The organism is Pedobacter frigiditerrae, from assembly GCF_004331645.1.
Classification (GTDB): Bacteria; Bacteroidota; Bacteroidia; order Sphingobacteriales; family Sphingobacteriaceae; genus Pedobacter; species Pedobacter frigiditerrae.
In genome coordinates, this window is sequence record NZ_SJSK01000002.1 from 807264 (window position 1) to 864934 (window position 57671).

General features: G+C 34.3%; 54 protein-coding genes and 1 pseudogene (2 of these 55 cut by a window edge). 33 read left to right on the forward strand and 22 right to left on the reverse strand.

Annotated features, from left to right (window positions below; translation table 11 throughout):
• The 6 genes from EZ428_RS10315 to EZ428_RS10340 all read left to right on the forward strand — a co-directional run.
• On the forward strand, nucleotides 1-1263 hold the 3' portion of the coding sequence (locus tag EZ428_RS10315; protein WP_131553059.1) for a DUF2339 domain-containing protein. 1107 nt of this gene lie to the left of the window's left edge; the window shows 1263 of its 2370 coding nt (coding positions 1108-2370); its start codon lies beyond the left edge, outside the window; it ends in the stop codon at nucleotides 1261-1263.
• Nucleotides 1244-2476, forward strand: a complete 1233-nt coding sequence (locus EZ428_RS10320; protein ID WP_165501750.1) for a DUF3999 family protein — start codon at nucleotides 1244-1246, stop codon at nucleotides 2474-2476. Before EZ428_RS10315 ends, EZ428_RS10320 begins: the two co-directional genes overlap by 20 nt.
• Nucleotides 2477-2890: 414 nt before the next feature.
• Entirely contained in the window at nucleotides 2891-3592 is a 702-nt protein-coding gene (locus tag EZ428_RS10325; protein WP_225871033.1) for a phytanoyl-CoA dioxygenase family protein, read from the forward strand.
• Between the two features lie 167 nt (nucleotides 3593-3759).
• On the forward strand, nucleotides 3760-5067 hold the full coding sequence (locus EZ428_RS10330; RefSeq protein ID WP_131553062.1) for an ATP-binding protein: 1308 nt from the start codon (nucleotides 3760-3762) through the stop codon (nucleotides 5065-5067).
• The gene (locus EZ428_RS10335; RefSeq protein WP_131553063.1) at nucleotides 5067-6320 is read left to right on the forward strand and encodes a tetratricopeptide repeat protein; all 1254 of its coding nucleotides are present in this window, start codon (nucleotides 5067-5069) and stop codon (nucleotides 6318-6320) included. The genes EZ428_RS10330 and EZ428_RS10335 overlap by 1 nt, the downstream gene beginning before the upstream one ends.
• Before the next feature lie 68 nt (nucleotides 6321-6388).
• Nucleotides 6389-7345 carry a zinc dependent phospholipase C family protein gene (locus tag EZ428_RS10340; RefSeq protein ID WP_131553064.1) on the forward strand — a complete coding sequence of 319 codons (957 nt, stop codon included), beginning with the start codon at nucleotides 6389-6391 and terminating at the stop codon, nucleotides 7343-7345.
• Nucleotides 7346-7972: 627 nt separating this feature from the next.
• Here EZ428_RS10340 and EZ428_RS10345 read toward each other — a convergent pair.
• The 8 genes from EZ428_RS10345 to EZ428_RS10380 all read right to left on the reverse strand — a co-directional run bounded on the left by EZ428_RS10345 (nucleotide 7973) and on the right by EZ428_RS10380 (nucleotide 15358).
• Nucleotides 7973-8596 carry a VTT domain-containing protein gene (locus EZ428_RS10345; protein ID WP_225871034.1) on the reverse strand — a complete coding sequence of 208 codons (624 nt, stop codon included), beginning with the start codon at nucleotides 8594-8596 and terminating at the stop codon, nucleotides 7973-7975.
• A gap of 130 nt (nucleotides 8597-8726) precedes the next feature.
• The gene (locus tag EZ428_RS10350; protein WP_131553066.1) at nucleotides 8727-9422 is read right to left on the reverse strand and encodes a DUF4397 domain-containing protein; all 696 of its coding nucleotides are present in this window, start codon (nucleotides 9420-9422) and stop codon (nucleotides 8727-8729) included.
• Nucleotides 9423-9575: 153 nt separating this feature from the next.
• Nucleotides 9576-10700 (reverse strand): DNA polymerase III subunit beta, encoded by a 1125-nt coding sequence (gene dnaN, locus EZ428_RS10355; RefSeq protein WP_131553067.1) that lies wholly within the window; start codon nucleotides 10698-10700, stop codon nucleotides 9576-9578.
• Between the two features lie 33 nt (nucleotides 10701-10733).
• Nucleotides 10734-12443, reverse strand: coding sequence for a gliding motility-associated ABC transporter substrate-binding protein GldG (gldG, locus tag EZ428_RS10360; RefSeq protein WP_131553068.1), 1710 nt, complete (start codon nucleotides 12441-12443; stop codon nucleotides 10734-10736).
• Nucleotides 12437-13165: a gliding motility-associated ABC transporter permease subunit GldF gene (gene gldF / locus EZ428_RS10365; RefSeq protein WP_131553069.1), complete on the reverse strand. Its 729-nt coding sequence runs from the start codon at nucleotides 13163-13165 to the stop codon at nucleotides 12437-12439. Before gldF ends, gldG begins: the two co-directional genes overlap by 7 nt.
• A gap of 95 nt (nucleotides 13166-13260) precedes the next feature.
• Nucleotides 13261-13899, reverse strand: coding sequence for a porin family protein (locus tag EZ428_RS10370; RefSeq protein WP_131553070.1), 639 nt, complete (start codon nucleotides 13897-13899; stop codon nucleotides 13261-13263).
• Between the two features lie 104 nt (nucleotides 13900-14003).
• Complete coding sequence (locus EZ428_RS10375; RefSeq protein WP_131553071.1) at nucleotides 14004-14525, reverse strand: hypothetical protein; 522 nt, start codon at nucleotides 14523-14525, stop codon at nucleotides 14004-14006.
• Between the two features lie 125 nt (nucleotides 14526-14650).
• Nucleotides 14651-15358 (reverse strand): ATP-binding cassette domain-containing protein, encoded by a 708-nt coding sequence (locus EZ428_RS10380; protein WP_131553072.1) that lies wholly within the window; start codon nucleotides 15356-15358, stop codon nucleotides 14651-14653.
• A gap of 350 nt (nucleotides 15359-15708) precedes the next feature.
• On the opposite strand from EZ428_RS10380, the gene EZ428_RS10385 reads away from it, so the two are divergent.
• From EZ428_RS10385 to EZ428_RS10405, 5 genes and pseudogenes are all read left to right on the forward strand, one after another.
• On the forward strand, nucleotides 15709-17187 hold the full coding sequence (locus EZ428_RS10385; RefSeq protein WP_131553073.1) for a glycine--tRNA ligase: 1479 nt from the start codon (nucleotides 15709-15711) through the stop codon (nucleotides 17185-17187).
• A gap of 8 nt (nucleotides 17188-17195) precedes the next feature.
• Nucleotides 17196-18071, forward strand: coding sequence for a DUF6252 family protein (locus EZ428_RS10390; protein WP_131553074.1), 876 nt, complete (start codon nucleotides 17196-17198; stop codon nucleotides 18069-18071).
• Nucleotides 18072-18259: 188 nt separating this feature from the next.
• Nucleotides 18260-19171, forward strand: a complete 912-nt coding sequence (locus EZ428_RS10395; RefSeq protein WP_131553075.1) for a DUF6252 family protein — start codon at nucleotides 18260-18262, stop codon at nucleotides 19169-19171.
• Between the two features lie 10 nt (nucleotides 19172-19181).
• Nucleotides 19182-20006 (forward strand): hypothetical protein, encoded by an 825-nt coding sequence (locus EZ428_RS10400; protein WP_131553076.1) that lies wholly within the window; start codon nucleotides 19182-19184, stop codon nucleotides 20004-20006.
• A 229-nt stretch (nucleotides 20007-20235) separates the two neighbouring features.
• Nucleotides 20236-21984 (forward strand): annotated as a pseudogene (locus tag EZ428_RS10405) (alpha-L-fucosidase).
• Between the two features lie 6 nt (nucleotides 21985-21990).
• Here EZ428_RS10405 and EZ428_RS10410 read toward each other — a convergent pair.
• Nucleotides 21991-22332 (reverse strand): ArsC/Spx/MgsR family protein, encoded by a 342-nt coding sequence (locus EZ428_RS10410; protein WP_131553077.1) that lies wholly within the window; start codon nucleotides 22330-22332, stop codon nucleotides 21991-21993.
• Nucleotides 22333-22335: 3 nt separating this feature from the next.
• Entirely contained in the window at nucleotides 22336-23535 is a 1200-nt protein-coding gene (locus EZ428_RS10415; protein ID WP_131553078.1) for a C40 family peptidase, read from the reverse strand.
• Nucleotides 23536-23779: 244 nt separating this feature from the next.
• On the opposite strand from EZ428_RS10415, the gene EZ428_RS10420 reads away from it, so the two are divergent.
• The 14 genes from EZ428_RS10420 to EZ428_RS10485 all read left to right on the forward strand — a co-directional run bounded on the left by EZ428_RS10420 (nucleotide 23780) and on the right by EZ428_RS10485 (nucleotide 35583).
• Nucleotides 23780-25711, forward strand: a complete 1932-nt coding sequence (locus tag EZ428_RS10420) for an LTA synthase family protein (protein ID WP_131553079.1) — start codon at nucleotides 23780-23782, stop codon at nucleotides 25709-25711.
• Nucleotides 25712-25825: 114 nt separating this feature from the next.
• Nucleotides 25826-26314, forward strand: a complete 489-nt coding sequence (locus EZ428_RS10425; RefSeq protein ID WP_131553080.1) for a GtrA family protein — start codon at nucleotides 25826-25828, stop codon at nucleotides 26312-26314.
• 394 nt (nucleotides 26315-26708) lie between these two features.
• Nucleotides 26709-27233: a GNAT family N-acetyltransferase gene (locus EZ428_RS10430; RefSeq protein WP_131553081.1), complete on the forward strand. Its 525-nt coding sequence runs from the start codon at nucleotides 26709-26711 to the stop codon at nucleotides 27231-27233.
• 179 nt (nucleotides 27234-27412) lie between these two features.
• Nucleotides 27413-28303, forward strand: coding sequence for an alpha/beta fold hydrolase (locus EZ428_RS10435; RefSeq protein ID WP_131553082.1), 891 nt, complete (start codon nucleotides 27413-27415; stop codon nucleotides 28301-28303).
• 49 nt (nucleotides 28304-28352) lie between these two features.
• Nucleotides 28353-28832, forward strand: a complete 480-nt coding sequence (locus tag EZ428_RS10440; RefSeq protein ID WP_131553083.1) for a group II truncated hemoglobin — start codon at nucleotides 28353-28355, stop codon at nucleotides 28830-28832.
• Between the two features lie 78 nt (nucleotides 28833-28910).
• Nucleotides 28911-29348, forward strand: a complete 438-nt coding sequence (locus tag EZ428_RS10445; RefSeq protein WP_131553084.1) for a DUF1801 domain-containing protein — start codon at nucleotides 28911-28913, stop codon at nucleotides 29346-29348.
• Nucleotides 29349-29443: 95 nt separating this feature from the next.
• Entirely contained in the window at nucleotides 29444-29890 is a 447-nt protein-coding gene (locus EZ428_RS10450; RefSeq protein ID WP_131553085.1) for a nuclear transport factor 2 family protein, read from the forward strand.
• 26 nt (nucleotides 29891-29916) lie between these two features.
• Complete coding sequence (locus EZ428_RS10455) at nucleotides 29917-30390, forward strand: VOC family protein (RefSeq protein WP_165501751.1); 474 nt, start codon at nucleotides 29917-29919, stop codon at nucleotides 30388-30390.
• Nucleotides 30391-30498: 108 nt separating this feature from the next.
• Nucleotides 30499-30858 (forward strand): DUF4180 domain-containing protein, encoded by a 360-nt coding sequence (locus EZ428_RS10460; RefSeq protein WP_131553086.1) that lies wholly within the window; start codon nucleotides 30499-30501, stop codon nucleotides 30856-30858.
• A gap of 88 nt (nucleotides 30859-30946) precedes the next feature.
• The gene (locus EZ428_RS10465; RefSeq protein WP_205945661.1) at nucleotides 30947-31402 is read left to right on the forward strand and encodes a hypothetical protein; all 456 of its coding nucleotides are present in this window, start codon (nucleotides 30947-30949) and stop codon (nucleotides 31400-31402) included.
• A gap of 498 nt (nucleotides 31403-31900) precedes the next feature.
• Nucleotides 31901-33685 (forward strand): aromatic amino acid hydroxylase, encoded by a 1785-nt coding sequence (locus EZ428_RS10470; RefSeq protein WP_131553088.1) that lies wholly within the window; start codon nucleotides 31901-31903, stop codon nucleotides 33683-33685.
• A gap of 88 nt (nucleotides 33686-33773) precedes the next feature.
• Nucleotides 33774-34475, forward strand: coding sequence for an SDR family oxidoreductase (locus EZ428_RS10475; protein WP_131553089.1), 702 nt, complete (start codon nucleotides 33774-33776; stop codon nucleotides 34473-34475).
• Nucleotides 34476-34556: 81 nt separating this feature from the next.
• Complete coding sequence (locus EZ428_RS10480; protein ID WP_131553090.1) at nucleotides 34557-35090, forward strand: C40 family peptidase; 534 nt, start codon at nucleotides 34557-34559, stop codon at nucleotides 35088-35090.
• 82 nt (nucleotides 35091-35172) lie between these two features.
• Entirely contained in the window at nucleotides 35173-35583 is a 411-nt protein-coding gene (locus EZ428_RS10485; protein ID WP_131553091.1) for a DUF1801 domain-containing protein, read from the forward strand.
• A 143-nt stretch (nucleotides 35584-35726) separates the two neighbouring features.
• Here the strand turns inward: EZ428_RS10485 and EZ428_RS10490 are convergent, their stop codons facing one another.
• From EZ428_RS10490 to rpiA, 3 genes are all read right to left on the reverse strand, one after another.
• Entirely contained in the window at nucleotides 35727-36614 is an 888-nt protein-coding gene (locus EZ428_RS10490; RefSeq protein WP_131553092.1) for a flavin reductase family protein, read from the reverse strand.
• A gap of 165 nt (nucleotides 36615-36779) precedes the next feature.
• Entirely contained in the window at nucleotides 36780-37778 is a 999-nt protein-coding gene (locus EZ428_RS10495; RefSeq protein ID WP_131553093.1) for a fumarylacetoacetate hydrolase family protein, read from the reverse strand.
• A 98-nt stretch (nucleotides 37779-37876) separates the two neighbouring features.
• Entirely contained in the window at nucleotides 37877-38572 is a 696-nt protein-coding gene (gene rpiA, locus EZ428_RS10500) for a ribose-5-phosphate isomerase RpiA (RefSeq protein ID WP_131553094.1), read from the reverse strand.
• A gap of 251 nt (nucleotides 38573-38823) precedes the next feature.
• Here rpiA and EZ428_RS10505 point away from each other — a divergent pair, with 251 nt between their 5' ends.
• The 3 genes from EZ428_RS10505 to EZ428_RS10515 all read left to right on the forward strand — a co-directional run bounded on the left by EZ428_RS10505 (nucleotide 38824) and on the right by EZ428_RS10515 (nucleotide 41715).
• The gene (locus EZ428_RS10505) at nucleotides 38824-39990 is read left to right on the forward strand and encodes a homogentisate 1,2-dioxygenase (RefSeq protein WP_131553095.1); all 1167 of its coding nucleotides are present in this window, start codon (nucleotides 38824-38826) and stop codon (nucleotides 39988-39990) included.
• A gap of 86 nt (nucleotides 39991-40076) precedes the next feature.
• A complete protein-coding gene (gene hppD, locus EZ428_RS10510) occupies nucleotides 40077-41207 on the forward strand; it encodes a 4-hydroxyphenylpyruvate dioxygenase (RefSeq protein ID WP_131553096.1) in 1131 nt (376 codons plus the stop codon).
• A gap of 151 nt (nucleotides 41208-41358) precedes the next feature.
• Nucleotides 41359-41715 (forward strand): DUF6970 domain-containing protein, encoded by a 357-nt coding sequence (locus EZ428_RS10515; RefSeq protein ID WP_205945662.1) that lies wholly within the window; start codon nucleotides 41359-41361, stop codon nucleotides 41713-41715.
• Between the two features lie 305 nt (nucleotides 41716-42020).
• Here the strand turns inward: EZ428_RS10515 and EZ428_RS10520 are convergent, their stop codons facing one another.
• Complete coding sequence (locus EZ428_RS10520) at nucleotides 42021-45017, reverse strand: glycoside hydrolase domain-containing protein (RefSeq protein ID WP_131553097.1); 2997 nt, start codon at nucleotides 45015-45017, stop codon at nucleotides 42021-42023.
• 158 nt (nucleotides 45018-45175) lie between these two features.
• Here EZ428_RS10520 and EZ428_RS10525 point away from each other — a divergent pair, with 158 nt between their 5' ends.
• Complete coding sequence (locus tag EZ428_RS10525) at nucleotides 45176-46099, forward strand: YihY/virulence factor BrkB family protein (protein WP_131553098.1); 924 nt, start codon at nucleotides 45176-45178, stop codon at nucleotides 46097-46099.
• Here EZ428_RS10525 and EZ428_RS10530 read toward each other — a convergent pair.
• Nucleotides 46096-46374 carry a hypothetical protein gene (locus EZ428_RS10530; protein ID WP_131553099.1) on the reverse strand — a complete coding sequence of 93 codons (279 nt, stop codon included), beginning with the start codon at nucleotides 46372-46374 and terminating at the stop codon, nucleotides 46096-46098. The two genes, EZ428_RS10525 and EZ428_RS10530, sit on opposite strands and share 4 nt — an antisense overlap.
• Nucleotides 46375-46483: 109 nt before the next feature.
• Nucleotides 46484-47071, reverse strand: a complete 588-nt coding sequence (locus EZ428_RS10535) for a porin family protein (protein WP_131553100.1) — start codon at nucleotides 47069-47071, stop codon at nucleotides 46484-46486.
• A gap of 137 nt (nucleotides 47072-47208) precedes the next feature.
• Here EZ428_RS10535 and EZ428_RS10540 point away from each other — a divergent pair, with 137 nt between their 5' ends.
• Entirely contained in the window at nucleotides 47209-48984 is a 1776-nt protein-coding gene (locus EZ428_RS10540; RefSeq protein ID WP_131553101.1) for a sensor histidine kinase, read from the forward strand.
• A 39-nt stretch (nucleotides 48985-49023) separates the two neighbouring features.
• Here the strand turns inward: EZ428_RS10540 and EZ428_RS10545 are convergent, their stop codons facing one another.
• Nucleotides 49024-49323, reverse strand: a complete 300-nt coding sequence (locus EZ428_RS10545) for a hypothetical protein (protein ID WP_131553102.1) — start codon at nucleotides 49321-49323, stop codon at nucleotides 49024-49026.
• A gap of 135 nt (nucleotides 49324-49458) precedes the next feature.
• On the opposite strand from EZ428_RS10545, the gene EZ428_RS10550 reads away from it, so the two are divergent.
• A complete protein-coding gene (locus EZ428_RS10550) occupies nucleotides 49459-50607 on the forward strand; it encodes a tetratricopeptide repeat protein (RefSeq protein ID WP_131553103.1) in 1149 nt (382 codons plus the stop codon).
• On the opposite strand, the gene EZ428_RS10555 is transcribed toward EZ428_RS10550, so the two are convergent.
• The 5 genes from EZ428_RS10555 to EZ428_RS10575 all read right to left on the reverse strand — a co-directional run bounded on the left by EZ428_RS10555 (nucleotide 50597) and on the right by EZ428_RS10575 (nucleotide 55755).
• The gene (locus EZ428_RS10555; protein ID WP_225871035.1) at nucleotides 50597-51118 is read right to left on the reverse strand and encodes a DUF4268 domain-containing protein; all 522 of its coding nucleotides are present in this window, start codon (nucleotides 51116-51118) and stop codon (nucleotides 50597-50599) included. The genes EZ428_RS10550 and EZ428_RS10555 overlap by 11 nt on opposite strands.
• 234 nt (nucleotides 51119-51352) lie before the next feature.
• Entirely contained in the window at nucleotides 51353-51940 is a 588-nt protein-coding gene (locus tag EZ428_RS10560; protein WP_131553104.1) for a riboflavin synthase, read from the reverse strand.
• 96 nt (nucleotides 51941-52036) lie between these two features.
• Nucleotides 52037-53536, reverse strand: coding sequence for an acetyl-CoA carboxylase biotin carboxylase subunit (accC, locus tag EZ428_RS10565; RefSeq protein ID WP_131553105.1), 1500 nt, complete (start codon nucleotides 53534-53536; stop codon nucleotides 52037-52039).
• 1 nt (nucleotide 53537) lies between these two features.
• Entirely contained in the window at nucleotides 53538-54560 is a 1023-nt protein-coding gene (locus tag EZ428_RS10570; protein WP_131553106.1) for a threonine aldolase family protein, read from the reverse strand.
• 58 nt (nucleotides 54561-54618) lie between these two features.
• Nucleotides 54619-55755 carry an alpha/beta hydrolase-fold protein gene (locus EZ428_RS10575; protein WP_131553107.1) on the reverse strand — a complete coding sequence of 379 codons (1137 nt, stop codon included), beginning with the start codon at nucleotides 55753-55755 and terminating at the stop codon, nucleotides 54619-54621.
• A gap of 123 nt (nucleotides 55756-55878) precedes the next feature.
• On the opposite strand from EZ428_RS10575, the gene EZ428_RS10580 reads away from it, so the two are divergent.
• Nucleotides 55879-56892, forward strand: coding sequence for a LacI family DNA-binding transcriptional regulator (locus EZ428_RS10580; RefSeq protein ID WP_131553108.1), 1014 nt, complete (start codon nucleotides 55879-55881; stop codon nucleotides 56890-56892).
• A gap of 444 nt (nucleotides 56893-57336) precedes the next feature.
• Nucleotides 57337-57671, forward strand: the start of a protein-coding gene (locus tag EZ428_RS10585; RefSeq protein ID WP_131553109.1) for a SusC/RagA family TonB-linked outer membrane protein. It continues 2623 nt past the right edge of the window; only the first 335 of its 2958 coding nucleotides appear in the window; the start codon lies at nucleotides 57337-57339; the stop codon falls past the right edge of the window.

A 57671-nucleotide genomic window follows, 5' to 3' on the forward strand; every position in this document is an offset into this window, starting at 1 on the left:
GTGGTAAGTTTAATCATATATAAAAGAAAGCTTGCCGACAAAAATCTTTTCTACTTTATCTTGGCAATGGTCATTACATTTATCACTATGGCTGTTCCCGTACAATTAAGTGGCAATTGGGTAACTATATTCTGGGTGGTTGAAGCTTCTATCCTCTTCTACTTAGGCAGGACGAAAAACATAGCTATCTATGAAAAACTGTCTTTTCCATTGATATTTTTAGCGTTTTTTAGTTTACTTCAAGATTGGTCGTTAACCTCAAGCGAGTTCGATTACATTTATGATTATGTACCAACCAAGCCATTCTTTAATGTAGGGTTTTTGAGTGCTTGTATATTTATTACAGCTTTTTCTATAATGTTTATTGTTAATAGAAAACCAAAGGCTGAAGATGAAAAAAGCAATGGTTTAAGGGAGATACTGAGTTATATTATTCTCAGTATTTTAATTGTAGTTGTTTACTATACCTTCAGAAAAGAGATTGCCAACTATTTCGAGAATTTATATCAGTACACTAAAGTTGATTTAAAACTAAATTCCAAAGAAGACTACGATTTTGCCTATAATTACAATTATCCTTTGTTGAAAACAGCTTGTGTTTACATCTACACACTACTATTCGCCAGTATTTTAACCTACCTGAATATAAGCAAAATAAAAAGCAAAGAGTTAGCCGTTACAAATGCAATATTAAACGTGTTAACCATTTTGGCTTTTCTTACCCAAGGATTATATGTTTTAAGTGAATTAAGAGAAGCTTATATTTTACAAGACAATAAATTCTTTGTAAGTGGCACAATGAACATTGGCATTAGATACATTTCATTAGTATTTTTTGCATTGCTGATTACCATTTGTTACCAATTAAGTAAATCTGAAATATTTAAGGTTAAGTTTAAAACGGCGTTCGATTATTTGCTGTACATCGCTATCCTTTGGGTACTGAGTAGTGAGCTATTACATATTTTAGAATTGAACGGCTTAAGCACCGGATACAAGTTAGGATTGAGCATTTTATGGGGAGTTTATGCTTTGTTCTTAATCGGGATGGGTTTATGGAAAAACAAAAAGTATTTACGAATTGGAGCCATCGCATTATTTGCGATTACTTTAATCAAGTTGTTCTTCTACGATATTTCATCTTTAGACACCATTTCTAAAACCATTGTTTTTGTATCGCTTGGTATACTCTTACTCATCATTTCATTCCTTTATAACAAATACAAACTTAAAATTAACGATGATGTTAAAGCAGAAAATTAAACTTACAGCAATATTTATACTTGGCGCTTTAGGTTTAAAAGCGCAAACAAATCAATTTCAATACCAAAGGGATCTAAAAGGTGTGACAACCAATTGGCATAGTTTACAAATCCCAAATCAGGTTTTTAAAAAGGCTAATGCTGGATTGGAAGATTTAAGGATTTATGGCATTAAAGGCAAAGACACCATTGAAGTGCCTTACATTTTAGAACAAAGTGCCAATCAGGTTACTGAACGAGAAACATCTTTTAATATCATTAACCAAACGCATAACCAGAATGGCTATTATTACACCTTTCAAGCATCAGTTGCTGCTACCTTAAACCAAATTAGGCTTTCATTTAAACAAGCAAACTTCGACTGGAAAGTAGCCTTAGAAGGCAGTAACAACAACACCGAATGGTTTACAGTTTTAAAGGACTATCGTATTTTATCCATCAAAAACAACAATACCGATTATCAGTTTACACAATTGAATTTCGCTGATGCAAAGTACACTTATTTTAGAATTTGTATTAAAGCCAATGAACAACCTGAGTTAAATGCAGCTAAAATCTTAAAGGCAGATACCCTAAAAGGCATTGATGCGGCTATTCCATTTTCAGGTTATCAATTACAAAATGATGCTAAAAACAAACAAACTTTGGTTGATATTAACTTGGGTGATATTGTTCCCTTATCTTATTTAAAGTTAAATGTACAGAGCGATTTCGATTTTTACAGAGCATTTAAGATTGAGTTTGCAACTGATAGTTTTAAAACCGATAAAGGCATTCAGTATAATTATGCTCCTTTATATGAAGGCACATTAAGTTCTCTAGAATTTCCAGAATTTCGTTTCAAAAGCACACTGGTATCTAGATTGAGAATTACCATAGAAAACAATGATAATAAACCCCTACGCTTAAATTCTATTGCACTAAAAGGTCCAGTTTATGAGTTAATGGCCCGTTTTGAAAAAACAGATTATAACTATGCACTTTATTATGGCAAAAAAGAGGCCGTTGCGCCAAGTTATGAGTTAAAGAATTTTGAGAATAAAATCCCAATGGAGATGACTGCCTTAACGGTTGGCGAAGAGAAAATCAATCCAGCATTTGCTGCCCCTAAAATTGAAAAACCGTTATTCGAAAATAAACTATGGCTTTGGTGTTTAATGGGCATTATTATTAGCCTATTGGGTTTCTTTGCTTATAAAATGTTAAATAGTTAGGGCTTCTTGGTTCGTCATTGCTTCTCCCGATTTCATCGGGAGAAGCAATCTCATTTTGAAATAAAAAAGAAAGGTTGATGAAATACAAATGGTCACAATTATCTTCTAACAATTGAAAACAAATAAATTTATCATATTGTCATTATCCATAAGTATTTTAGTTATAATTTGCTTATTGATACTCAATTATAAAATTGCTCAGCAATATATTTTAGCAGATGGTAAAACTAGAGCATTATTTGGTTTAATCGAGCTATCTTATTTGAGCTACGAAATAATTCTATTTGCTTTTGGGATTTTATCTTTTTTAATTGCGGCATTTAGACTTAGAAATAATTGGGTTCTAATAACCAATCTAACATTTTTTTTAAGTTTAATTTCAATTGCATTAATTTTTATTCCTTTATGGAGATTATGGATATAAATAACAAAATCTCCGCCAATGGCTTTTCCATCATTCCAAACATTTATAATGATGAGGAAATTGAACAGATTTTAGAAGTAATTAATCAAGTAGATACTTCAAAAGATACATTTAGAAAATCTGCTGATTTATTTGCCATTAGGCAATTCTTAAAAGAAGTTCCAGCTGTTCATGATTTAATCTTTAATGAAAAATTAAAAGCTATTATTCAATCTACTTTTGGCGATAACTATTTCGTGGTTAAGTCCATTTACTTCGATAAACCAGAACAGTCCAATTGGTTTGTAGCTTATCATCAAGATTTAACTATTTCTGTGGACAAGAAAATTGAACTGGAAAATTTTGGACCTTGGACAGTTAAACAAAATCAGTTTGCCGTTCAACCACCTATTGATATTTTGCAGCATAACTTTACCATTCGCATTCATTTAGATCACACTGATGAAAATAATGGTGCATTAAAAATTATTCCAAAATCTCATTTAAAAGGAATTTACAGACCAGAAACAATAGACTGGACCATTGAAAGGGAAACCATTTGTAGGATAGAAAAAGGAGGCTTAATGATAATGAAACCTTTATTATTACATAGCTCATCTAAAACCACAAACAACAATAAGAGAAGAGTAATTCATATCGAGTTCTCTAATGTCGAATTGCCTAATGAATTGCAATGGGCAGAAAGGATTTAATTTCAAACACTACTAATTATAACCAAAATATAATTTTATTTCTGCTTCTTCCTTTCCTTAGCTCATAACAAAATTAGATGAACCTAGGATAAAATTCACAATGGAAAAGAATAATCAACAGAGGGATTTTAATCTTTTCCTTATATTCATTTTTTTAAAACAATAATATGAATGACAATACAATTGATAGTTTAAGAGACGCCCTAAAACATTCACCTGAAAATACACCTTTAAGACTTTTACTTGCTGATACTTTACTAGATTTAAATAGACTTGAAGAGGCAGAAGCCGAATACAACATGATTTTAAAAACATCTACCAACATCAAGGTTAAGTTTGGTTTGGCTACTACCTTCTTTAAAAAAGGTAGTTATTCTGCGTGTAATGTAATCTTAGAAGAAGTAATTGAAAAAGGAACAACCGATGTAAATATTTTAACATTATATGCTAAGGCACTACTAAAAGAAAATGCAGTTAGCAAGGCCATCGAAACTTACAAAAAGGCTTTAGCTATTAATCCAAACCATTCTGACGAAGAATTAGATAATCAATTAAGATTAAAAGGTCACAATGAAGCAGAAGTAGTTAATGAAGAAATAGACAATAGGTTTCTACAAAAGCCAACCATTAATTTTAGTGATGTTGGGGGAATGGATATCGTCAAAAAAGAGATCGAATTAAAAATAATCAAACCCTTATTACATCCAGAACTTTATAAAGCTTATGGCAAGAAAACTGGCGGAGGAATTTTACTATATGGCCCACCCGGTTGCGGAAAAACATTTATCGCAAAGGCAACCGCTGGTCAAGTAAATGCAAAGTTTATAAGTGTAGGTTTAAATGATATTTTGGACATGTGGATTGGAAATAGCGAAAAAAACCTTCATGAAATTTTTGAATTAGCCAGACAAAACACGCCTTGCGTTTTATTTATTGATGAAATTGATGCCCTTGGTGCAAGCAGAAGTGACATGAAACAATCAAGTGGAAGACATTTGATTAATCAATTTTTACAGGAGTTAGACGGAATTGACAATAACAATGATGGTGTATTAATTCTTGGCGCAACAAATACGCCTTGGAACTTAGACCCAGCATTTAGGAGGCCAGGAAGATTTGATAGGATAGTCTTTGTTCCGCCACCTGATGAGGTTTCTAGGGAATCTATTTTAAGACTAAAACTCCAAAATAAACCAACAACAAATATCGATTATGTTAGTCTTTCCAGAAAAATAGAAAATTTCTCAGGAGCTGATATTGATGCCATTATTGACATTGCAATAGAACTTAAGCTAGAAGCCTCATTCATTGATGGTATCCCTAAGCCAATAGACACAAGTGATTTACAGAATGCAATAAAAAAGCACAAAGCTAGTACGCAAGAATGGTTCATGACAGCTAAGAATTTTGCCATGTTTGCAAATGATGCAGGTTTATATGACGACATTCTAACCTATCTAAAAATTAAAAAATAATGAGCGATAACCTGCTACTAAAAGTCGAAATTCTAATTCAACAAAATAAATTTGCAGAAGCAGAAAAGATATTAAAGAATTTACTCTCTGAAGACTCCAATAATGTTCATTTTTTGGCATTATTGGCTGAAGTAAATTTGCAACAAGACAAGTTTGATAGTGCTACAAGTATTATTAATAATGCAATTAGCTTAGCTCCAGATCACCCTCATTTGTTCTATATCAAAGCAAGAATTGCAATTCAACAAGATGATTATGATAATGCAGAAGAAAACATTAAGCAGTCTATAGAATTAGACCCATTTGATGCTGATTATTTTGCACTATTAGCTAATCTCAAGTTATCTCGAAAACAATATGATGAAGCTTTAGACTTTGCCAATAAGGCTTTAGAAATTGATGCAGAAAACATACTAGGACTAAATACCAGAAGTTCGGCCTTATTAAAGTTAGATAAAGCTGAAGAATCTTTCGAAACGATTGAAGGTGCTTTAAGGGAAGACCCTAACAATGCATATACGCATGCAAATTATGGTTGGGGTTTATTAGAAAAAGGGAATCACAAAAAAGCATTGGTTCATTTTAAGGAATCATTAAAAAACGACCCAAATTTTCATTATGCACAAGCAGGTATGATGGAGGCTTTAAAAGCCAGCAATCCAATTTACAAGCTTTTCCTTCAATACTCATTTTGGATGAGTAACATGACGGCAAAATACCAGTGGGTTTTCATTATAGGATTTTATGCTGGCATAAGAGTATTGCGGGCATTGGCAAACAACAATGAAACGTTGCAACCTTATCTCACCCCAATCATCATTGCACTATCATTAGTTGCATTTTCTACTTGGATAATGAACCCAATTGGCAATTTGTTCTTAAGGTTTAATACTTATGGCAATCTATTACTTGATAAAAATGAAAAAGCAAGTTCAAATTTTGTAGCTGCTAGTGCAGGTATTTTTCTTGTAGGGGTTTTGCTTTATTTCCTTTTCAAAGAAGATAAATTTTTAAGCCTCACTTTTTTTGGCTTTGCGATGATGCTACCTTTTAGCTTAATGTTTTCTCCATCAAAATACAAAAACGCATTCCTTATTTATGCTATCATAATGGCCATTTTAGGGACTTTAGCTATAGCAGTCGCATTCTTAACGGGTGTACTATTTAATTTATTAAGTGTGATTTTCGCAGTTGGTTTTATTGGTTTTCAATGGATTGCGAACTTTTTAATGATTAAGGAAAACAATAAATAACTGATTTATAAATGGTAAGAATTGAGTAATGCTTTCTAATTCTTACCATTTTTCTCTATCTTCATCTTATGAAAAGATTAACAATTTTAACCTTGTTAATCATCCCTTTTCTATTGTGTACTTCTTGGGGCTTTTTTGCGCATCGGCGGATTAATCAGCTGGCTATATTTACTTTGCCTGCAGAAATGATTAACTTCTACAAGACCGGCCATAAACACATAACAGAGCATGCTGTAGACCCAGATAAAAGAAGATATATCGATACGCTTGAAGCCCCAAGACATTATTTGGATGTAGAAAATTATGAAGAAAACATCGATAGTATTCCTGAAAAATTTAATGATGCTTTAGCCAAATACGGACAAAAGAAATTAAATGAAAGTGGCATTGTACCTTGGCAAATTCAACGAACTTATTATAGTTTAGTTAAGGCTTTTAAAACTCATGATTCGCTTAAAATATTAAAATACTCGGCAGAACTTGGTCACTACATTGGCGATGCTCATGTCCCTTTACACACCACAAATAACCATAACGGACAATTGACTAACCAAGTTGGCATTCATGCTTTTTGGGAAAGTAGAATTCCAGAATTATTTGCTGGTAAATACAATTTTTTGGTGGGCAAAGCGATTTATATAGACAATCCGCTTAAAACTGCTTGGGTTGTTGTTAAACATTCACATAGCTTATTAGATAGTGTATTAGTGCTTGAAACACAGTTGAACAAATCATTTCCTTCCGACCAGAAATATAGTTTCTCTGAACGAAATAACATCGTAATCAAACAATACTCAGAAGCCTATGCTAAAGCTTATCAAGAAAAAATGAATGGAATGGTAGAAAAACAAATGCGCTCAGCAATTATTACCATTGGTTCTTTTTGGTTCTCTGCTTGGGTTGATGCCGGTCAGCCAGAACTAAAAAACCTAATTAAACTAGAACCTGATCCAGAAGAAAAGAAATGGACAGAGCAACAGGAGAAAAAGTATCAAGAAGGAAAGATTATTGGTAGAGAGAATTGATCTCAATTTCACCCATCGAAGAAAACACAGCGAAAGCTCTGGTCTTATAGGTCGAATTGAATCCAAAGAATTATAACACTGAAACGAATATATGATAAAAAACCTAAATGTAGCATATTGAAGCTAGTTGACTACATCCGACTGCATTTTACCAGCTCGAATGGTTGTTGTTCGAGACTTCTCCCAGTCTTGTTCGAGAAACCTTGCTTTAAAGGCCGATTCTTCGAACGAATCTAGGAGGAATGTGGGAGAAAACACCTGCAATTTTAGCCCTTGAATTGTAATTAATGAAGATATTTATCTTACAATATGACACTCCATTCACTTTTACAATATAAAATTGCTTGCTAATTCAGTTGAGTTATTACCTAATACTTAGGTCAGATTACGTTTATATCAGGCTTGGTAAATTTGAAAAGCCCAATAAATTGGAAGCCGTCTCTATAAGAAAAAAGGAAAATAAGGTTAAAGAAAATTAAAAGGAAAGGAAAAATTATTAGTAGAGAAATTAAAAAAATCGTCATTTCGAAATGAGCCTTTCGCGATTGAGAAAGCTGTTAATTATAATCACAAAAGAGCATATTATTAACAGATATCTCCCTGAGGTCGATATGACGCAACACTTTATTACTTCTCTTCGGTTAACTCCTCTTCAATTTGTTTTTCAACTGGTTTCTTTGAGAATACTGATTTTAAAGCTCCATAAACAACTGGCACAAAAGTACCCACAGCAATAATTAAAACCAATATTTCGAAATTCTTTTCTACAAATGGAATTTTACCTAATAAGAAACCTGCAAACAATAAACTAGATATCCATGCGATGCCACCTACAACGTTATAATAAGTAAACTTACCAAATGACATTCTAGCTGCTCCTGCAACAAAAGGTGCAATTGTTCTTACAATTGGTAAAAAGCGACTAAACACAATTGCTCTTGCCCCATGCTTCTCAAAATATTCGTGAGATTGATGATAATATTTCAGCTTAAGAATTTTATTATTTTCTTTGAAAACTTTAATACCAAAATATTTACCCAAATGATAATTCACTGAATTTCCTAAAATGGCGGCAGCAATTAAAATAACTAACATGAACCAAATATTTAAACCAGTTCCATCTCCTGCAACCAAAGCTCCAACCGCAAATAGCATCGAATCTCCAGGCAAGAATGGGGTAACTACAAATCCAGTTTCTGCAAAAATAATGATGAATAAAATAAGGTAAGTCCAGGTTTTATATTCCTGCATGATTACTTCTAACGTTTCTTTCGTATTAGTAAGTAATTGTATTAGTAGATCGAAGAATTCCAAGTTTTATAATTTTTCCTCAAAAATAGGTATATGGATTGACAACCACATCAATTTTAAAAATATGATGTTAATTGTAAGTAATTTTATTGATAGTAAGGTTAGCATTTGAACTACCACTAAACCAAAAAGTATAAATTTTACCTGCTTCAATTTGAGCGGTTGGCACAACTTTAACGATTCCTGTTCCTAAAACAGAAATCCTTAAATCTGCATCTGGGTCAACTGAAAAATAAGCCGATGCCTCTGCAAAAGGTAAAGAATTAACCAACAATATCGCTCCAGTTAAATTTACATTAATAGAGTTTGTAAAATATGGACTTGCGTTTACAAATCTAATTCTAGCTTTCCCCGCTTCAGTTGCACCTAGATTATCTTCTAAGGTTAACACAGAGCCTTTATTGGTTCTGTCTTCTAAATAAAATGAAGTATAAGATATAGTTGGTACAAAAATCACTTCCGATTCAGCCTCATCAACTCCGTTATTCTGAACTTTTGAAGCCTTGGTCCCTGATTCTACCTTAACATATTCACTCCCTTCTCCAAAAGCTAATGCCGTTGAATTAATTTTTGCATTATCTAAATAAAAATCAACTGATGTAGAAGTATGTGAAGCATTTACCATTCTAACTTTTGCCTCTCCTTTTACTTCTTTCTTGCTTATCGTTTCGTCCTTTTTACAAGAAACTAGACACATCATTACTACAAAAAACGATAGAAATAAATAAGAATTTCTTTGATTTGAAGAAAGTAGCGCTATTTTCATAGGAATAGTTTTGGTAATGGCTTATAACAATAATGGCTTGGTCAAAAACCAAGCCATTATTGTTAAATTAAAGGTCGTATATTGTAAGTTTTATGTTAAGTTCAAGCTATAAACTTACAGCCTTTTTTCTTTGTTCCTTAATCCTTTTTCGTACTAATAACTATTGTTAAGCATTACAGGCATCACTAACATTAAAACATCTTCGTTTTCGTCGTTGGTTTGTGGAATTAATAAACCTGCTCGGTTTGGAGTTGACAACTCTAAAGTAACTTCCTCGCCACTTAAATTGTTTAACATTTCGATTAAGAAACGTGCGTTAAAGCCAATTTCTAAATCTTCACCTTCATATTGGCAACTTAAACGTTCGTGAGCTTCATTAGCAAAATCTAAATCTTCTGAAGAGATATTTAATTCGCTTCCGTTAATTTTCAATCGCACTTGATGTGTGGTTTTATTAGCAAAAATTACAACCCTACGTAAAGTATTTAAGAACAAAGCTCTATCGATTACCAATTTATTAGGATTGTTAGCAGGAATTACTGCTTCATAATCTGGATAACGTTCATCAATTAAACGACAAACTAGATTGATGTTCTCAAATTTAAAGAAAGCACTTGTTGCATTGTAATCAACTGAAACATTAACATCAGTACTTGGTAAAGCAGCTTTTAACAAAGTTAATGCTTTTTTAGGCAAAATAAATGATGAAGCTTTATCTGCCTTGCTATCCATTCTACGGTAACGCACCAATTTATGTGCATCAGTTGCTACAAAAGTGATATGTTGAGGAGAAAGTTGGCAATAAACACCTGTCATTGCTGGCCTTAACTCATCATTACTAACTGCAAAAATGGTTTTTGTAATGGCTTCTGTTAAAACTGAAGCTGGCAAATTAACTGAAGATGCATTTTCTACAACAGGGATTTTTGGAAAATCATCTCCATTTTCTCCGCTTAATTTATACTTTCCATCACCCGCACTAATTTCAATTGAAAATGTATTATCATCAATATTAAATGAAATTGGTTGATCTGGCAATGTTTTTAAGGTATCTAATAATATTCTAGATGGAACGGCAACTTTACCTTCTTCCTTAGACTCTACAGCCAAAGCGGTTGTCATGCTAGTTTGCAAGTCAGTAGCTGAGATAGTTAAGTTTCCGTCTTTAATTTCGAACAAGAAGTTTTCTAAGATAGGCAAAACTGTACTGCTGCTAGATGCACCATTAACGGTTTGTAAATGTTTTAATAACGTCGAAGTTGATACTATAAATCTCATAGTTGTATTTAGTCTTGCTCAAAAATATAAAAATTACTTTGCATACTTATGCTTACGGTAATAATGTTGAAAAATTGCGAAACATATTAACAATAGTATGGGAGCAACTGCATTTACAAGTTGCCATTTCGGTTTTTCAGTACGTAAACGGGTCCTATCAAGTAATCTCACCTTAATTTCTTTATTACGCAGGGCGATTAAATTGTCATCATCCGTAAAATAATCTGCAATGTTTAAGAGTAACGCTTTATTTCCGTAATTCTGTTGTGTATATCTATCAAATCCCAAAGGGAAAGGTGTATGATCTGTCTTACTCACTTGATTCAAGAAAACATCACCATCTCCAATCACAATCATTTTTGTTGGCCTACTTTGCGCTGGCAGATTGTAATTTTCCATTATTCCTTCTGGCACCGGCCGATTTAGAAACACAGATCTAAAACTTCCCTCCAATAAAACCGCAGCAGATTTTGGAATACTTGTATATTCTTTCTGAGCAGGCTGAACTGCTAACATTTGCAGCGAAAGCATTTTAGGTGTTTCGAAAACCTTGTTAAAAGCTGATGTTTGGAGAATAATTTTCTTGCTCACATTCGGCACACCAATCGTATCTACCGTACTTGCAAACTGACTTTTAATGCCATCTATATTTTTAACCACATTGCTTGTTGTATCTGGCATAAATACTGGGTAGTATAACCAAGGCGCCGTATCTATTTGTGCTTGCTGACCAGCATTACCTGTTGCAAAGGGAATCATGGCACAGTTCACATCCGTTATTAAATTATAGTTTATTCGGGCACCATATTCAAACAGCATATCATCAAGATTGAGCTGCCTATTAAACGCCATTTCTCGTGGTCGTTTTTCTAAACTATCTAATTCTGCATTAACTTGGTCTATTGCCCAAACTACCCTGCCGCCTTTCATGACAAAGTAGTTGATTTTATACTTCTCAACTTCTGTAAGTGCTTGTTGCGGCTTTTCGATGATGAGCACGTTCAAATCGTCTAACCCTTGTTTGGTCATTAATTTTAAATCTACCCTCCCCACATAATATTGTTGTGATAAAGAAGTAATAGCATCGTATAAATATAGATTAGATGGTTCTCCGTGACCTTCTGTAAATCCAATTTTTGGACTTACACCAGTTAATAATCTTTTAAGAGTTGAAGTAAATGCATATTCCAGATTCTGAATAGAGCTGGTTATATTTTCTTCATAATCTGTTGCTGCACCACCCGTTTTTTGCAATAAGTTGACTGGAATCTGAACATCTCCACTTTCAATTAATGCCATAGGGAAGATTAATTTCTGCGTTATTCCTGCATCATTTTTAAGGTTGATGGCAATAGGTTTTATTCCAATTCCTAGATATTTATTAATGACTGTATCTTGCTCATTTGCTGGCACATCTTTTAACGGATCTTCAAAAATTATTTTAATATTGGCATTTGAATAAGCCTTATAATCGCTCAATAAATCTTTAGTCGCATTTTGCAATCTTTTAAAAGCAGCAGGTATTTCCCCATCTAAAAAAACAGTGATGATGATATCCTTTTGTGTCTTTTGTAAAACATCTTTGGTTTTCTGATTTAAGGTGTAGCGTTTTTCCTTGGTAAAATCGAAACGAGTATACAAATGTTGTGCGATTACATTTATTAATACCAAGATGATTATAAAGCCTAGTAATTTGATGTAACTATTCTTTGCTCTTTGTCCCTTGCTCTTTCCCGTTACCATTTCCTACCCCCTATCACCAGTTTGGTTAAACCAAAAAACATAAAAACGAAAGTGATAAAATAGACTAAATCTCTAGTATCTAAAACACCTCTACTCATTGATTGATAATGCTCATTAATCCCTAGATTAACCAATATGGTTTCAAGTGCGCTTAACTCGAAAACTTTGCTCAAAGAATCAAACCCGCTGTAAGCGAAAAAACATAAAAAGACTGCCACCGCAAAAGCAATTACCTGATTTTTAGTAATGGATGAAGCAAAAATACCTATCGAAATAAAAGCGTTTCCCAATAGGAATAAACCTAAATAGGAACCAATTACAGCGCCAGAGTCTACATTCCCTTTTGGCAACCCTAATTGATAAATACTGTAGTAATAAATCAATGTTGGTATTAATGCAAAAAGCAGCAGTATTACGCAGGCAAAGTATTTAGCTAAAATAATTTGTAAATCGCTTAAAGGTCTTGTTGCCAACAGCACATAAGTTCCTTCTCTTCTTTCTTCTGCAAAAGAACGCATGGTAATTGCGGGTATTAGAAAGATAAACAAAAATGGAACGAGGTTAAAAAAACCGTTCATTTCTGCATAACCATAATCTAAAATGGAGGTATCTGGAAAAAACCAAAGTAATAATGCGCAAGCCAACAGAAAAACACTAATGGTAATATAAGCCATTAGCGAGTTTAAGAAGCTGAATAATTCTCGTTTGAAAACTGCGTACATGCAAGACGATTAATGATGCCGAAGTTATGCAATATCTCCTAAAACAAAAAAGTCTCAACGCAATTGTTGAGACTTTTAATAAATAGGTTTTATAGTTAGAAAGTAAAGCCTAAACCAACAGTGAAAACTTTATTTTTAAATTTAACATCTATTTCTTCTTGGTCGTCAATAACGCTGCTTATTCCTAATCCATAACCAGCGTGTACATTTAAACCTTTGTAAAATTGGAAGCCACCTAAAAAGTTTACTCCAAAATCACCACGCTTAAAGCCATCCTCATCAAAATCAACATCTTCTTTAATTCCTCCTGATTTTCCATATGCATCAACAGCAAAGGCATAATAAGGACCTCCCCCAAAGAAAACTTTACCTGCACCTACTTTAAAATTTGCTAGTAAATTAACTGGTATTTCAATATAAGAGAAGTTTAAAGTCGCAGAATTTGAACCTGTAGATACATCTTCAAAGTCAAAATCATCTCCATTAAATTTAGTTCCTTTGCTAATAAAGGTTAAACCTGGTTGTATCGAAATTACATTAGAGATAGCAAAATCTGCTGTTCCCCCTACATAAAATGATGTTCTTGAATCGAAACCTACTGAGATACCACTTGTAGATATCGACATACTAGGGAAAGCTACACCAGCTTTTACCCCAAATTTAACTGGTTCTTGAGCTAAAGCTGCTATACTAAGACCAGCAACTAGTGTTAGTGATAATAATAATTTTTTCATGTTTTTTTGTTTGATTACCTAATTACAAAACTATCAATTTAGTTTAAATAAAAAAGCCTCGACAAATTAAATTATCGAGACTTTTTTTGTTGTTGTTTTAATTTCTACAAACCGAATGCATAAGCTGCACGAATACCTATAAAGCCAGAAGAGGCTTTCGACCAGTTCTCATAACGTACACCAAGATCTAAACTAGATTTTTCAGCAACTGAAAAAGATGCACCTAAAGTAGGCGCATAAGCAAATGAAGTACCAATACCATCTTCAGTGCTAATTGCAGCACCAACTTCGCCAGCTGCATAAAAATTGCCACCAAAATAGTATTTAGCACCAGCCTTTAAAGGAATAAATCCGTAGCTAGTTTTAGCTCCCAATGCTTTTAAAACATCTTTTGCATCGCCAGTAACCATATCAGCAATATAACCCGCTGATAATGTGAAATTTAATGATTTTGCGATTGGCTGTTCAAATTGTAATGAACCTCCAACTAATAATTCGTTAGATCCTTCAGTTGGAATACCGAATTCTGCACCGATACTTAATTTTTTAACTGCACCTTCTGTTTGTGCGTTAGCTGCAAAGCCTAAACCTGCAACAAGGGCTAATGATAATAATAATTTTTTCATCGTGTTTTTTTGTAATTTATATTTTGTTAATTGTTGCTCATAAGACGCAACAACTAAGCCAATAGTTACCAGAAATAGTCACGAAATTGACAACTTTTGAGAATGAATTTCTAATTAAATGAATTTCAATTAGTTAATTTTCTGAAAATTTCTTCTAACGAAGCTCCCTTATATTGATTTTTAAGTTCTGATTTAGTGTCATTTGCGACAATCTTTCCTTTGCTAATGACAATTACTTCATCGCAAATGGCTTCTACCTCTTGCATGATGTGAGTAGAAATAATGACAGTTTTGTCTTTGCCTAAATTCTTTATCAAAGTCCTAATGTCAGATAATTGATTAGGATCTAAACCCGAAGTTGGTTCATCTAAAATTAAAACCTTTGGGTCATGAATAATTGCCTGTGCCAAGCCAACGCGTTGTTTATAACCTTTAGAAAGCATTCCAATTTTTTTATGCTGTTCTGGTGTTAATCCAACTTGCTTAATCACATCGTCTACCCGATGAGACAAATTGGCAATACCATAAGTTTCACCAACAAAACTTAAAAACTCACGAATGTACATGTCGTTATAAAGTGGTGTGTTTTCTGGCAAATAGCCAATTAACCTTTTAACTTCAATTTCAGCTGTTAAAATGCTTTTACCACATATTTCCGCATCGCCGGATGTTGGCGACATATAAGCTGTAAGCATTTTCATGGTAGTAGATTTACCTGCGCCATTCGGACCTAAAAATCCTAAAATTTTACCTGGTTTAGCTTCAAAGCTAATAGAATCAACCGCTTTTTGTAAGCCGAAATGCTTGGAGAGGTTTTTTACTTTAATGCTCATTTGGTTCAAAAATAAGAAAAAGATGTAAGATGTAAGCGGTAAAATGGAAGACGGCTTAAATGGTTAATTGTTGAAATCGGTTAATTGCCATACTCAGTTAAACAATCGGCACAGCTTAAATAGTTAACCAATAATATTCCTACTTTCGTTGCCCTGTAAACCCGACTCAGCGGAAATCCTTTTTTGATTGTAATCCTGAGCGTAGTCGAAGGAAAAAGGCAAAAAGATTGCAGCGAGGCTAAAGATAACCATATAAGGCATTTAAGAAAATATAAGTTGATTTGGATAAGGATTAAGCTTTAGTCTTTTAGCTTTAGTCTTTCATCTTTAAATATTATCTTTGCGCCACTATGGCTAAAACAAACGACGAACAATTTAAAAATGTAATATCACACGCTAAGGAATATGGTTTTGTGTTTCAAAGCAGCGAAATATATGACGGTTTAAGTGCCGTTTACGATTACGGACAATTAGGTGCCGAACTAAAAAACAACATTAAAACTTACTGGTGGAAAGCAATGGTGCAGATGCACGAAAACATTGTGGGAATTGATTCTGCAATTTTTATGCACCCTAAAGTATGGAAAGCGAGCGGTCACGTTGATGGTTTTAACGACCCAATGATCGACAATAAAGACTCTAAAAAACGTTACCGTGCAGACCAGTTGTTAGAAGACAAAATTGCTCGTTACGAGAAAGATGGCAAAACTGAAAAAGCGGCAAAACTGCAAGCTAACATGGATGCTGCTTTAACAGCTGAAGATCTGCCTCGTTTAAAAGTTTTAATTGAAGAACACGAAATTGCCTGTCCGGTTAGTGGCACTAAAAATTGGACTGATGTTCGTCAGTTTAACTTGATGTTTAGCACACAGTTTGGCGCAATGGCAGAAGGAAGTGATGAGGTTTACCTTAGACCAGAGACTGCACAAGGTATTTTTGTGAACTTTTTAAATGTGCAGAAATCTGGAAGAATGAAAATCCCTTTCGGGATTGCGCAAATTGGTAAAGCTTTTAGAAACGAAGTAATAGCTCGTCAGTTTATCATGCGTATGCGTGAATTTGAGCAAATGGAAATGCAATTTTTCGTTCGCCCTGGTGAAGACAAAAAATGGTTTACCTATTGGAAAGAAGCTCGTTTAAAATGGCATCAGGCTTTGGGCACTGCCCCAGAGAAATATCGTTTCCATGACCATGTTAAATTAGCACACTATGCAAACGCAGCAACAGATATCGAATTCGAATTCCCATTCGGTTTTAAGGAAGTTGAAGGTATTCACAGTAGAACTGATTTCGATTTAACCCAACACCAAGAGTTTTCTGGCAAGAAAATGCAATATTTTGATAACGACTTAAACGAAGAAGGCAAGCCTTATGGCAACTACGTTCCCTATGTTATCGAAACTTCAATCGGTTTAGATAGAATGTTCTTGCTAACAATGATCAATGCCTTTGAAGAAGAGGATCTAAGTACACCAGAAAGACAAGACAGTAGAACTTTATTACGTTTGCATCCTGCTTTAGCTCCAATCAAAGTAGCTATTTTTCCATTAACTAAAAAAGATGGTTTACCAGAAAAAGCTCGTGAAATCATGGATCACTTGAAATTTGATTTCAACTGTGTTTATGAAGAGAAAGATGCCATTGGAAAACGTTATCGCCGTATGGATGCTATTGGAACACCTTTCTGTGTAACAGTAGATCATCAAACTTTAGAAGATAATACAGTTACCATTCGTCATAGAGATACTATGGAGCAGCAACGTATTGAAATTAAAGAATTGCATACCATTATTGAAGGCAAAGTGAGCTGGAGAAATTTATTAGCTTAAAAAATCAGATGAAAAAGATCAAATCACACTTATTGCTTTTAATACTTACAACTTTTGCTTTCGGTGCTTGCCAAAAAGACATTGTTTTTGTTGAAGGTTCTGGCCCTGGTGGTACTAAACCAGCGACTAATATTACAAAAATGAGCGCAAAAGTTGATGGTGTATTGGTAGAGTGTGATTTGGCTTATGCCCAAAAATGGACTGGGCAAAAAGCAATACAAATAAACGGGTTTAAGAATCCGCAGGCGTTTGCTTTCACATGGGACGACATAAAAGGTGTTGGCACTTATAATGCTGCCGACATCGTATCAAATGCTGCTTATACCGCTAATATGTTAGACCCTTTAGACAATAGCTATTTTGCAGAATCTGGAACAATTAAAATAACAACTTATAATAGTAAAGTAATTATAGGCACTTTCGAGTTTAAGGCAGTTAATACAGATGGGGCCATTAAAAATATTACCGAAGGGCGATTTGTAATTAACCTAGAAAAGGATTTGGTTTTGGATCAAGATAATGATAATTCAACCTTTAGCGTTAAAATTGATGGTGTACAAACATCTTTTTTAGATGCTCAAATTGTTGATGCTGGAGCCATTAACATTATTGGGATAACCGGAAATAAAACATTTGCCTTAGGTATATTTAACTTTAATGGACCAGGCACTTATGATGTTACAGGTGCCATTAATACTGGAGCCCATTTATCTTATATCCCAGACATTAACACATCTTATCATTCAATAAGCGGAAAAATCATAGTTACTGCTTCAACTGCTGATGGCATTGTTGGAACTTTTCAAGGTATACTTAAACTGCAAGATTCTAGTACAACTACTTTATTAACACTAACAGAAGGTAAGTTTGATGTTAAATATTAACATCAAACTGATGAAATTTCTACAACTGTAGTTTTATAGAGGGATTAGAATTTGGCAACAAACTTTGGTGCTTTGAATCTGTATTATAATTTACACTATGGCTTATCACTACACAACTTCTTTATTAAAGAACTGCCAATAAATTCAGCAAGTTTATTAGTTTTATAAAATTAAATTGATAGCTCTAAATGAAAATTAAAATTTTATTTTCCATAATATTGGCATTACTATTTACCTCTTGCCAAAAAGACATCGTTTTTGTTGAAGGCTCTGGCCCTGGCGGAACACCACCTAAGACTATTAAAACCAGTATGAAAGCTAAGGTTGATGGTGTTTGGGTTGAATGTGAATTTGCTTATGCGCAAGAATATATAAATAGCGACGGCAAAAAAGACCTACAAATTAACGGCATTAAAGCACCGCAGGCATTTATTTTTAATTGGCAAGATTTTAAAGGAGTTGGCACTTACAATGCAGCAGATTTGATATCAAGCGCAAATTATACAAATGGCATAACAGATCCTTTTACACAAACCTATTATGCTGAGTCTGGAACCATTAAAGTAACAACCTATAACAGCAAGGCAATTATTGGTACCTTCGAATTTAAAGCAGCAAATACTGTGGGCGAAATTAAAACGATTACTGAAGGGCAATTTATCATTAGCCTTGAACCAACCCCTGGCCCTACACCTGGTCAAGGTACTGCCAACATGAGTGCTAAGGTTGATGGTGCAAGCCTTAACTTTGTAGGACAAGCAAATTTGAATATAAATGCCAAATTAGGAAACATGATGACCATTTATGGCACTAACGGGTTAAAGGTCGTAACGATTATCGTTTACAACTATAAAGGGGCTGGAACCTATGAAATTGATATTGATGCGCAAGGTGGCTACAATGAAGACCAAACTCAAACAGGCTCATACGCATCTGAAACTGGGGTTAAAACTGGTAAGTTAATTATAACAAGTTCTACAAGCAACACCGTTAAAGGAACCTTTGAATTTGTTGCTCCAAATATGGATACTTTTCTAAAAACAAAAAAGACGATAACTGAAGGAAAGTTCGATGTATCTTATACTACAACTTCAATATAACCTAATTACAATGAAAAAATTAACGCTTTTTGCCTTCTCATTAATTATTTCCTACAGTTCTTTTAGTCAAAGCGCTACCTATCAAGCCCTACTAGCACTAAATCACAATGAATCTAACAATGGCTTCAACACCAAAATTAAACCAACCGTTGAAGATTTCTCTAGCAAAAAAAGTCTGATTTGGAGCAATGTCTATTTTAGATATTTTAAAGGAAACAATATAGACAACCCTCAAACCGCAATGAAATTCAGTGCTGTGAGCGAACAAACCTATCATATTTATTGTGAAGAAGCTCAACCAATTTCAATCAACCTTAATAAAGAAGCGGCTGATAGGGTTTTAGAAGTTAGTGTGGTGATGTTTGAATTAGACAATGGCAAAATTATAGCCACAAAATTGAAGAATAAGAGTTTTACTGTCACCAAAGAACCAAAACTTATAAACCTATTAATAGATAAAGAAAATATTAAAGCAGGCGCTTATTTAAAAGTAAGTTTTGAAATTGAATCTTCAAATTTAAAAAAATTAGGTCCTTATAATTTCGCCAAACCAACTAATGGCAACTACGATTTAATAATGACCACAAATATTCCAAAACCATTTTCATACAAAACACCTGAGGATCTCTTATTGAAGGATCAGGTTTCAAAAAAGATGAGGTTAAAACAATTCACTAATTCAACACCTGCAATTGCAGATTATGATGTTGATAGCGATTCCATTAAATGGACATTAAGCGATAAAAACTCTAAAGAAATTACTTTCAACTTAGAAAGTATATTTTTCGGACTAAATGTCGGCCCATCTGTTAAGTTTTTAATGGAAGAAAAATAATTCTATATAAAATCAAATATTAAAAAAGGCAGCTTAGTTTAAGCTGCCTTTTTTATATGCTTTAGAATCAATATTTCTTTATTTCTCGTCAATAACTAGTAGGTTCTATAGCTATCAAAATTTATATTTGAGAATCATAATCCTATTTATGCCTAAAAAATCAATCACCCTATTGCTCTTATTGTACTTTTTTAAAGTAAATGCACAAACTACTATTCCAAGTAAAAAGATGGAATGGTTTGCAGATGCAAAACTTGGCATTTTTATACATTGGGGAATTTATTCTGTAAACGGAATTTCTGAATCATGGTCTTTTTACAATAACTACCTTAACCATAATGCTTATATGAAGCAATTGAAAGGTTTTAATGCTTCAAAGTACAATCCAAACCAGTGGGTGCAATTGATTAAAGAAAGTGGAGCAAAGTATGCAGTTATTACAACAAAACACCATGACGGGATTTCCTTATGGGATTCGAAAGCACCAAACGCCACCACAACCATAAATGGTAGCACCGCTAAACGAGATCTAGTTGCACCTTTTGTTAGCGCCTTAAAGAAATCGGGATTAAAAACTGGCTTATATTATTCGCTACCAGATTGGAGTTACCCTGATTATGACATTTTTACAAGATAAAGAAAACGATATAGTTTAAAGGAAGAACCTAAAAGGTGGGACTTGTTCTTAAATTATTACCAAACGCAACTTAATGAATTATCAATAAAGTTTAAACCAGATTTGATGTGGTTTGATGGCGACTGGGAGCACTCATCTGCCGAGTGGCAAAGCGATAAAGTACGCCAATTGTTATATAGTCATAATCCAAATGTTATTATTAACGCTAGGTTAGATGCACATGGAGATTATGAAACACCAGAGCAAGGTGTACCAATTGTAAAGCCAGCCAATCCTTATTGGGAACTGTGTTATACCATGAATGATTCTTGGGGTTATCAACCATACGACAAAAAGTATAAAACGGCCAATATGATCATCAGAACTTTGGTAGATTGTTTAAGTATGGGTGGCAATTTGTTATTAGATATTGGCCCAAAAGCCGATGGGACAATTCCTCTTGAGCAACAAAACATATTAAAAGGTTTAGGCAGGTGGACAAACAAACATGCAGAAGCTATTTACAGTATAAAAGCAGGTTTGCCAAATGGCTTTTTTAATGGTAAAACGACTTTGTCTAAAGACGAAAAAACGCTTTACCTCTATTTAGATTATCAAGATAACAATGGAATAATATTAAGTAACATCAAATCCAAAATTGAGCAAGTAACCGTAGTTGGATATGCTGGTAAAATACCTTACAAGGCTATAGATAACAATGATTATTTAATTCAAATCCCTGAAATAGCTTATGATAAAGATGTCACTGTAATAAAGGTTCAGTTTAAGGAATCATTAAAATTGGACAATCCAACATTACCTAACCTAACTTATAAAAATCTATTTACAAAATCTGATGAGCCAACTGCCTTGAAGGTTAAGAAAACCATTTCATTACTAAATGATGGTATTAACCTATTTAAAGATAGTTTAACATCAGCAGATGGTTTAGATTTTAAACCGAAAGTAAATCCTCTTGACGAAAGCGTAAATCAATGGGCAATTAAAAATGCAGAAGCTTTGTATCAAACAGGAAAAGGAATTCCAGCTGGCCATTTTGAAGGAAAAACAACTTTAAGTGCCGATTTAAATACCTTATATCTTTTTGTTGAAGGAAAACCAAATGGTCCAATTGCCATTAAAGGATTAAAAAATCAAATCAGTAGAATTAGAATTGTCGGTGAAGGTACAATGCTAGAACATACCGTTTATAACAAATTGTATTGGAGTAAAGTACCAGGAATTATTTACATAGACATTCCGAAAGACAGATTAGACAAAGATGTAACGGTAATTGCTGTTTTACTTGATGGACCTATTCAACTCTACAGAGAAAAAATTACTGCAATAGAAAGTAATTGATTTTGTTCATATAATCTCATCTAGCGCATCCTCAGACCTCCCAATTACCGCAACATTATCTTTAACAATAATTGGCCTTTGAATAAGAATTGGATTTTCGTGCATAGCCATGATCCATTCTTCATCTGTTAAATCTTTGCCTTTGTACTTTTCTAGGTAAACCTTTTCAGTTGTTCTCACAATGTCTTTTGGCTTGCAATCAAGCTTTTCAATTATGCTTCGCAGTTCTTCAACACTTGGTACGTTTTCTAAATAATTAATCACCTCAAAAGGTTCATCATTTTTTGTTAAAGCTGCTAAGGCAATGCGACTTTTAGTACAACTGTTATTATGGTAAATTGTAATCATATTTTAATTCTTTCCGTACCAATCGTGCTGTTCAACCCTGGTAATTTCTGGTTTTCCTATTTCAGTTAAAATCCTCCTGGCGCCTACTAAAGTTCCACTTTGCACCCCATCGTAATTTGGCGCTGTTGCAACAATGCTATTAATTTTTACCATCCCAGCACTCTGGATAAATTCTCCATTGCCCATATAAATTGCGGTATGGCTAACACGACCACCATTTATACCTCTACGTTTCGCAGCAGAAAAAAACAGTAAATCGCCAGGCTGTAAGTTTTTTAAACACTTTTCTACGCTGATGCTGTCATTTTCCAATACATCAATCTCATTACCAACTAACGCTTGCTGAGAAGCATCACGAGGAATCACAATACCATTTAAAAAATAAGCTGTTTTGGTAAATCCACTACAATCTACTCCTTTTATAGAGGTACCTCCCCATAAGTACGGAACGCCTAATAATGTTTGCGCCGTAGCTAAAATTGCTGTTGCATTTGGGTTTGGCCTTGTAATCCATTGTTTATAAAGTTTGGCATTTGTTTTTGGCAGATAAGCCACTCTACCATCTGGATAAGCAACTTTATAAAACACCTTTTCCATTCCCAGTAATTGCAAAATATTACCACTCACCAAATCAGATACCCTTTGAGAATTAACATCAGCTCTGCTAAACCCATGACCATAATCTGCAGTAAAAACTATTTTATCTGTCTTTTGCCAGGTCTCATATTGTTGTTTGTCCATTAGTTTAATTGCCCCACCATCTGTCCATGACAAATAACCATCTGGAGTTTTCACCAAATAAAATCCACCTTGTTTTTTCATTACCCTAATCGGTGTACCCAATAACATCTGTGTCATCAGCTCTGCTGCATTTTGCGGATTTGCCCTATTATTACAAACAGAAAGGTTTGCTACACCATATTCTAAACCATTTAAAGATTTTGCAGGCAACAAAGTTGAGATAAATTTAATATTTGCCATGGTTGGCTTTACCTTTTCAAACTCATTTAAAGCCTCTTGAGAAGTACTTTCTAGTCGCACAGAATCGCCTTTTATCTGTATGTTGAAATAAATGGCCCTTTTATCTGGCGCAAATTTCTTCTGAATAGCCATGGCTTGAAACCTATATGCCGAAGTATCGGTTTGTGCTTTTACAACAAAAACACAAACAGTTAAAATAAGAGTTAAATAAAAATTTCTCATCGCAGAACTAAGTTACAACAAATAGAATTACCAGTCATTTTCCAACTTACATTTTACATACACTAAGTTTTCACCATCTAAGAAATCCCTGCTTGCGGTAGGCAAGTTAGAGCAGCTTGGGATATTAAAGCTTAGATTTTCTTAGCTGCCTTAGATGGTTAACAGAATCGTGACTTTCCATCTTACATTTTACCTCTTACATCTTCCATCCTTTTTCCGTAAATTTATAGCTTTTATACCATCAATGAACCAAACAACCAAAAGAGAGCAATCAATTTATACAGCATTAACTTATCGCTTTTTACTTTTATTGGTGTTATACCTCTTTTGTCGACTAGGTTTTTATTTCACTAACCTTTCGCTTTTTAAACACATTGCTTTTACCGATCTACTATACATCCTCTTAGGTGGTATAAAATTCGACATTGTAGCTTTACTCTACATCAACTCACTCTATATCGTTTTACAAGCCATTCCATTTCCTTTTAGGTACAGAACAGGGTATCAGAGGTTTTGCAAATGGCTGTTCATCATTACAAACAGCATAGGTTTTTTTGCTAATTTTATCGATTTCGCTTACTATAAATACACGCTTAAAAGAACAACAGCAAGTGTTTTTTCTCAATTCAGCAACGAGAAAAACAAGCTTAAGCTAACCTTCGATTTCTTGTTAGATTATTGGTATTTGGTTATCCTATTCGCAATTTTCATTTATGCCTTTGTTAAACTTTACCAACTCGTAGAGCTAAAAAAAGCACCTAAGTTTACTTGGCAAATTTATGTAGCACATACCTTAGTTTTGGTTTTAATAGCAGGTTTATCGGTTATCGGTATGCGTGGCGGTTGGCGCCATAGCACCAGGCCAATTACAATGAGCAATGCTGGCGATTTCGTAAAATCTCCTGGCGACATGAGCTTGGTTTTAAATACGCCTTTTACCATCATGAAAACCTTAAAGGCATCAAATCTAAAACCTGTTAATTATTACGATGAGCAAACCTTAAACAGTTTATACATCCCAATTCATCAGCCAGAAAACAAAGGCGATTTTAAAAAGCTAAATGTAGTATTTCTAATTATAGAAAGCTTAGGTAAGGAACACGTTGGTGCATTAAACAAAGATGTTTTAAATGGGACTTACAAAGGCTACACCCCTTTCATAGATAGCTTAGTTACCAACAGTTTCACTTCTTCCTACACTTATGCCAATGGGCGAAAATCGATTGACGCTTTACCTTCTATCATTTCTGGAATTCCTTCCATTCGCGAACCATTTGTGCTTTCTAAATATTCGGGAAATAGAACTACCAGCATTGCTAAATTATTAGGCGATGAAGGTTATGAAACCGCATTTTTTCACGGCGCGCCAAATGGGTCAATGGGGTTTTCGGCTTACACCAACCTAACAGGGATTAAAAACTATTTCGGCAAAAACGAGTACAATAACGATACAGATTTCGATGGCATTTGGGGCATTTGGGACGAGCCTTTTATGCAATACATGGCAAAAACCATTAATACTTTTAAGCAACCCTTCTTCTCTGCTTTCTTTTCGGTTTCCTCGCATCATCCATTTAAAGTGCCCAAAAAATACATAGGCAAATTTCCAAAAGGTCCACTGCCCGTGCAAGAACCAATGGGTTATACAGATATGGCAATTAAGAAATTCTTTGCCACTGCTTCAAAAATGCCTTGGTATAAAAACACCTTGTTTGTTTTAGTAGCCGATCATGCTACCGTTTCTTACTTACCAGAATATCAGACTTTAGCCGGCTCATTCTCTATCCCCATTCTATTTTATTACCCTGGAGGAGATTTAAAAGGCAAAACCGACAAGCTAATTCAGCAAACCGACATCATGCCAACGGTTTTAAACTACTTAAATTACAACAAACCATATTTTGCTTTTGGTTTTGATGCCTTAAGCAATAAAAAAGACAATTTTGTAGTTAATAACAACGATGGTAGCTTTAGCTTTTTCAAAGGAGATTATTTATTAATTTACGATGGTTTAAAATCTACCGCACTATTTAATTTAAAAACCGACAGATTAAACAAAAACAACCTAGTTGATAAAGAACCAGCCATACAAACCGACATGGAAAAATACCTCAAAGCATTTATCCAGCAATACAACAACAGAATGATTAAAGACCAGTTAACAATTGGCAACTAATAGATTGTCACCCTGAGCTTGTCGAAGGACAGTTTACAATTAGCAGTTAACCAGTTCAAACAGTTCAAACAGTTAACCCAACTAACAATTAACCGATTAACCCCACTACTCTCAATGCGCAAAGCAATATTAGCCATCATAGATTTTTTCCATCCTCCCTTAAAAAAATACATCTCACTGCACAACTTTCGGTATTTAGCAACTGGTGGTAGCACTTTTGTATTGGGCTATGTAGTTTATTACCTTTCGTTTTATCATCTTTTTAAAGCAGAAGAAGTGGATGTTCTCTACTTCACTTTAAAACGAGGAACCGCTGCAATGGCAGTAGATTTCGCTGTTGCCATTCCTTATAGTTTTATCATGAACCGATATGTTGTTTTTACACATAGCGAAGTTAGAGGAAGGGTTCAGTTATTCAGGTTCATGAACCTACAATTCATCAATATTTTACTCAACATATCTTTATATAAGTTCCTTGCAGACGTACTTTTAATCTACCCAACAGTGGCTAGGTTCGCCGTACAAATTTTACTGGCAGGTTTTAGTTATATCTACCAACACTACTTTACATTTAGCGTAAAAAAGCTAGGAAAGAAGGGATAGTTCTCCTGCCATCTGATGATTATAGATAGCTGGCAAGGTTTCATCGAAGAGTCCCCTATCATCCGATGAATATGGGTAACTGTTAACGTCTCTTCGGATGAATAATCGAAAAAATCTTATTTGAAAAGCAAATACAGTAAAATTATTTGTGGCAAGCTCTATTGTTCGCTGCAATTTTTTGTCGCCTTTATTTATTCATCCGATGAATATAACCGATAATGCAGTATTCATCGGATGACCATCGTGGCAACAAAAGCGGCTGCTACTATTTAAGGCTTTCTTACAAGTTCAAAAACATTGAGTAATCCGAATATTAAACATTTATATTCGTACTAACATCAAGCCTCCTAGCGTGGGCGGCAACCTTTATACAATCCAAATAAACAAACACTTTATGGAAAATATTAACATTGCAAAAATGACAATTAAAGACATTGACCAATTAAAAGAAATTGGCATAAAAACTTTTTATGAAACTTTTTCGACAAGTAACACCGAAGAAAATATGCAAAATTATTTGACAGAAGGTTTTTCGAATGACAAACTGAGGTATGAATTGAATGACGAAAATATGGAATTTTACTTTGCAAAAATTGAAGAAAATGTAATTGGTTATTTAAAACTAAATTTCGGGGCATCGCAAACAGAACTTCAAGACGATAAAGCACTTGAAATTGAAAGAATTTATGTACTTAAAGAATTTCACGGAAAAAAAATTGGACAAATTCTGTATGATAAAGCAATTGAAGTAGCCAAGCAGAAAAACGCAGACTTTGTTTGGTTAGGAGTTTGGGAAAAAAATCCGAGAGCAATTAACTTTTACAAAAAAAATGGTTTTGTAGAGTTTGACAAACACATTTTTAAACTTGGAGAAGATGAACAGACAGACATTATGATGAAACTAAAATTAAAAAATTAAACGGACAAACAAAAAACAGGAACTTTCGAATATATTTGATTTAGCGGCTATTTTATGAACACTCTACCAAACGACATATTAGCAAAAATAGAACGAGAATTTGCTTTAATTGTGGACAAACATAAATATTTAAGAAAGCATTTAAAACCATAACCTCCCACCTATAAACATCAATAGCAATGAGAAATATTTTCATTTTATATCTATTATCAATTTGCTTTTCTTCATTCTCACAAGAAAAATTAGTAAAGGTTAATGATAATAATTACAATGTCTTTATAAAAGGATTTGAAAATAGAAAAGAAAACACACCTGCTATAATTTTTGAGAGTGGTATGGGGAGTGACTTAAGAAATTGGGAAAAGATAATAGGAGAAATTTCAACATTTGCTCCCGTTTTTGCTTATGACCGTGCAGCATTAGGCAAGTCTGACAAAACTTTTAAAATGCCAACAACAAAATTAGTTGCCGAAAATCTCCATTCAATTTTAAAATCTTTAAAAATCTCTCCACCATATATATTAGTTGGGCATTCTTTGGGCGGAGTTTACATCAGAAGTTTTGCGGGTTTCTACCCTAATGAGGTATCAGCTTTAGTTTTTATTGACCCAGCAGATTTTACAGAAACCAAGAATGATTGGAATGATATTTTCAGAAAGATGGGCATTCCCGAAAAAAAGATTGACGAAATGTTGTACAATCGACTTTACAAGCCAACAAAAATTGACTCATTAAATTTTGGACCATCCAGTGAAGCACAAGTATTGGGCGAGCTTAGGCGTACAGACTTTGCAGAAACTAGTGCTTTGCCATTACCTAATGTACCTATCTATTTCTTCGTGGGTGGAAAATTTGAAGTCCCGATGGAGAGAAGAAGCAAGGATTATGACCAAGAAAAATTTTTTCACATTAAAAACAATTCAAATATGGAGCGTTGGAGAAAGTTAATTCATTCAACAAACAAAAATGGAGCACTTATTTACCTAACCAATGCAGGTCATTATATACAAAATGACGATCCTAAATCGGTAATTAGCAATATTAAAGTTTTAACTGAAAATGTGAAATAACCCATACAAAATAGAAAGCAAAAGGAACTAGAATTACGCTGAATAAAAAATGAAAAAAATACCAACACTTTACGAATGGGCAGGAGACATGGACACCTTCGAAACCTTGTTTACTAGATTTTATAACAAAGTTTTAAAAGATGATTTGTTAGGCGAGGTATTTGAAAATATGTCTCCTGACCATATTAAACAGGTATCGCACTTTGTTGCAGAAGTTTTTGGTGGAGAGAAACTTTACACTACCGAAAACAAAGGCAGCCACTCGATAATGATTGGAAAACATATTGGTAAAATGCTTACCGAAGAAAAACGACAGCGTTGGGTTCACCTTTTACTTCAAACGGCTGACGAGGTAGGTTTAAAAAGCGACCCAGAATTCCGTTCAGCCTTTGTTGGATACATTGAATGGGGAACAAGGCTTGCTGTAATCAATTCTCAACTTACAGAAAACCCAATAACCGAAAGCGAACCAATGCCAAAATGGGGATGGGGAGAAACTGGTGGCCCATATAATCCAGACGGAAATTGAGTTGAAAAATATTAAATAGATATATTTTTAAATTACGAGAATTTAGTCACCTAGCATTGATACCATAAAATAAATAATATGGCTACAAAAAACAAAACAGCAGAAACAGAAGTCAGCGTTACTGACTTTATAAACTCATTTGTAAACAAAGAGGAAAAGAAACAAGACAGCTTTCGTCTCATTGAATTAATGCAAGAATGGTCTGGTTTTGAACCCAAAATGTGGGGGCCAACAATTATAGGTTTTGGAACTTATCACTATAAATATGCCAGTGGCCATGAAGGAGATGCGCCCTTCATTGGCTTTTCTCCTCGAAAGGCTGAGTTTTCTCTTTATGTTTCTACCCAAGGAAATGGTGATGAAAATATTCTTAACGATTTAGGTAAATTTAAAATGGCAAAAGCTTGTATTTATTTCAAAAAATTGGACGACCTTAATCTTAACACCTTAGAGAAACTATGCAAATCTACCATCAAATACATCAATGAAAATCATGAGTGTCCTTGTAGAAATTGATCATTTCAATATCGATATTACCTTATAAAAACTCAAACAGAACCTACCCACCACCCTAAAAACAATTACACTAAATCATACTATCTAAAATCAATATGAAATATCTGATAATTTGTGTCCTATCTTTCCTGGCAACTAGCTACACATTCGCACAAACCAAACAAGACAGCTTAGAAATAAAACAAGCTGCGCTTGATTATATCGAATCACAACACAAACCCAATGCTAAACAAATGGAAAAGGCATTACACCCTAGGATGGTTAAAAGAACATTCTGGAAAGACAAAGCAACAGGGAAAGATTATGTTCGTGAAACAACTACTGAAACTATGGTATTGCTGGCAGAAAGCTATAATAAGACAGGTGATAAGTTTCCTTCAAATCCAAAAAAGGATGTCATATTATTAGATGTTTCTGAGCGAACAGCCTCTGTAAAATTAATTGCCGACGAATGGATTGACTATATGCACATTGTTAAATTAAATGGAGCTTGGAAAGTCATCAATGTGCTTTGGCAGTATAATGATACTAAACAACATTAATAATTCATGAACTTAAGATAATTAGTATGAAAAAGACAATATTATTAACCTTGGCATTAGCCACAACTTTTTGCCTTGGTTTCGCTTTTAAAACAATCATAACAACCAACAATCCTAATAAAATAAAAAAAGTAACAGGTATCGGGGGCATTTTTTTCAAATGCAAAGACCCAAGAGCAATGAGAGAATGGTATCAAAAACACCTTGGTTTAGAAACAAACCCTTATGGGGCAACTTTTGAATGGTATGAAGGTCCAGATAGCACCAAAAAAGCGCAAACACAATGGACACCATTTAAAGAAAATACAAAATACTTTGAGCCTTCGACAAGGGAATTCATGATTAATTACCGAGTTGAAAACCTTGAAGCATTGGTAGAAGAATTAAAAAAAGAAGGTGTTACTATTGTGGACAAAGTTGAAACTTACGATTACGGAAAATTTGTACACATACTTGATGCAGAAGGCAACAAAGTTGAATTGTGGGAACCCAAAGACTAATATGTTAAACAACTTCTTCCTGCTGGTTCGAAAATATTGCGGATTTTTTCACTAAATATTTAATTTGCGAAGTCTCCTAAATCTGCGGGAAGTATATAAGCTAAAAAAATGAACATCGAAACCCACCATATCCATAACATTAAAATTGCTGAAGTAATTGCAGAAGATATCATTATAAACTCAGCAGAAGACGGGCTTGATTTATTGGGAAATCTATATTATCAAGACTTCGATAAAATAGTTATTCATGAGAAAAACATTACACCAGAGTTTTTCGATTTAAAAACTGGAATTGCAGGAGAAATCCTTCAAAAATTCTCTAACTACCGTGTTCGTTTAGCCATTATTGGGGATTTTGAAAAGTATCAAAGCAAAAGCATCAAAGACTTTATTTTTGAGAGTAATAATTCTAGGCAAATTAATTTTGTTCATAGTTTATCAAGTGCTTTGGATAAATTAGCTATTTAAACACCAAATTATGTGCCGTTACGCAATGACATCCTACAAACCCCATTATGCTTGTTTTAATTGTCGCAAGACTTTTAAAAGAAGATTCATGGCTGATATTCAAAGAGGTGAAGACACAAAAAATGAAGCCAAATGCCCTGAGTGTGGGGAGTTAACAGCTAGTATGGGATTAGATTTTGAATCGCCCAAAAAGACTGATTTGAAAAAATGGGCACATCTAAAAAGTTTATATTCAGTTGGCATTAACTTTCATTCTTGCGGGTGCACAGGCCCGGGTTATATCCCTAACACAACCGAAAAATTAATTGCCTATTTTGAAGAATTAAAAGCCCAATATTTCAAAAATATTGAATTCTGGAGAAACAGAATCGAACCAACTACAAAAGCCGAACTGGATAGAGATGAAAGCAAAAATGGTGAGCACCGTTGGCAAATCCCCAAAAGTTATAGAGCCGATAAAAAGGATGTTAAAAATGAAGAAGCTATTAAATACTGGCTCGAAAGAGTAAAAGAGGTAGAAGGAAAATTGGCTATAATAGAATAAATGCCTATATTTATCTAACATTTCAAACTGGCAAAAACCCGCCAAATTCAAATATATTTATTAATAGTTACAGTAATATTATGGCGACCTTACTGCGACCTTACCGCGACTTGTATTCGTGAATGATCCAAGAAGAGTTCGTGAAGACTTCGGGAATGATTGGTATTTAGCTCAGGTCTTGCTCTGTTTTGCCTCGCTATCTTTTCGCGTTTTTCCAAATCAAGAGTCGAAAAAAACACGAAGCAGTTACGCACCCTTACCGAAGCAGTTACGACTGTGATAGCAACCAAAGGCGAGCAAATTCAAATAAAAACCAGAACAAACAATTAATTGTACTTTTAGCTACGCAAACCCAAAAGCACTGTAACCTGTCCCAAGGGGACTCCTTGGGAGCTTTTCAAAATATGATACTCATCATTTTAGCGTAAAAGGACACGCTTTTTTTGGATTACTAGTTCGAACAAGCTATTTTAGCCATAATCAACACCAGAATATACCATGAGTGATTTTAATGATTTTAATAATCAGCAAGTAGCCAAACTCCCTAAGCATTTAAGGCAGTTTATTGTTGAGCAAAATTACGAGAAATACACACCGATAGACCAAGCGGTTTGGAGGTACGTAATGCGCCAAAATTATAGCTATTTAAAACACGTGGCATATTATCCTTACATCAAAGGATTAAATAGGGCTGGTTTGAGTATTGAGCATATTCCAGATTTGCAAACCATGAACGATAACCTTGGCAAAATTGGCTGGGGTGCGGTTACGGTTGATGGATTTATTCCGCCGGCTGCTTTTATGGAATATCAAGCCTGTAGGGTTCTGGTTATTGCGGCAGATATTCGCCAGATTAACCATATCGAATACACACCTTCGCCAGATATTATTCATGAAAGTGCTGGTCACGCCCCAATTATTGCAGATACTGATTACAATAGTTATTTGAGCTACTTTGGTTCTATTGGCACTAAAGCAATGTTTTCAAGCAAGGATTACGAATTGTATGAAGCCATTCGCAAGCTCTCTATTTTAAAGGAAGCAGTAGGTGCCGATGAAGAAGAAATTGCTGCAGCAGAGAAAAAATTGCATTACATTGCAGACAACATGGGCGAATCTTCGGAGATGGCTTTACTAGGTCGTTTACATTGGTGGACGGTTGAGTATGGCTTGATTGGAACTTTAGAAAATCCAAAAATTTATGGCGCGGCACTACTTTCATCAATTGGCGAAAGTGCAACTTGCATGAACCCAGACATTGAAAAGCTTTGGTACAATTTAGATACGATTAATTACCAATACGATATTACCCAACAGCAACCTCAGCTTTTTGTAACCGAAACTTTTCAGAACTTAATAGATGTTTTAGAAGCATTTGCTGACACCATGGCCTTTAGAAGGGGTGGTGCTGAAAGTATATTAAAAGCAATTGAATGTAAAAACCCAAGTACGGCAGTTTATAGTTCGGGCTTGCAGCTGACTGGGGTTTTTACTGATTTAGGTATGAACAAGGCTGATGAATTAACTTTCATTAAAACTACTGGTCCATCTGCATTAGCTTTTGATGGCAAGCAATTAACTGGTCACGGAAAAGATTACCATAAGGATGGATTTTCATCGCCAGTTGGCAAATTAAAAGGAATTGAAAAACCTTTTGAAGAACATAATTTAAATGAGTTAGAGCTATTAGGCATTTTAATAGATAAAACAGCTGAAATCACCTTTGAAAGTGGCATTTTAGTTAGGGGATTAGTTAAAGACATTCTAGTTAAAGAGGGCAAACTGATTTTAATTGCTTTTGAAGATTGTACCGTTACTGAAGAAAATGGAAACATTTTATTTAAACCTGAGTGGGGAACTTACGATATGGCCATAGGCGAAAAAATAGTTTCTGTATTTAATGGTGCTGCTGATAAAGATGCTTATGAGGAACTTGTTTTTGTAAGTAAAGAACAAACCCACAAAGTTTTGTTTGATGAAGCTACTCAAAAACTACATGTACTCTATCAAAAGGTACGTGATGTTAGAGAAAAACAAACTGGGTACGAAGAATTAGAAAGTATTTTTAACACATTGAAAACTTCGCACAGAACAGATTGGTTATGCGCTTTAGAAATTTTAGAAATTGTTTACCATAAAGAATTGAATGCAAGTTTTGAAAAAGAATTGCGTATTTATTTAGAAATGAAAGCCGCCACAGAGCCAGATTACACTAAATTAATTAATGATGGTTTGCACGTAATAGCTAATCCGGTAACACAGTTGATTAACGAGGAAGATTAAAAAGTATTTAGTAGTTAGTATAAAGTACTTAGATAATGCTAACTAACTTATTTCTAAATACTAATTACTAAATACTTTATACTAAAAAATGAACATAATAATAACAGGCGCAAGTAGTGGAATTGGTTTTGAAACTGCATTAGAATTCTCTTTAGATAGCAAAAACAAAGTTTTGTGTATTGCTCGTAATGCGGAAAAACTGAAAAAACTTTTTGACATTGCTATACAAATTAATCCAGATTGCACCTTGTTACCCGTTGCATTTGATTTGGTAAATGATGATTATACAGCTTTGGCTCCGTTCATTAAAGAACGTTTAGGCACTGTAGACATTTTGATAAACAATGCAGGAAGCTTAATCAACAAGCCATTTGCAGAAACTACTGCTGCAGATTTAGCTGAGATGTTAGAGCACAATGTAATGAGCCATTTTAAAATGACACAGGCTACTGTGCCATTTATGAAAAGTGGAAGTCATATCGTAAATATTGGAAGTATGGGCGGTTTTCAAGGGAGTGTAAAATTCCCTGGATTAGCTGCTTATTCTAGTAGTAAAGCTGCCCTGCATACTTTAAGTGAGTGTTTGGCTTTTGAGCTAGCAGAAACCGGAATAAAAGTAAATTGCTTAGCACTAGGCTCGGCACAAACAGAAATGCTAGAAGCTGCATTTCCAGGATATGAAAGTCCGGTAATGGCCTTTGAAATGGGAAAATATGTTGCTGATTTTGCTCGTACTGGCCATAAGTTTTTCAATGGAAAAGTTTTGCCAGTTGCTGTAACTACTCCGTAGCTTCATTTACAAAACACACAATCAACAAGTTTTCAACACTTTACCTCATTTGGATATTTTTGTTATCTTTGAAATCCTAATATGAAGAAAACACTAATTATTTTCTGTTTAATGTTATTGTTTGCCCTTAAAGGCAAAGCGCAAGAGAACACCTCTCTTCCTGCTCAATACCAGGAAATGATGACAAAAATACTTAGTAATGTTCCTAAAACGGCTTCTTCTACCGCATCTCAATTATTAGATTTTGCCAAAACAATGATTGGTGTTCCTTACAGATACGCCACAAGTAATCCTGAAAAAGGTTTCGACTGTTCTGGTTTTGTAAACTATGTATTCAGTAGTTTTGGTTTTAAAGTACCTCGCTCCTCTCCAGAATTTGCAAGTGCAGGAGTACCTGTTAAATTAGCTGATGCCAAAGTTGGTGATGTTTTAATTTTTACAGGTACTAATCCTAAAGTAAGAAGGATTGGGCATGTTGGCATTATTTATTCTATTGAAGATGGAGAAATCAAATTTATCCATTCTACTTCTGGAAAAGCTCACGGTGTTACCGTAACAGATTTTGATGCTTATTACAAAAGTCGATTCATGAAGGCTGTAAGTATTGTAGAATAGTTCAGTTCGCAGTTACCAGTTTGTCAACCGAAAATTGAAAACTGACAACTTTTAATTATCTTCATTTATCAATTCTAATCAAATGGCTGAACTAAAGACAAAGGTTACCACGCAATCGGTTGAAGAATATTTGCTGCAAATCCCTAATGAAACAACCCGTAAGGATTGTCAGACTCTCTGTAAATTAATGGAGGATATGACTCAAGCAAAAGCAAAAATGTGGGGCAATGCAATTGTTGGCGTTGGCGATTATACCTACTCCTATTCAACTGGCAGAACCGGAGATTGGTTCATGATGGGCTTTTCACCTCGCAAAGCAAACATCAGTTTATATATTATGGGTTGTAATGCCGACGAGAGGCTAGACATTTTACCTCGATTAGGAAAGCATACCACTGGAAAAGGTTGTATTTATGTGAAAAAATTGAGTGATATCAATATGGATGTTTTAAAGGAGATGTGTGAGATTTCTTATCGAAACTTGAAGAAGTAACATATAAAATGCACCGTCATTTCGACGTTAGGAGAAATCTCTAAGTTTTGCATATCGTATTAACAAATTGCTGTAATCAAGATAAGATATCTCGTCGCTACCTAAGAAGTCGGGATAGGTGCACTAACTCGATACGCTGGTTGTTACAACAACACTACCTTCAACGCATCAATAACATTCCCCATAGCTAATAACTGATGCGCCAATTCGTGTAATTCTCTTTCTCTATTATGCTCATCGCCGATGGTTGCATCTAAAATATCTTTTACAGCCGTATTCCAACGCATGACATCAATTACATCTTCAGTTGGCAATTGTTCGATGTTACCTAACATTCCTAAATCATTTCCAGTTAAAACCTTAGATTGTCTAACAGAAACTGGTAATGCACTCACTCCTATTCCTAATGTGGTTAATGGTTTGGCTACCTTAAATAAACTCTCAGCGGTAACCCTACAATACCAATCGCCACCTAACCTAGCAACTAAATCTATCTTAGCTTGGTCAATTTTACCATCCTCATCTAAAATATCCTCTTTGATATGGATTAATTTAATTTCTGCTAGAACTAAATTTCCAGCGCCGTGTTGGTCACCCAATGGGATAACTTCTTTAACCAAACATTCTAATTGAACAGGTGCTTCTGCAACTCTTGGCGGTTTTACCAAATGAGATTCTTGCATCGTGAAACCTGCCTTTTCAAATTCATTAACACCCTTTGCATATTCTGTACTAGCTAAACTAGTTTGCTGTACCATTGCATAATTAACAATGTTGATGACACATTCCTTTACTTGTAATACATTCTCTAATGTGTGTTTAGTGGTATTGTCTCTCACTCTTCTGGCAGGAGAAAAAATACACATCGGTGGATTTGTACTAAACAAGTTAAAAAAGCTGAACGGACTTAAATTCACATTCCCTTCCGTATCAATTGTAGATGCAAAACAAATTGGTCGTGGTGCAATGGCATACTGCAAATAGTTTTGCAATTGCATAGGTGAAAGAGTTTCACAGTTTATCGTTAGCATAAGAATTTGAAGGTTGAAATGCTGTAAAGTTGGAATGTTTTAAATGGAATAAAAAAACCAAAAAAGAATGTCATCCTGAGCTAGCTTGTACTGAGCGAAGTCGAAGTGAAGGAATTCTTTTTTGGTTTAGTCGTCATAGACAAGCTCAGACTGACAAATTTATATTTAGGATTTCTTTAAGGCAAGTAACGAAAAATCTGTATCTACTTTAGTAATAATGTTAGTTAAACTTCCCAAACCCGTGATTTCCATTTCTACATCATCGCCAGCTTGCAACCACTGTACCTTGTAATTAGGGTCGTTAAGTAAACCAGTTCCATTTAGCTCTAAAAAGCAACCTGTTCCAACTGTTCCAGAGCCAATAACATCCCCTGGTAAAATATCTACTCCATAAGCACAACGTTCAATAATTTCTGCAAATGTCCAGTCCATATCAGCCATATTACCAGCAGAAACTTCTACACCGTTAACCCTACAATTCATTTTTAAATCATAAGCATTACCTGTGTGATTTGGTTTTGCTGCAACTTTATATTGTTCCAATTCATCTGGTGTTACCAACCAAGGCCCAATTACAGTTGAGAAATCTTTTCCCTTTGCAGGACCTAAATTCAACAACATCTCTTCCATTTGTAAGGTACGAGCGCTCATGTCATTCATGATCATATAACCAGCGATGTAATCATCAGCTTCTGCTGCTTTAACATTACGACCTTTCTTACCAATTACAACGGCCACCTCTAATTCAAAGTCTAATTTTTGAAAATGGTCTGGCATACATTCTATTTCTCCAGGACCTTGAATGGCATTGTGATTTGTAAAATAGAAAATTGGATATTGGTCAAATTCTGCTATCATATCTGCTTTCCTATTTCTTCTTGCTGCTGCAACATGCTGACGAAAAGCATATCCATCTCTACAAGAAGTTGGATGTGGAACTGGCGCTAATATTTGATAAAAAACTTCTTCTTTTGGTTTAATTGCACCTGAGATGATATCTTCATTAATTTGCTTTGCTCTTTCCATTAAAGGTTCTCCACCTTCTAAAAAAGACTTCATGTCATCGGGTATTAATTTGTGGCATGAGTTTAAATTGTAAATGTGTCCATCTACAAAAACACCTAAATGTTCAATATCTTCAGTTTTATAGGATACTAGTTTCATATGATATCTGGTTAAAATACTGGTTAAATGTACTATTTTACATGAACTGTTAAGGCTTATTAATTATAAAATAAAGAAATCAGTTGATACTTATTTATTTAATCTTTTGAAAACGTAAATAACTGCCCATCTTTTGCCATAATTATTTTTGAGGTAAGGCTAACAAATAATCCATGTGCCAAAAGTCCATCAATTTGATTTAAGCTTTCAGAAAGTTTTTGAGGTTTATCAATTAAACCAAAATCTACATCTACAATATAATTATTGTTATCAGAAATAAAAATCTTACCTTCTTTATACCTTAAGTTTACAATACCATTCAGCTTTTCGAGTTCATTAACAACATATTGATAAGCTGTAGGAATAACCTCAATTGGAACTTTAAAGGCACCTAATTTTTCCACTTTTTTTGATGAATCAGTAACGATTATTCGATTCTTGCTTAAAGATGCTACTATTTTTTCTCTGAATAGCGCACCTCCTCCCCCCTTTATCAAATCTAATGTTTCTGAAAATTCATCCGCACCATCAATGCTGATATCAATATGTGAAGTTTTACCAAGTTCTTGCATAGGAATCCCTAATGAAACAGCTAACTCCTCAGTCTTTATAGAACTGGCAACACCTATTATTTTTAATCCGTTATTAACTAATTTTGCTAATTCTTCAATAGCAAACTTTGCTGTAGAACCTGTTCCTAAGCCAACAATATCATTATCTCTTACAAAAGAAACAGCAGTTTTTGCAGCTGCTTCTTTTTCTATTTCGCTTTGATTTTGCTTATTTACTGACATTAATTAAAAATAGCAAAGAAATTTGAAATTGCTATTTAAAACCATAATTTAGCCCCTAGAAAATGAGTAGCCATTCAACATATCAAAATCACAATGCTAATGAAGTTCTTTCAGCATTTAGGTATGCCATGTTATCTAAAATCATTTTTGCGCAATATTCTTTTTAGACTTTCCAATACTTCGTCTATCCTAAAACGTTTATAATTATTTAAACGTTATATATTTACATTCTAACCAAATTACCTAACGCTATGCCTATTTACCATACATTAGGAACAATTCCACCTAAAAGACATACGGTTTTTCGTAAACCTAATGGCGATTTATACGCAGAGGAATTAGTTTCTACAGAAGGCTTTTCTAGTTTATATTCATTGGTTTACCATTGTCATCCGCCAACAATTGTGAAATCTTTAGGCGAACCCTATAACGTAGAACCTAAAATCGCTCGTGAAAAACATCTACGTCATACCAGCTTGATAGGCTTCAACATCAAGCCAGAAGATGATTATTTAAAGAGTCGCAAACCCGTTTTGGTCAATAGCGACTTGCATATTTCTTTGGCGGCGCCGAGAAAATCGATGACTGATTATTTTTACAAAAACAGTCAAGCTGATGAGGTCATCTTTATCCATGAAGGCTCTGGAACATTGAAAACTGGCTTCGGGAAAATCAAATTTGAGTATGGCGATTATCTTGTTGTTCCTCGTGGTACAATTTATCAACTGGAGTTTAATGATGAGAATAATAGGCTTTTCATAGTTGAAAGCTTTAGTCCTATTCGTACGCCTAAAAGATACAGAAACCAGTTTGGTCAGCTAGAAGAACACTCTCCATATTGCGAAAGAGATATCAAGCGTCCACAAGATTTAGAAACGATTGATGAGGTTGGAGATTTCAAGGTATTGATTAAAAAACAAGGAATAATGTACCCTTATACTTACGGTACGCACCCTTTTGACTTTGTGGGTTGGGATGGTTTCCATTATCCTTGGGCATTTTCTATTCACGATTTTGAGCCAATAACTGGGCGTTTGCACCAACCTCCTCCAGTTCACCAAACTTTTGAAGGGCATAACTTCGTGATTTGTTCTTTCGTTCCTCGCAAGTACGATTACCATCCATTGTCTATCCCTGCTCCTTATAACCATAGCAATGTAGATAGTGATGAGGTCTTGTATTATGTAGACGGAGATTTCATGAGTCGTAAAAGTGTGGTAAAAGGTCAGATTACACTGCACCCAGGGGGGATACCACATGGACCACATCCCGGAACGGTAGAAAAATCAATAGGAAAAGAAAAAACAGAAGAACTAGCCGTTATGATAGACCCTTTTAGACCTTTAATGTTAACACAAGATGCGGTTGATATTGAAGATGAAAGTTACCATACCAGTTGGCAGATAAACGTAGAGTAAAGTCCGAAAGTTGAAAGACAGGAAGTCCGAAAAATATTAACGGACTTCCCGACTTCCCGAATTTCTGACCCTTAAAAAACAACAACATGAGCACACAAACATTCGCAGAAAAAATAGCAAAAGCACAAGATTTCCTTCCAATTAATGGAACGGATTACATAGAATTTTACGTGGGCAACGCCAAGCAGGCAGCCCATTATTATAAAACAGCATTCGGTTTTCAATGCTTAGCTTACGCCGGACCAGAAACAGGAGTTCGTGACAGGGCATCTTACGTTTTGCAACAAGGCAAAATAAGATTGATTTTAACAACTGCATTAAAATCTGACAGCCTAATTGCCGAACACGTTAAAACACATGGTGATGGTGTAAAAGTTTTAGCACTTTGGGTTGATGACGCCTACAGTGCTTTTGAAGAAACAACCAAACGTGGAGCAAAGCCATATTTGGAGCCACAAACCTTAACTGATGAAAACGGAGAGGTAAAAATGTCTGGGATTTACACCTATGGCGAAACCATTCACATGTTCATTGAGCGAAAAAACTACAAAGGCATATTTATGCCAGGTTATCGCGAATGGAAAAGTGAATACAACCCAAGCGATGCAGGTTTACTTTACATAGACCATTGCGTTGGTAACGTGGGGTGGAACAGGATGAATGAGACCGTGAAATGGTACGAAGATGTAATGGGCTTTGTAAACATCCTTTCATTTGACGACAAACAAATTAACACTGAGTATTCTGCGTTAATGAGCAAGGTAATGAGCAATGGAAATGGTTTCTCGAAATTCCCAATCAATGAACCTGCTGAAGGAAAGAAGAAATCACAGATTGAAGAATACCTAGAATTTTATGAAGGTGAAGGTGTTCAGCATATTGCAGTTGCTACCAAAGACATTGTAAAAACTGTAACTGAACTCAAATCTCGCGGTGTTGAATTTTTAAGTCCGCCTCCAGAAGCTTATTACGAAATGATGCCAACACGGGTTGGAGATATCGATGAAGAAATAGCTTTGTTAAAAAGCCTAGGCATTTTGGTCGACTGTGATGAGGAAGGTTATTTGTTACAAATTTTCACAAAGCCAGTTGAAGACCGTCCTACTCTTTTCTTTGAAATAATCCAACGTAAAGGCGCACAATCTTTTGGTGCAGGAAACTTCAAGGCCTTGTTTGAGTCTTTAGAACGTGAGCAAGAATTGAGAGGGAATTTGTAATCTAATAAACCGTCATTTCGACGTGAGGAGAAATCTTTGAGTTTGATCTAAAGATTTCTCCTCACTACGTTTCGTTCCAAATGACGGCTATCATACTCGGTCGTGTCTCACCAACCGAAAACAAAACTCTTCAATTTGATGTTAAATGATAATGATCGCATCAAAACTTAAATTGTTATTTATTGGATTTGTATTATTGCAAACTCAAACTTGCAAAAAAGAAGATTTTAAAGACCTTCCTGTTTGCATCCTTGAGAAGATTGAAAAAATAAAAGCAGAGAATGTAGCAAACCCACCAGCAAGTGTTTGGCAATATGAATATAACGGGCAGGTAGTTTATTTTATTCCGCAGAAATGCTGTGATATTCCAAGTTCGCTTTACGATAGCAATTGTAATCTAATTTGCAGCCCTGATGGTGGCTTTACGGGAAAAGGCGATGGCAAATGCAAAGACTTTTTTGAAAAGCGAACCAAGGAAAAGTTAATCTGGAAAGACGAACGAAAATAATTAAAAAGTTGTTCAGGAAACTGAGCAGCTTTTTTAGCAATGCCCCAAAGCGTAATAAATAACAACAAAAATAATGATGGTAGATAAACAGCCACCCCCTAGTTTTTTAGCACCGTAGCCTGCAATGATAGTTCTGAAGAAATTGTTCATAGGTTAAGTTTTGTAGAATAACCATAAAAGGTCAAAAAAGTTTTCTGAAAAACAATTTTGTAGCTTGGTAAAATCAATCCCTTGCCAAAGACATTCCTTTGGAACTTTTCTAATCAAATCAAATCTTCTGACTTACCTTCTTCAAGACTTTCAGACTATTTACTTTCTTTAATCACTATCAATAATCCTTTACCTTTTGGGATAGTTATTTGAGTTGGGATTCCAATACTTGCTCCTACCTGAAAATTTTGCACTTCTGGAACTGACAGTACCGCCTTTGCTGGACTAATGCCCAATTTATTCCAATCTATGTTTAGAGTGATTTGGACGTCATTATCTGCCCAACTAGCAAGAGAAATCAAAGCAGCACCTTGTTTTTTGTAAACCGTAGCCAATACTTCAGCATTGCTCGTTTTAACCGGACAATTCTCAGACCAGTAACCAATCATTTTTGTGCCTTTCATACCGAAATTATCCCAGACTTTCCAAAGTGGTCTTGGGTCGTTATTGCCCGACCAAGGTAAACGATTAGTCATTCCGTAAATCATTCCACGCCAAGGATTTCCTCCATCTTGTAACATTTCGCCCATTAAGCCAAAAGGAATTCCGCTTACTTCGGTTAGGTAAAAATCTGGCTTGTTCTTTTCGTAATCAAAATATTCGCCAAACCATAAACGGTTTAAATACGGGAAATGTTCCATGTATAAATTAGCGCTGTTGTTAAACCCATCGGCTTTATTGTATTGATTTGCAGAGTGCAAATCTATAATCCCAGGGTGTCCATTCTGCGTTAAAACACGTTTAATGCGTTTCATTGTAATTCTGTCAAATGCAACGTCATCTAAGTAAATACCATCAATACCAACATTTTTGGTTAGCCAATTCATTCCTTCCACATAATAGTTGTGCCATCTGCTCATTCCGCTATTTACAATGGCTGCGTCTTTAATTTCTGGCACAAACCAAGCGGCTATATAATCGTCTTTTACGTGTTCTTGCAGCCAAGAAAAGCCGCCACCTTTACCTGGCGAATAGATTTCGTGGCCTAAACTTCTCATCGGGAAAGTCTCATAAGCTCTATTTGAAAGTTCACGAACAGTATTGTAAATCTTAACTTTCAAACCTTTAGCATGTGCCTCATCAATGTATTTTTTCATTTTGGCATGCTCAATAAAAGGATAATTTATCCAAGGATTTATTGGGGTAGCGTGGTGAATATTTACAACACTTGCTCCAGTTGCCTTTATGCTATCAATGGTGTTATACTTATGATAAAATCTATTTTCCCATTGAAAATCAGTATTAATGGTATGAAATGGAGTAATTAGCAAATTGAAATTATAGTAAAGCACATCGCCTTTTTTCATTTGATGCTCACCAGTATAATTGTTGGCCAACATTGAACTTCCTTTAATGCCAACGCTTATTCCACCTTTATTTTCATTGCCCCAAGATTTAGGCAATAGTAATGGCTTTTGTAAATAAAAGTTGGTATTTAATGGTCTTACGTAATTTTCATCTCGTAATGAATATTGCAAGCCTGCATTCACGTTTCCTAACCACGTACCATCTTGATTTTTCGTGGCCACTTCCCATTTCCAATCAACCTGTTCTGGTCGCAAACCTCCTTTTTGACCTAAACCCATCATATAAGTGGCAGCAGTTTTATTGAAAGGAATATGCATTGTAACGTCTTTTAATGCCACATCTTTTAATGCTGTTACTTTTACGGTGTAAGCTAAAAAGCCATCGAACTCTAAACTTCCTACCACATCTATCTGCAGGCTATCGTTACTACTTTTGGCTTTCCATTGCACTGTTCCAGCCTCTTTTTTTGTGAACTCAACACCACTGTCGGTCATTTTTATGTTTTTCCCATCGCCTTTGCGCACAAAGTGAAAGTGAATATTTTCGTATAACAAGTTATTCGGCGTTGCTGTAATCTCTGTCATTTCTGGACTAAAGAAAGTTTGAATTTGTTTTGGAAAACCATTTCTATCCAATTCTACTTTCCTACCTAAAAAACTGATGTTGTTTCCAGAAATTTGCAAAGGAGTGTAAGGCGCAATAACTGTATTTTTTTGAGCTAAAGTTGAATTTAACCAGGTTAAACGAGTCTGTTTCCAAGGTTCATTTATTCCATTTTCTTTTGCTAATTGAGCATCAACAACGATATTTAATTGAATAGTTTGTGAAGGTGCATTTGCAGCGGAAACGATAACAGTCCCAGTGTATTTTCCAGCTTTGGCTGTTGCAGGAATAGTTACTAAATTCCAAAATGCCTGTACTTGATTTTGAGGAACATTAACTTCTTTGCTTAATACATTTCCATCATAGGCGATTCCATCTGTATTTAAGCAAGAGATTAATTTAGAAGAAATTCTATTGCCTGTCTTATCTTTCAAATCACTGAATTTAAGCTTCACATTTTGTAAATCTTTTAAGGCATAAATTCCTAATTGAAAAGAGAAATTTTCTCCTCTTAAAGCTTTATCAGTAAATGTTTTCTGACTTCCTTTTAATATCCAACGTTGCGGAATCTCGTCTCTCATTACGATTGGATAATTTCTACTTTCTGGAAAAACTAGATAAGCTGGCTCTGAATTTTTTGCTTTTAGTTTAGTTATTTCATCCGCAGTTGCGATAACTTCCATTGGATAAACGCTATTGAAAGCGTCAATAGATTGAATTTCTAAAACTTTAGTGTTTTGTACTGTAGAATTAGCTTCTTTAACGGAAATCCAACTTGACAGCTTCTCTTGTTTTGGATAAACTCCTTTTGGATAATTTGACCTACCTTCATTTTTGTACGGTTGATAATAAATGTAATAATTCCCTTGTCCACTTTCTGGTTCAAAACAAACTATTCCTTTTTCTTTATCAATGCTGAGTGGTAAAATATGTGTTATCTTTTTTCCAGTTTTAGCATCCTGAATAATAATTGCTTTTTGTTCTGGATTAGGATCGCTCCTCCGCCAAGCTATTATAACTTTAGCAATTTTACTGGTTCCAGTAAAACTCAGCAATGCTCTCTGATTACCTAGTGAGTCAGTATTCCAACTATTTTTGCCATTTGTATATTTAATTTCTTGTGCATTAGAATAAAGTGAAATTGCGCTCAAAAACAGTATGGCTGCTATTAGTTTTTTCATCAGAAAAAGAGTTTATAGGGTTAGAACTGGTAAATTTAATTTATTTCTTTATTGTTTAACTAGTAAGTGAAAATTTTAGGGGATAATTGGGCCAGATTATTTAACCAAAAGGTTTATTGGCTTATTTTTCTTAATTTTGGATAACACTAAATGCCAGGATGTACTCAATCACATTAAAAAGGTCTAAATTATTTTGCTCACATTTAAGAATAGCATTTAAGTTATTTAGAAAAAACGACCCCTTGCGTTTAGCAGGTGCTACTGCCTTTTTTGCAAACTTTGCTTTACCCCCAATTTTACTTATCCTGATTAGATTATTTGGTTTTTTTGTTGACAGAAGAACATTGGCAACAAGAATATTTGAGCGATTAAATAGTATTTTGGATGAAAGTGGTACAGCTCAAATTAGACAAACATTAAGAAATATTAGAGGAGTTGATTACAATTGGTGGGGAACAATATTAAGCTTTGTGTTTTTCATTTTTGTAGCAACGACCCTTTTCAATGTCATTAAAAATTCAATGGAGCAAATCTGGAAGATTGGTGTAAAAGAGAAATTGGGTATTTTATTTACACTTAAGATAAGAGGGCGCTCAATGACTATTATCTTATTAGCAGGAATTTTATTCTTTGTGGGCATAATAACCGATGGTATACAAGCAATTATTGGAGGCTATATTAATAGCGCTGCGCCAACATTTGGGAAAGTATTTCTTTCTATCTTAAATCAAGTTTTATTTATACTAATTGTTACAACTTGGTTTACGGTTTTATTTAGATTTTTAACCAATGGCAGACCAAGCTGGAAAACAGCAATACGAGGTGGCTTATTAACCGGAATTTTATTTACACTCGGGAAATTTATTTTACGAATTGCATTACCATTGAGCAATATAGGCAACATTTACGGTGCTTCGGGCTCAATTATATTGATTATGCTATTCGTATTTTACTCTTCTTTTATTTTCTACTATGGTGCTTGCTTCGTTAAGGTACTTAGCGATAACATTGCACACGGAATCCGTCCTATAAAAGGTGCTTTCCTGTACGAATTGAAAGAAATAGTAAAAGAAAAAGACTAATTAGTTGGTAAACCAACCCTCTCAAAACCTTGCATTTCAAAAACGGCTAGCTTATTTAACAGATTGCAATGTAACGTTCCAAAAAAATTGAAAATTCCACTTTCATTTTTTCCTTCAATACAGATTGTTTCTTTTAAGATTTCGCTTTGTGCTAAATTTTGGTCGGTAAGCAACAAATTTTCGTCCTGAATAATTACATCTTTAGCCTCAATTGCGAACTCTTTTAGTAGTGCTAGAAAGCTTTGTCCGTTAAGTAGTAGTTCTTTGATATTCATAGCGATAGGTTTATGGTTAGGTATGCAAACTATATCAATTTTAAAGCCAAAAAAATGGATAAACTAATTAAAGTTTATCCATCAATTTTTAAGACAAAGGGATGATATTCTAGAATAACTTATAAGCCAAGCCTAGTGTATATAAATTCAGTTTTGTAGATTGATAACCTGCTTCATTTATCTTAGATAAACCCAATTCGTAGCGCAAATCAATACCTAATTTACCAAGGTCTACTCCGGCACCAAATTGCCATGCAAAAGATTGATCTTTAAATTTACCACTAAAGGCAGCAGAAGCAGCTTGAGAAAAATTTTGATCTTCATTTAACAGAAAAGAAACTACTGGCCCTGTATTTAAACGTAGACCAACGCCAGCTGCACCTAATTTTGTTCCTACTAGAACAGGTACATCAATGCTAGTAAATTTAACTTCATTTTCTTGTCCAACGCTATTTACTAAAGTAGTATTCTTACCTGATAAATAAATTTCCGGTTGTAAATGAAGTCCTGCAGCACCTATACGAGCCCATACACCTGCATAATAGCCAGCTTGATTGTCACTACTGAAAGTATTAGTAGTATTAAATTTAGAAAGATTCATTCCACCTTTTAAGCCAAACTGAAAAGAAGGAAGCACTTGGCTAAATGCAAAAAAACTGCAGCAAATTAGCAATAGGGTAAAACTGATTTTTTTCATAATGAAATAACAATAATTTAAACGAAAATGTTTTAACGTAAAACTAATAATATTTTTAATTGAAAGCTAAAATGCGTAGTTTTATTAATTCCTATAGAAATTCAATGCAAATAATGGATATAATTCCTCAATATTGAATGGACTTTACATTTAACGCTTACGCAATATTTCTCATAGCCTGCGGTTGCACAACAATCCTTTTATCATATTATATATTTCGTAGAGGTGGAGACACCGTGAAGTGGTTTTCAATGATGATGTTGTCTAATGCCATTTGGTCTATTGCTTATGGTTTTGAGCTCGCAAGTGCTACACTCTATCAAATGAAATTTTTCATCAACATCGAATATGTTGGCATCGCTACTTTACCTTTAAATTGGTTCATATTTTCATTAAACTTTTGTGGCAAGGAATGTTGGTATAAAAAACCTATTAACCTAACCTCAATTTTAATTTTCCCAATCCTTACTATTTTAATGGTTTGGACAAATTCTTTCCATCATCTACATTATAAACATCTAACTATAACAGAAGAAGGTCCCTTTCCCATGTTGGCTATTGATACTGGGCCTTGGTATTTAATTTTCACTATTTATTTTTATCTCTTACTTGCGGCTGGTTGTTATCTCATCTTAATAAAATTCAAATCTTCTGACCCAATATATAGAAGGCAAAACTACAGCATTATTATAGCTGCATTTATTCCTTGGGTAGCCAATGTGTCTTATTTATTAGGGTTTAGGCCATTTGGGCATATTGATGTAACTCCGTTTGCATTTATAATGACTACCTTTTTAACATTGATTGGCATTTACCGTTTTAAGCTTTTTGACATTATCCCCATTGCTAGAGAAAAGGTATTAGAATTGATGCAAGATGGTTTTTTCATTTTAGACCAAAAAAATAGAATTATTGATTATAACAAGTCAACAAAACAATATATTAATTTAGGCGAGAAAGTTAATTTGATTGGCGCTTCAATTGAGGATGTATTACCTGACCAACCTGAACTTTTTGAAAGAATTAAAGCAAGAAACCCAGGCAAAGTTGAGCTAACGTTATTAAAAGATGGAAACAAGCTCAATTTAGAAGCTGAAACCTTGTTTTTAAATGACTCAAAAATCAATAGTGATTTTAGCATTATCAAACTACAAGATTTAACTAATGTTAAAAAAGAGGCTAACAGGGTAAGAGATCAAGCTAGAGAATTAGAAAAATTAAATCAACTTAAAGATAGGATATTCTCTATCATAGCACATGATTTAAGAGGGCCATTGGTAAACTTATCTGAAGTTTTAAAAATGATTGCTAATGACCAGATTACCATAGATGAATTTAAAGATATTTCACCTACACTTAGTAAAGATATTATCTACACAACAGATTTATTAGAAAACATTCTTCATTGGTCTAGGAGTCAGTTAAAGGGATTTGGCATTAAAAAGGAGTTTTTTGATTTGCGCAACTTAATTATCAATGAAATTAATTACCATTTACCCGCAGCGAGTCTTAAGGAGATAAAAATTATCCACGATGTTTTTCCTGGTGAAATGGTGTACGCAGATATACTGATGATTCAAATTGTGATACGGAACATTTTGAACAATGCGATTAAGTTCTGTAATAGAAATTCAGAAATACTTATTACTGCTGTTTATCAGAAGGAAGGAAAAATGCTCGTTTGTATTCAGGATAATGGAGTGGGCATAGCTAAAAAAATAATAGATAAATTATTTACAGACGAAAATATATCAACAAGGGGAACGCTAAATGAAAAAGGAACTGGACTAGGTTTAGTAGTATGTAAAGATTTTATCAATAGAAATGATGGTGATATTACCGTTACCAGTGTTGAGGGAGCTGGAGCAAAATTCTGTATTACGCTACCTACCTCCAAAAAAATAGGAGCCTAAATTTAATTAGACTCCTATCTTAATGGTTTAATCCTTGTTTTAATGTCCCGTTACCTCATCTATCGCTTGTTGTTCTTTTAATGCATCAACATTATTTTTGTTTCCAAAATTTTGTGTTTTCTCTGCAAAATAAGAAAGTATATCAACAATAGTATCCAAGTTATCTGCAACTCTTTGGTGCATATCAGGCAAGTCTTTATCTAGCTTTTTATCTCCAAGTTCAATATTATCGACTTCAATTTTACCAATTTTTTGAATGATGGCTTGCTGAGAGTGTTGTAAATCTTCTAACTCTCTCACTATCTTTTCCATTAATTCGAACTTCTTTAGCGTATCCATAATTGTATTATTATTAACGTTAATATTTAATATTATCCATTATAGAACGTATTTTTTAATAAAAAGTTTGAATTATCTCAATTGCTATTGCAATTACAATAAATAACTAATATTTTAGTTTAAAAATACACCATTATGAAAAAGTTCATTTGTGCCCTCACTTTTGCATTAATCTATCAATTCGGATTTGCACAGTCTACAGTTTTGGATAAAGAGAAATTGCTTGAATTCTATCAAACTCAAAGATATGCCGACGCTGCTCAATATCTGCAAAGCATTTACCCGGCTGATACTAAGGATGTAAAAGCATTAAGTCAAATGGCATATTGCAATATGATGGCGGGTAAATTACCAGATGCTGAAAAAAGCTATTTAACGATTAATGAAATTCAGCCAAATACGTTACCTGTTCTATTTAATTTAGCCAATATAAATTCCAGAAGAGGTAATGATTTAAAGGCAAAAAGCTATTTAGAAAATATTGTAAAACTAGACAGCACAAATTTTAATGCTGTTAAACAATTAGCTGGCTTAATAAAAGATAGTTTACAGTTAAAAATTGCTTATTTAAAAAAAGCTAATTCTCTAAATACAGCAGATGCTGATGTAGCAACTGACTTAGCGCAAGGGTATAGAGATTTACAACAATGGGCATTAGGTTACCAGGTTTTAAAAGTTGCCATTGCTGCGGATACTAGCAATCTATTTCTGCTACAAGCGCAGTTACCTTTTGCAAATGAATTAAAAAAATATAAGGAAGTAATTTATGTTGGCGAGAAATTGTTAAAAGATGGTGCTGATGCAAATGTAGTTAAGGATGTAGGTAAAGCTTATTACTACTTAAAAAATTATGAGAAGTGTATTAGTTATTATCAAATGCTTGAAAAGGTTGATAAACAAACCGAAATGACTCTTTACATGATGACTTTGAGTTATCGTGAATTAAAGAATTTAGACATGGCCACAACTTATGCAAAGAAAACCATTGAAGAAGGAATTTCTCCAAACACAAGTACTTACTATAATTTGCTTGCTGGATTACAAGAAAGCAATGGCAAGTTAACAACGGCAGCATCTTCCTATAAAAGAGGTTTAACTTTTAGTGAAAATAGCAGCATTTATTATAGACTTGGTTTATTGTACGATTTAAAATTAAAGCAGGTGAAAAATGCATTTACTTATTACAACCTTTACCTTGCCAGTAAGCCAGATGCTAAAGTAGAAAAGGATCAAATTGATTATGTAACAGGTAGATTAGCTGATTTAAAATCGCTTACGAAATAGATTCGAAGATTGGTTTAACATCCACCCAGAATTGATCTAAGGCAATTATTCTTGGTTTTAAGAAAGAGATTAATGCTTGCCAATCATTCTGATTGAAAATACTTATGCCATCTAAAGTGGCAGATATTCTGGCTAAAGGCACCCCAAAATCGTTTTCTGTTTCGGCTTCCCAAAGCCAATCTTCATTTAAAGTTTCATTAAACAACATTTTGAAAGCCTTAAATTGCTTAAAATACAACGCTCGAATTTCCTGATTATGATGGGTAATATCTATAGAAATTATTACCTGCCTTTGCTCGGCATTCATTTTAAAAAAGATATGTTTTACTCCTGTTTTGTAGTTTACCCAATTAATTTCTAAACCTTCAGCTGATGGGATGGGTTTCATGTATTTCCCAAATGTTATCCAGAATTGCTGGCGTAGCTTAGAAGCTTCCTCTTTACTGTACATTGTTTTTATAATTGTTTCAGCTTTAACAAAATTCTGGGCTATTTGAAAGATTTTTTTCAAAGCTAAGGTTCTTTAAAATGATACAGGTTTTTGTAACTGAACCTTTGTTAATTAAACCTGATAGCAGTGGAAGCCTTTTTGTCATCCTGAGCGCCTGCCTGCGGTAGGCAGGTAGTCGAAGGACAAAAAAGGTTGAAACGATTAGCAGGACTGATTTTTCAAAAGAACCACGACCTTTGTTTTTCTAAAGATTTTTGTTCCTTGCTCTTTGCTACTTATTCTTTAATCTTTAATCTATTTATTTCCCATCAACCTAGCCACATACTTCCCGATAATATCAAATTCTAAATTAACGGTATCTCCAACTTTAACCTCGTGTAAATTGGTATGTTCAAATGTATATGGAATTATAAAAACAGAGAACTCATCAGCCTGAGAATTAACAACGGTTAAACTGATACCGTTTACACATATAGAGCCTTTTTCTACCGTCACATTTCCTAAAGCTGCATCATATTTGAAACGATATTCCCAACTTCCATCTAGCTCATTTACTAAAATACATTTAGCAGTTTGGTCTACATGGCCTTGCACAATATGACCATCTAAACGAGCATTCATTTGCATACAACGCTCTAGATTTACCTTGCTACCTACTTTTAAATTGCCAAGACTAGTTTTATTTAACGTTTCTTCAATGGCGGTAACGGTATGAACATTATCGCTTAATGACACAACAGTTAAACAAACGCCGTTATGCGCCACACTTTGGTCTATTTTTAATTCGGCACAAATAGAAGAATTTACAGTAAAATGGATATTTGTTCCTTCTTTTACAATGTTTTTTACTTCGCCAAGCGTTTCTATTATTCCTGTAAACATTTTATGAGATTATTGTCACGTTGAGCTTCCCGAATTGGGGCAAGTTATCGAAAGGTCTATTAAACACCTTCGACAAACTCAAGATGACGGAATTATTTAAATATATTTCTTCCTGTTTTTTTTCCAATTGCTAACAGCATCTGTATTTTGAGATAGGCTAGCAATTTTTGTTTTCTCTTTTTGCAACAATAAAACTGCTGTTATTGCAGCTAACATTGCTTCTTCTTCATTGTCGTTTTTTAAACTATCGGTATTAAAATATTTACCTACAAAATGAGTATCAAATTTACCTGAAGTAAATGCTTCATGTTGCATTACAAATTTACCAAAGCTCAATGTGGTTTGTATGCCCGTAATGTCATATTCATCAATTGCCCTAATCATTCGTTCAATTGCCTCTTCCCTATTTGCACCAAAGGTGATAAGTTTTGCTATCATCGGGTCGTAATAAATTGGAATCTCCATTCCCTCTTCAAAGCCATCATCAACCCTAACACCATTACCTTTTGGAGTGCGATAGGTTTGTAAAGTGCCAATATCTGGCAAGAAATTATTTAATGGGTCTTCTGCATAAACCCTCAATTCCATAGCGTGACCGCTGATTTTTAAATCTTCTTGTTTAAAACTTAAAACTTCGCCCCTAGCTATTTTAATTTGTTCTTTTACTAAATCTAAGCCTGTTATCATTTCTGTAACTGGATGTTCAACCTGTAAACGAGTATTCATCTCTAAGAAGAAAAAATGTAGGTTTTCATCTAAAATAAATTCAACCGTTCCAGCACCAACATAATTTACAGACCGAGCAACATCAACTGCACAATTACCCATTGCTAGTCTAGTTTCTTCAGTTAATACAGATGATGGTGCTTCTTCTACCACTTTCTGGTGTCGACGTTGTATGGAACATTCTCGTTCGAACAAATGCACAATGTTTCCGTAAGTATCGCCCAAAACTTGTATTTCTATGTGCCTTGGTGAAGTCACATATCTTTCGATAAAAACAGAACCATCTCCAAAAGCAGAGGTTGCTTCGCTAACTGCCAAATGCATTTGCTCTTCAAAATCGGCAGCTTTATCTACAATTCGCATACCCTTACCACCACCACCTGCCGCGGCCTTTATTAAAATTGGAAAACCGACTTCTACTGCTCTTTCCCTTGCTTCGTTTATATCTGTAATTGCCTCTTCAGTTCCAGGAACCATTGGGATATTATACTTTAGAGCCGCAGCTTTAGCTGATAATTTATTTCCCATAATTTCCATAGCTTCTGGCGTTGGCCCAATTAAAATTAATCCAGCTGCTGCAACTTCTCTAGCAAAACCCGCATTTTCAGATAAAAATCCATAACCGGGGTGAATTGCTTCTGCACCTGTTAACTTACAAGCTTCAATAATTTTTGGACCAACTAAATAAGACTGATTTGATGGTGCTGGACCAATACAAATTGCCTCATCGGCATAACGTACATGTAATGAGCTTCTATCAGCTTCCGAAAAAACAGCTACTGTTTTAATGCCCATTTCTTTTGCAGAGCGCATGATACGCAAGGCGATTTCTCCCCTATTGGCAATTAATATTTTTGAGATTTTGGGCATATTATAGTTTCAAATTTTTGATGACTTGAATAGTTTGGTCAATCATTTCTTCGTTAACATCTAAATGGGTTACAAATCTGATAGTTTTATTAGAAGTTGAATTACATAAAACTCCTTTTTCTTCAAATGCGTTAACAACTTGGTCCACATCTAAATCAGGTTTAACATCAAAAAGAACAATATTAGTTTCTACTGGCATTACATAACTTACAAAATCTGCTTTCTCTAATTCATTTGCTAGTGCTTTTGCGTTTTTATGGTCATCTGCCAAACGATCAACGTGATTATCTAAAGCATAAATTCCTGCAGAGGCTAAAAACCCTGCCTGTCTCATTCCGCCTCCTAAAACTTTTCTAATCTTAGTTGCTTTTTTTATTGTTGCTTTATTACTTAAAAACACAGAACCAACTGGTGCGCCTAATCCTTTAGAAAGGCAAACCGAAATTCCATCAAACTGTTTTCCATAATCAAAAGCTTTATCGCCGGTGGCAACTAATGCATTAAATATTCTTGCACCATCTAAGTGAAGTTTTATTCCCTTTGCCGCACACAATTTAGCAATGGGTTCTATTTGAGAAAGCTGATAGCATTTCCCACCTCCCTTATTAACTGTATTTTCTAATACAACCAAACTAGAATTTGGATAGTGGATATTGTCCGCATTAATTTCTGGTTCAATAATTTCTGGAGTTAAAATTCCTCTCTCGCCATTTAACAAACGAACCGATGCCATAGAATTATAAGCAATTCCACCACCTTCATACCGGTAAACGTGAGCAGTTTGGTCGCAAATAACCTCATCCATGGGTTGCGTAAAACATTTAATTGCAATTTGATTGCTCATTGTTCCAGATGGACAAAACAAAGCTGCTTCCATATTAAACATTTTGGCAAGCATTTCTTCCAATGCATTTACCGTTGGGTCTTCCCCAAAAACATCATCGCCAACTTTTGCACTCATCATTGCATCTAGCATACCTGGTGTTGGCTTCGTAACTGTATCGCTTCTAAAATCTATTTTCATTTTATATTGTAAGGTTGTCAAGTTGAGTTATATCTTGCTACTAGATACTAACTACTTTCTACTTTGAGATAAATTTATAAAAATCTGTGAACTCTCTATTCCAAAACCATTCTTTATGTTCGCCATCTGCTTTTTCTATCAATATAATGTTTTTATTGTTTCCAGTAGGATTTAAGATTTGATAAACTGCATTGATATCCCTTATCATCGCTTTGCCTTCTAAAGTGCCTGCTACGAAATAAATCTTATTGTTGTTTAAATTTGGCAAAGCATTTTTCAAATCTTCTTCAATCGGCTTTGCCAACCAAAATGCTGGAGAAAATATACCAGCTTTACCAAAAACCTTTGGATAGGTAGCTAAAGCATACATAGAAATCAACCCGCCCATTGAGCTACCAACGATTGATGTATTATTTGCATCTTTTATTGTGTGGTAGTTTTTATCTATAAATGGCTTTAAATTATTGACTAAAAAATCAACATATAATTTCCCTTTACCTTTCCCATATTGACTATCATAAGGATTGTATTCCTTTAGTCTTTCTGAACCTCCATGGTCTATTCCCACTACAATAAATTCCTTGCCTCCTTCTGCACTTATTTTATCCAATATTTCATCAATACCCCATTCTCCATATCCACCAGTAAATTCATCAAACAAATTCTGACCATCATGCATATATATTACTGGATATTTTTTCTTCGATTGAGCATAAGATGGAGGTAAATAAATCCAAACCCTTCTAGTTGTACCTAGTTGTGACACTGGAAAAACACTGTCTAACAGTTTTACATTAACAGATGCAGTGTGATTAGGAAGTTGTTTTTTAAATTCATCAGCCCAGTTTAATACCATTACTTTTACTACAGTGTCATTTTGGAGTTTAACCGACCTATTCCCTACTGTATTCCCTTTTGCCCCAGACTCTACCTTGGTCCAATTGCCTCTAGTAATTTTATATTCATATCGTCCAGCCGGAAATTGTTTTTCAATAACATAATTTCCGTCAGCACCTTTTAAAAATTTAAAGTCTGCATCATTAGGTTTCCAATTATTAAAACTACCAGCTAAAAAATACTCGGGAATAGAATCTTTACTTTTTGGAATATTTTGTAATTCAAATTTCATTTTAACCTGAGCAACTGAGGCCACAAATGCAAGCAGTAATACGATAAATAGGCTGAAACGTTTCATTGATTTTAAGAATTATAGATTTTGAAGATAATTTTCAAATCATTTAACAAATAAATAGAAATATTTACTTTTTTTATCATTTATATTTACAGGCGAAATCAAAAGCCAACTTGCGTCTCTAGAATGGATAATGTCAACATCAAAAAATTAGCTCAAGCCTTAAACCTATCTACATCTACAGTTTCTAGAGCATTTAGAGATAATAGCGATATTAGTAAAGAAACAAAGGAAAGAATATTGGCAATGGCTAAGGAAATGAATTACCAGCCAAATCATTATGCCAGTAATTTAAGAGAGCAAAAAAGCAAAACCATTGCCATCATTGTGCCCGAACTTGGCAACAACTATTTTTCATTAGCTATTCAAGGTATTGAAAAAGTGGCCAGTGCTAAAGGTTACCATATTTTGGTTTACTCTACCAACGACCAATTTGAAAAGGAAGTTTCATTTATCAAACACTTACACAATGGCAGGGCCGATGGAATTATCATGTCGGTATCTGGTGAGGCTAATGACCATAACTATTTAAATGAGCTTTCTAAAAAGAGGTTACCCTTAGTTTTTTTTGATCGGGTTTATGAAGATATTATTACACCTCGAGTAATTACAAATGATTATGATAGTAGTTTTTCTGCTACTAAACATTTGATACAACAAGGCTGTAAGCGAATTGCCTATTTAGCGGTTAATAAAACGCTCTCTATTGGTAAAACACGTATGCAAGGTTATATAGATGCCTTAAAAAAGTTTAAAATCCCATTTAATGACGAGCTAATTATCGATTGTACTAACAATTACAAAGAAAATATAGAATTATTAAAACAAGCATTTACCAATTTAAAGCCAGATGGCGTTTTTACTTCTGTTGAACGCTTAGCCTTTGCAACTTACTATGCCTGTTATGATATTAAACTCTCTATTCCTGATGATTTAAAGGTGATTGGCTTTTCAAGTTTGGCCATTGCTCCATTATTAAATCCAGCATTAAGCACCATTACCCAACCTGCGGCTGAACTAGGAAAAACAGCAGCAGAATTGCTCTTTAAAATGCTTGAAAACCCAAGTGATGTTGACTTAAAAAGTGAGGTTATCTTGAACTCCAAATTATATCCAAGAGAGTCAACTTCAAAGGTCTAAAATCATCAATTTTTAAGTGCATTTTTTTGAGCTAAAAACGGGCTCATTTTTTTCAAAAATTTCCAACATTTCTTCAAAATACGCAGAATTTCGACTCAAGGGTTTAAACAATTTTACAATTTACCTCCTTTTTTTCGGGAACGTTCCCGAAAACGTTCCCGAAAAACACGCTCAAAACAGCTTAGTGTAAAAAATACACCTTTTTATTTAAAATTGATTTATAACTATGTAATTATCAATAAATTAATTTCTAATTTATTGAAATATCGATTTTAAAAACCCATTTAAAATTTCGAATTTTAAGTGTTTTTCGCGTCTAAAATATGGTGTTTAAAAAAAATATGATATAAAATTTTGATTTTTAATATGCTATCATAAATTTACAATAGTGTATAATACACTTATTTATAACCAAATATTTCACCTTTAAAACGGGCTTTTTCTATGAAAGTATTTTACCCAATTAAGCTTTGTATGTTGATGATTTTTGCACTCTGCACATTGACAACTTATGCACAAACCGGAAGCATTTCTGGTAAGATTAACGACGATGCAAATTTGCCAATTCCTGGCGCTTCTGTTCAAGTTGTCGGAACTCAAAAAATAACATCAACAGACAATGATGGGAATTACAGAATCACTGGCTTAACTAGTGGTACTTATACTTTAACGGTTAAGTATATTGGTTTTGCAACTCAAACCTTAACAGCTACAGTTGGCAATGGGAATGCTGTCTTAAACTTTAACATGAAGACTGACTCTCAAAACTTAAACGAAGT

Excerpts from the sequence above, each read along its gene's own strand:
- EZ428_RS10320 (WP_165501750.1), top strand. The coding sequence starts at position 1,244 with ATGTTAAAGCAGAAAATTAAACTTACAGCAATATTTATACTTGGCGCT.
- EZ428_RS10325 (WP_225871033.1), top strand. The coding sequence starts at position 2,891 with ATGGATATAAATAACAAAATCTCCGCCAATGGCTTTTCCATCATTCCA.
- EZ428_RS10330 (WP_131553062.1), top strand. The coding sequence starts at position 3,760 with ATGAATGACAATACAATTGATAGTTTAAGAGACGCCCTAAAACATTCA.
- EZ428_RS10335 (WP_131553063.1), top strand. The coding sequence starts at position 5,067 with ATGAGCGATAACCTGCTACTAAAAGTCGAAATTCTAATTCAACAAAAT.
- EZ428_RS10340 (WP_131553064.1), top strand. The coding sequence starts at position 6,389 with ATGAAAAGATTAACAATTTTAACCTTGTTAATCATCCCTTTTCTATTG.
- EZ428_RS10345 (WP_225871034.1), bottom strand. The coding sequence starts at position 8,596 with ATGCAGGAATATAAAACCTGGACTTACCTTATTTTATTCATCATTATT.
- EZ428_RS10350 (WP_131553066.1), bottom strand. The coding sequence starts at position 9,422 with ATGAAAATAGCGCTACTTTCTTCAAATCAAAGAAATTCTTATTTATTT.
- dnaN (WP_131553067.1), bottom strand. The coding sequence starts at position 10,700 with ATGAGATTTATAGTATCAACTTCGACGTTATTAAAACATTTACAAACC.
- gldG (WP_131553068.1), bottom strand. The coding sequence starts at position 12,443 with ATGGTAACGGGAAAGAGCAAGGGACAAAGAGCAAAGAATAGTTACATC.
- gldF (WP_131553069.1), bottom strand. The coding sequence starts at position 13,165 with ATGTACGCAGTTTTCAAACGAGAATTATTCAGCTTCTTAAACTCGCTA.
- EZ428_RS10370 (WP_131553070.1), bottom strand. The coding sequence starts at position 13,899 with ATGAAAAAATTATTATTATCACTAACACTAGTTGCTGGTCTTAGTATA.
- EZ428_RS10375 (WP_131553071.1), bottom strand. The coding sequence starts at position 14,525 with ATGAAAAAATTATTATTATCATTAGCCCTTGTTGCAGGTTTAGGCTTT.
- EZ428_RS10380 (WP_131553072.1), bottom strand. The coding sequence starts at position 15,358 with ATGAGCATTAAAGTAAAAAACCTCTCCAAGCATTTCGGCTTACAAAAA.
- EZ428_RS10385 (WP_131553073.1), top strand. The coding sequence starts at position 15,709 with ATGGCTAAAACAAACGACGAACAATTTAAAAATGTAATATCACACGCT.
- EZ428_RS10390 (WP_131553074.1), top strand. The coding sequence starts at position 17,196 with ATGAAAAAGATCAAATCACACTTATTGCTTTTAATACTTACAACTTTT.
- EZ428_RS10395 (WP_131553075.1), top strand. The coding sequence starts at position 18,260 with ATGAAAATTAAAATTTTATTTTCCATAATATTGGCATTACTATTTACC.
- EZ428_RS10400 (WP_131553076.1), top strand. The coding sequence starts at position 19,182 with ATGAAAAAATTAACGCTTTTTGCCTTCTCATTAATTATTTCCTACAGT.
- EZ428_RS10410 (WP_131553077.1), bottom strand. The coding sequence starts at position 22,332 with ATGATTACAATTTACCATAATAACAGTTGTACTAAAAGTCGCATTGCC.
- EZ428_RS10415 (WP_131553078.1), bottom strand. The coding sequence starts at position 23,535 with ATGAGAAATTTTTATTTAACTCTTATTTTAACTGTTTGTGTTTTTGTT.
- EZ428_RS10420 (WP_131553079.1), top strand. The coding sequence starts at position 23,780 with ATGAACCAAACAACCAAAAGAGAGCAATCAATTTATACAGCATTAACT.
- EZ428_RS10425 (WP_131553080.1), top strand. The coding sequence starts at position 25,826 with ATGCGCAAAGCAATATTAGCCATCATAGATTTTTTCCATCCTCCCTTA.
- EZ428_RS10430 (WP_131553081.1), top strand. The coding sequence starts at position 26,709 with ATGGAAAATATTAACATTGCAAAAATGACAATTAAAGACATTGACCAA.
- EZ428_RS10435 (WP_131553082.1), top strand. The coding sequence starts at position 27,413 with ATGAGAAATATTTTCATTTTATATCTATTATCAATTTGCTTTTCTTCA.
- EZ428_RS10440 (WP_131553083.1), top strand. The coding sequence starts at position 28,353 with ATGAAAAAAATACCAACACTTTACGAATGGGCAGGAGACATGGACACC.
- EZ428_RS10445 (WP_131553084.1), top strand. The coding sequence starts at position 28,911 with ATGGCTACAAAAAACAAAACAGCAGAAACAGAAGTCAGCGTTACTGAC.
- EZ428_RS10450 (WP_131553085.1), top strand. The coding sequence starts at position 29,444 with ATGAAATATCTGATAATTTGTGTCCTATCTTTCCTGGCAACTAGCTAC.
- EZ428_RS10455 (WP_165501751.1), top strand. The coding sequence starts at position 29,917 with ATGAAAAAGACAATATTATTAACCTTGGCATTAGCCACAACTTTTTGC.
- EZ428_RS10460 (WP_131553086.1), top strand. The coding sequence starts at position 30,499 with ATGAACATCGAAACCCACCATATCCATAACATTAAAATTGCTGAAGTA.
- EZ428_RS10465 (WP_205945661.1), top strand. The coding sequence starts at position 30,947 with ATGGCTGATATTCAAAGAGGTGAAGACACAAAAAATGAAGCCAAATGC.
- EZ428_RS10470 (WP_131553088.1), top strand. The coding sequence starts at position 31,901 with ATGAGTGATTTTAATGATTTTAATAATCAGCAAGTAGCCAAACTCCCT.
- EZ428_RS10475 (WP_131553089.1), top strand. The coding sequence starts at position 33,774 with ATGAACATAATAATAACAGGCGCAAGTAGTGGAATTGGTTTTGAAACT.
- EZ428_RS10480 (WP_131553090.1), top strand. The coding sequence starts at position 34,557 with ATGAAGAAAACACTAATTATTTTCTGTTTAATGTTATTGTTTGCCCTT.
- EZ428_RS10485 (WP_131553091.1), top strand. The coding sequence starts at position 35,173 with ATGGCTGAACTAAAGACAAAGGTTACCACGCAATCGGTTGAAGAATAT.
- EZ428_RS10490 (WP_131553092.1), bottom strand. The coding sequence starts at position 36,614 with ATGCTAACGATAAACTGTGAAACTCTTTCACCTATGCAATTGCAAAAC.
- EZ428_RS10495 (WP_131553093.1), bottom strand. The coding sequence starts at position 37,778 with ATGAAACTAGTATCCTATAAAACTGAAGATATTGAACATTTAGGTGTT.
- rpiA (WP_131553094.1), bottom strand. The coding sequence starts at position 38,572 with ATGTCAGTAAATAAGCAAAATCAAAGCGAAATAGAAAAAGAAGCAGCT.
- EZ428_RS10505 (WP_131553095.1), top strand. The coding sequence starts at position 38,824 with ATGCCTATTTACCATACATTAGGAACAATTCCACCTAAAAGACATACG.
- hppD (WP_131553096.1), top strand. The coding sequence starts at position 40,077 with ATGAGCACACAAACATTCGCAGAAAAAATAGCAAAAGCACAAGATTTC.
- EZ428_RS10515 (WP_205945662.1), top strand. The coding sequence starts at position 41,359 with ATGATCGCATCAAAACTTAAATTGTTATTTATTGGATTTGTATTATTG.
- EZ428_RS10520 (WP_131553097.1), bottom strand. The coding sequence starts at position 45,017 with ATGAAAAAACTAATAGCAGCCATACTGTTTTTGAGCGCAATTTCACTT.
- EZ428_RS10525 (WP_131553098.1), top strand. The coding sequence starts at position 45,176 with ATGTACTCAATCACATTAAAAAGGTCTAAATTATTTTGCTCACATTTA.
- EZ428_RS10530 (WP_131553099.1), bottom strand. The coding sequence starts at position 46,374 with ATGAATATCAAAGAACTACTACTTAACGGACAAAGCTTTCTAGCACTA.
- EZ428_RS10535 (WP_131553100.1), bottom strand. The coding sequence starts at position 47,071 with ATGAAAAAAATCAGTTTTACCCTATTGCTAATTTGCTGCAGTTTTTTT.
- EZ428_RS10540 (WP_131553101.1), top strand. The coding sequence starts at position 47,209 with ATGGACTTTACATTTAACGCTTACGCAATATTTCTCATAGCCTGCGGT.
- EZ428_RS10545 (WP_131553102.1), bottom strand. The coding sequence starts at position 49,323 with ATGGATACGCTAAAGAAGTTCGAATTAATGGAAAAGATAGTGAGAGAG.
- EZ428_RS10550 (WP_131553103.1), top strand. The coding sequence starts at position 49,459 with ATGAAAAAGTTCATTTGTGCCCTCACTTTTGCATTAATCTATCAATTC.
- EZ428_RS10560 (WP_131553104.1), bottom strand. The coding sequence starts at position 51,940 with ATGTTTACAGGAATAATAGAAACGCTTGGCGAAGTAAAAAACATTGTA.
- accC (WP_131553105.1), bottom strand. The coding sequence starts at position 53,536 with ATGCCCAAAATCTCAAAAATATTAATTGCCAATAGGGGAGAAATCGCC.
- EZ428_RS10570 (WP_131553106.1), bottom strand. The coding sequence starts at position 54,560 with ATGAAAATAGATTTTAGAAGCGATACAGTTACGAAGCCAACACCAGGT.
- EZ428_RS10575 (WP_131553107.1), bottom strand. The coding sequence starts at position 55,755 with ATGAAACGTTTCAGCCTATTTATCGTATTACTGCTTGCATTTGTGGCC.
- EZ428_RS10580 (WP_131553108.1), top strand. The coding sequence starts at position 55,879 with ATGGATAATGTCAACATCAAAAAATTAGCTCAAGCCTTAAACCTATCT.